This is a genomic window from Bellilinea sp. (genome assembly GCF_053501535.1).
The window spans coordinates 1-43,980 of sequence record NZ_JBRCOK010000095.1 but is presented as its reverse complement, the minus strand read 5'-3'; the positions used below and the strand labels follow the sequence as shown (position 1 = coordinate 43,980).

The following is a 43,980-nucleotide window of genomic DNA, read 5'->3' as shown; positions in this document are numbered from 1 at the left end:
CAATTAGCCGATCATTTTGGTTTTCGCCTAGAATATTTGGAAGTGGATACGTATGGGATGGTTGATCCTGATGATCTGCGAAGAAAGATTGACCAGGATGTGGCTATCGTATCGGTGATTTATGGAAACAATGAAATTGGCAGCATCAACCCGGTAGAGGAATTGGGGCAGATTTGCAGGGCAAACGAAATACCATTTCATACAGATGCCGTACAGGCAGCAGCTCACCTTTCAATGAAAGGACTCGGTAACTGGTGCGATCTGGCATCCTTCGGGGCGCACAAGTTTTATGGGCCAAAAGGAGTGGGGGCTTTATTTATTCGGAAAGGCACATCTATCCTGCCAATACAAACCGGCGGTGGGCAGGAATTTGGATTGCGCGCAGGCACACAGAATGTTCCCTACATTGTCGGAATGGCAAAGGCCTTTGAGCTGGCTCAAATGGAATTGCAAAATATGCAACCCTTCCTGATGCAATTGCGGGATAAGATTATTGTCTCGGTGCAAGAATTTATTAAAGGGGCGTATTTAACTGGGCATCCTGTTGATCGGTTGAGCAATCACGCCAGTTTTGTTTTCGAAGGGGTGGATGGCAACCAATTGCTGATTCACCTTGATGCTGCTGGTTTTGCATGCTCATCCGGCTCTGCCTGTAAGACTGGTGATCCCAAACCCTCGCATGTGTTGTTGGCGATGGGCATTTCTTCACAATTAGCGCTGGGTTCTTTGCGGGTTACGGTGGGAAAATATACAACTCCTGATGAGGTCGAAAACTTTGTCAACTCCTTACCGGTGGTAATTCAAAACTTTAGAAAGTTGAATGAAGGAATTGGGAAGCGTTGAAGATGAAGGGTGCGACAGTTGCGGTAGCGATGAGCGGCGGAGTAGATAGTTCGGTTGCGGCAGCTTTACTCGTGGAGCAGGGCTTTCAGGTATTTGGGGTAATGTTAAGGTTGTGGAGCGAGCCGGGCAAAGAGGAGAGCAATCGCTGTTGTACACCCGATGCAATGGCACAGGCCCGGCGTGTTGCAGCGCAGTTAAAAATCCCTTTTTACGCGGTAAATGCCCAAGAAATTTTCAGACAGGTAGTTGTAGAGCATTTTTTTGAGGGGTATCGGACGGGTATTACTCCAAATCCGTGTCTCCTTTGTAACCGGTTCATCCGCTGGGATTATTTGTTGAAACATGCCCAGGCAATGGGTGCTGAGAAGATGGCTACCGGACATTATGCCAGACTTCGTGTAGCCAATAATGGGCTTGTGAAACTTCTTAAAGGTCTGGATGAGAATAAGGATCAATCCTATGTATTGAGTGTTTTAGGTCAGGATCAATTACAGCATACCCTATTGCCTGTAGGGGAGTTCACGAAGCTGCAAGTACGTCAAATGGCCAGAGAGTTTGGTTTGCCTGTTGCAGAAAGGCAAGACAGTCAGGATCTGTGTTTCCTTGCCGGTCAAGATTATCGGGATTTTCTTCGAAAGCACGCGCCTGATGTTATTCGTCCGGGAAAGGTAATAACGACCGAGGGCCGGGTGGTGGGAGAGCATCAGGGATTAGGGTTTTACACAATCGGTCAGCGGAAGGGCTTAGGGATACAGGCTCCTCGTCCCTTCTATGTTGTCGGTAAAAATGTCGAAGAAAATGTTTTGATCGTGGGTGAAGAATCGGAATTGCGCTTTGGCGGTTTAATTGCTGATGGTGTAAACTGGATAGCAGGAACACCACCCGCTTCCCAATTTCAAGCAGATGTCAAGATTCGCTATAAGGCACGCCTGGTTCCTTCTTCTATAGAGGTGATAGATACCCATACCATAAGGGTTCAATTTGAGCAATTCCTGCGAGATGTAACTCCCGGACAGCGAGCGGTATTGTACCATGGCGAGGAAGTTATTGGCGGAGGGATGATTCGCAAGGCGATTCCGGTTTTGAACGGAGAGGAGACATTCTCATGATTCTTCAATCTGTTTTATTTGGGATGGTTATCGCAACTTTATATGGGGCGGCGTTTCACCTCTGGCGAGGTGGGAGTTTCATGCGCTTTGGGCTTTATCTTGTTTTTGCCTGGACTGGTTTTTGGGGCGGTCATTGGCTGGGGAATCTGATTGGATGGGAATTTATAAAGGTAGGGCAATTGAATCTTGGGACAGCAACCATTGGAAGTATCATCGTTATGGGTATCGGATATTGGTTAAGCCTGGTGCAGGTTGAGCCAGAACGTAAGGCCGGGAAAAAATTGTGAGGGCACTTTGAGCTGGAATTTACACGGTACAACCGTCAACGATGGAGATCTAGCCCAATTGGTTGGGCTTCGCCATAAGAGTTTCATTGTAAGAGTAAAACAAGGCGGTGAGTTGCAGACTCATCGAGGGGTTGTTAAATTTGATGACATCATCGGTAAACCATGGGGCAGCCGAATCAGAAGTCACATGGGAAATCCCTTTTATGTATTGCAGCCTGCACTGGGAGACTTGCTTAAAGAATTACCTCGAAATACACAAATCCTTTATCCAAAAGATATTGGTTTTATTCTTGTTCAAATGGGTATTGGAGAAGGACAGGTTGTTCTTGAGGCTGGTACGGGTTCGGGATCGTTGACTTCAGCAATGGCATTTGCGGTTGGCAGTCGGGGAAAAGTGATTACCTATGAAGCCAGGGAAGAAATGCAAAAACTGGCACGAAAGAACATCAGTCGCCTGGGGCTTGAAGAACGGGTTGACTTTAAGTTAAGAGAACTGACTCAGGAGCAAGGATTTGATGAGGAGGGGGTGGATGCACTATTTCTTGATTTGCCCAACCCCTATAATTACATTCATCATGCCCGAAAAGCACTGAAGATGGGCGGTTTTTTCGGTTGTATTCTGCCAACAGCCAATCAGGTATCAAAATTATTACTGGCATTGAGACAATTTGATTTTGCGTTTGTGGATGTTTGTGAAGTGTTGTTGCGTTATTACAAACCTGAACCGGACCGCCTTCGACCGGTTGACCGAATGGTTGCTCACACCGGATTTTTAATTTTTGCCCGTCCGGTTCTGATTGAAAATGGTGACGAGCAAATTAATGAACTGGAAGAAACTGACGAATTGGAAAATGATAGCGAAGACTGATTTGTTGGTGATTTGGCCCAAATGGAAATTTCATTAACAGCCGAAAAAATTAAAAGTTTGCTAAACTACAGGGCGGAACTTCCAAAAATAAATCCCACTGGTAAGGGAAAACAGGCGGCAGTCTTAGTGCCTTTGATCCTGGACCAAAATAAATGGAGCGTGCTGTTTACCCGCAGGTCCGAATCAGTTAATGATCATAAAGGGCAGGTTTCGTTCCCTGGCGGAGCAATTGAGCCTTCCGATGAGAGCCCAATTACGACTGCTTTGCGAGAAGCATATGAAGAAATCGGTTTGAAACCAGAGTATGTCCATGTTTTGGGTGCAATGCATCCCCACGAATCGGTAACCGGTTACATCATTTTTCCTGTCGTTGCACAGATCGAATGGCCTTTTGTTCTTCAAATAAATCCTCAAGAAGTTAGCAGGGTTTTTACGATCCCATTAGACTGGCTTATCCGCAAAGAAAATTATCACATTCGTGACTGGCTTTCACCTTTTGGTATTCGTCAGGGTGTTGTATTTTACAGACCCTATGATGGCGAGCAATTATGGGGGATTTCCGCTCGCATCCTGTTAGATTTACTGGAAAAACTTGGCTTGATCCCCAACCAAACCTAAGAATCGGATGGTTTCAGGAAAAACTCAAGCTCATTAGCCTTTACGGGCTTGCTGAAATGGAAGCCTTGAATCATGTCGCAGTGAAACTTTCTTAAGATACTCAACTGTTGTTCGGTTTCAACACCTTCTGCGATGACACTCAAACCGAGACGATGTGCCATTTCGATCATGGATTGGATGATCAGGTCATTTTCTTTATGAATTCCAATTTGAGAGATGAAATTCTGGCCAATCTTGATGGTGTGAACGGGCAAGCGTTGAATTGTGCTCAAGGAAGAATAACCGGTTCCAAAATCATCAATCGAAATTTTTACACCCAATCCACGCAGCTCCCATAACATCGTTTCAAATTTCTCGAATTGAGAAAAATTTCGACTTTCGGTAATTTCAATGACCAATGAGGCGGGATCAAGTTGAGTTTGAAGAAGGGCATCTCGAACCATGGATGGTAGATCGGTCTGCTGAAATTGACGAGCCGAAAAATTTACCGAGACTTTCAGGTTTCTCATTCCAGCAGCTTGCCATTTTTTGAGCTGGGTACATGCCTCCCGCAAAACCCATTCTCCAATTGGCAGGATTAAACCGGTATCCTCGGCGAGGTCGATAAACTGATTGGGTAGAACTATACCATGTTGGGGGTGATTCCAACGGAGTAAGGCTTCAATATAAACTACCCTTTGTGTGAACGCATCTACAATGGGCTGATAATAGACAACCAGTTCACCTTTGGAAAGTGCCTGCCGTAAATTGGTTTCCAAATTCAACAAAGAGACAGCCTTTGCATGCATTATTTTGTCAAAAATCATATACGCATCCCCACCCTGGGCTTTTGCTTCGTACATGGCCGTATCGGCATCCCGCATCATGGCTTCGGGGGATTCTGTTTCGGGATTAGCCATGGCAACCCCAATGCTGCATGTGGTGAACACTTTATTTCCTTCAACAAGTACCGGGCGATTGACTTCTCTTTGAATGCGGTTGATGATTTGAATGATTTCGTAGGGATCGTGGAGGTCGCTGAGCAAGATAGCAAACTCATCTCCGCCCAGACGAGCAATGGTATCTTCAGCCCGAAGACAATTATCCAATCTCTGGGCTATTTCAACAATCATCTGATCGCCTATCCGATGCCCCAGACTGTCATTTACGATTTTGAACCGATCCAAATCCAATAACAGAATGGCAAAGGTGGGTTGTTCATGTCGTTTTGAACGCTTAATTGCCTGGTCAAGCCTTTCGATGAAAAGGATGCGGTTCGGCAATCCGGTCAGTCTGTCGTAAAGTGCTTGATGAACCAGTTGATCCTCGTTGACCTTTTGACGGGTGATGTCAGTCAAAGAGCCGGCAATGCGGTGTGGATTTCCGAATTCGCCTTTAACCGCCATTCCGCGTGCTAAAACCCACCGGAATTCGCCATCGCTGTGACGAATGCGATGTTCGCACTCAAAGTGGGGAATCAAACCAGACAAATGAGCTTCTAAATTCGATTTTAAATTGGGGAGGTCATCCTGATGAACCCGGGTAAACCACTCTTCGGGCGAGTCAGAGATTTCCTCGGGAGAAAAACCGAGTAATTTTTTCCAGCGGGGCGAGTAATAAATGCGATTGGCGAGCAAGTCCCAATCCCAGATACCATCATTCGCTCCTTCGGAGGCCAGTTTGTATCTTTCTTCACTTATTTTCAAGGCAGTTTCCGAGGTTCGTTGTTGGGTTACATCGTTGAAAATACCAACAATATATTGAGGCTGCTGATTTTCATTCTTAATTAGCGAAGCTGAAATTTTCAAAATCAATTTACTTCCATGCGGAGTCATTGCCGTGAATTCATCTTCCAATGAATTAGCAGAAGCAATGATTTCATCGAAGTATCGAATAGCGCGTTTCTGATCTTCCGGGACGATAAATTCCAGGGCATTTTTTCCGATGATTTCATCCTTGGACTGAACTCCCAGCAAGGAGATTAAAGCCGAATTACAATCAATGAAGTTCCCGTTCAGATCGGTCAATACAATTGCATTCGGTGAATATTCAAAAATACTTTTGACTAGTTCGTGTTGCTTTCGCTGTTCCGTTTCTGATTGCTTAATCAGAATAGCATTGGCAAGATGTGGAGCAACGAAGGTCAGAAATTGCAGGTCTTCCTGAGTGTAGCGGACATCATGCTGATAACTTTGTACTGCCATTGCTCCAATAATTACTTGCCGGGCAAGGAGAGGTACCCCTAACCAGTCTATTGAAGGCGCGCCAATTGATTCTACTTCACCGGTTTTGACGAGTGCTTCGAAAATTTCTGGAGTCACCAGAAGCGGTGTTTTTCGACGAATTACATAATCAGTCAATCCTCTGCCAAGCGGCTGGGGTGGAGGAGGGGAATCAAATTCATCGACATAGTAGGGGAAAGAAATCTGGTTTTGATCAGGATTATAGAGCGCTACATAAAAGTTGCTGGCAGGCATAATTTGATTGATGATCTGATGGAATTCCACTAACAATTCCGATAGGTCTTTGCTGGACGCAACACTTTCGGAAATCTTGACGAGCGCCTCCTGCATTTTTTGCCACTTAAACTGCTGGGTTAGATCTTTTATGATTGCAATCGTTACCGTACCAAGATTTTTATCTTCAATATTTTTTAGTCGCATTTCAAGGTGGCAGTATTGTTTGCCGATTTTGAAATTTCTCAATCGGATAATGCTGCCGCTCCGAGAAGTAATCACATCACGACTAGAAGGAGCAAAGAAAAACAATCGCTCGAGGAGGTTTTCGTCAACCGATTCTCCAGAAAACAGATCAACTACTTTGTGATTAAAGCCAATGAGTTTTTTGTTGGATGGCGAAAAGATCAAAACAGCATCATCACTTACTTTTAGGAGCAGATCAATTAGGGTTGGGTACGGGCTTTGATGAGACATTTGTGAAAACCTAAAATATATATGATTTATGATGATTGTGAAGGTGCAAGGATTGTGCCGTAATTTAAGCGGTTTAATAAAAGAGCAGCACAAAAATGGATTTGTGCTGCTCCAATTCCCGACAAAAAGAAGTGTCAGTCTTCGATTTCCTCTTCTTCCTTCTTGCCCCGTTCAATTACTTCTGGCTCGGAAATTTCTTCAGATACTTCCTCTTCGCTGATTTCTGGCGCAGCGCCGGTAACAATGACGACAACCTCATCGGGCTCGTTTAGAATTTCAATACTGCTGGGTACATTCAAATCCCGCACAAAAACGGCGTCGCCAATTTTTGTCAAACCGGATATATCCACAACAAACTTATCCGGCAAGTCCTGCGGAAGAGCTTCAACCTCAACCTCATCCAATTCCTGTACGATGACACCATTGAAATCTTTTACGGCAGGAGAGGTTCCACTAAGTTCAATGCCTACACTTGTTCGGATTTTTTCAGTCAACGAAACGACCTGGAAATCCACATGCAGCAAGGTGCCTTTGATAAAATCACGTTGCTTTTCGCGAACCAGAGTGGCAAATTCTTTTCCATCCAAATTGATAGTAATCAATTGAGAAGAAGAAGCATGGGCGAGTACCCGGCTGGCTTCACGTAACTCCATAAGAATTGGAGTGGAATCGATTTGATAGCCGTAGAGAATGCCGGGTAACTTGCCATCTCTTCGGAGTGCTCCGACTTTTTTGCCGGTCACCGATCGACGGGTTGCTTGAATTACGAGCTTTTCCATTTTTTATTTCCATCCTCGAGCGCCTCTCACCTTTATCAGGTTACCCTCGCTCTATAAATTAGAATATTGTGTTAGACAACCGAGGGGTTATTTTAGCCGTATGTTGGTGATCAGTCAAGGAAAATTCTATTCCTGACAATTCTAACGAAAGGGTATAAAGGTGTAAGGGATTTTTTTGAAAAATGGCGGAAATTTGTTCTTGACATATCCTATCAAAGGTGCTATAAAATTGCTATGTTTTTCCAGCCAATTACTAAGCGTAACCCAAAGAACCGAACCTACCCACAGGGAGCGGTTTTTGGCGCTTAGTGTTCATGGTTAACTCCATCTTTTTCAAGAACTAAAAACCCTCCCAAACCGGGAGGGTTTTTTATAACCCAACTCCATTAATTCTGGAGGTGTGAAATTACAAAAATATGTGATTGAAATTTGACAAAAAATATCATAATATAAATTATTCGACCAAAGGAGGCAGAAATGAGAAATCGATTATTAAGAATTGTTGTGATCAGCGTTGTTTTATTGGTCAGCGCATGTACGAGCCCTTCGGAAACGAACACACCCTCAACTGAAAGCGGAAATGTGACATCACCCGCGAGTCCGACCTCCCAAGCGGAAGGTTGTTTGGGTTCAGCAGAAACTGCAATTGTTGATTTGGGCTGCCGTAAAGTTACTATTGCCGTTGAAAACGCCTATCTTCCTTTCAACTATATCTCAATCCAAACGGGCGAACCGGGTGGATGGGATTACGATGCGTGGCGTGAAATATGTACCCGCTTGCATTGTGAGCCTGTTTTCGTTGAAGCCGCTTGGGATGGGATGATTCAGGCGGTTTCTGACGGCCAGTATGATGTTGCTGCGGATGGTATTACCAATACACCTGAACGGCAGAAAATTGTGGATTTTTCAATTGGTTATATCCAGATTCAACAACGGCTGCTAGTGCGCAAAGGGGAGAACCGCTTTTCAAGCATTGAGGAGTTTGCCCAGAACGATTCCCTGATTATGGGCACACAGGTCAGCACCACAAATTACGAAACTGCGGTTAAGTTTTTACCCGAATCACGGATCAAGGCTTTTGAACAATTTCCATTTGCCATTCAGGCCTTACTCGCTGGTGACGTGGATGCAGTTATCATTGATGAGATTGTTGGAATGGGTTATTCGGGTCAAAACGCAGAAAAGTTGGAATTGATCGGTCCTTCGATTTCCAGTGATGAGCTTGGGTTTGTTTTTCCAAAAGGCAGCGAACTGGTCGAGCCGGTAAATAAAGCCCTGGAATCCATGAAATTGGATGGCACCCTGGATGCTTTGAACGAAAAATATTTTGGACCATCGTTCAGCTTAACCGAAGAAGACATTAAATGATTCGGGATTTGGGGGCTTTGGCTGTTACCCCATTTGGGTGATGGCCAAAGCCCACGAGAGGAAACAGGTATGGCGGTGAAAGAAACTCTAGAAGCGAAACAACATATTGCTTCTCCGTCATTGGCTGGGACGGACTTTAAGGAAAAACTCCGTCTTTTCCCATGGTGGATTATTGGGTTGGTGGGTGTTTTTGTGTTAACAGCTCATCTCATTCTGACTCGCCCCAGTTATCAGGACGCTTTTAATTTTATCCGTGCTGGAATTGGGGTTACGGTTCAGACTACGCTGATTGCGTACGGGCTGGCATTAATTCTTGGTTTGTTGACCGGTTTGGGGCGCATTTCACATAATGTTGTGATTCAAAATTTAGGAACGTTATATGTGGAACTGATTCGTGGCGTACCAATGCTGGTGTTGATATTTTTTATTGCCTTTGTTGGTGTTCCTGCCGGGGTCAGTCTACTGAATCGCCTTGGTGAATGGTTTTTGCAGTTGGGATTACTTTTTATTGCCCAGCCGCTGATCCAGATTGAAAATAATGCCGTCCCCATGACTACCCGGGCTATCATTGCCCTCTCAGTGACCTACGGAGCATTTCAGGCGGAGATTTTCAGGGCTGGGATCCAATCCATCGGGCGCGGTCAGATGGAAGCGGCTCGCGCACAGGGGATGACTTACTGGCAGGCGATGCGCTATATCATACTACCGCAAGCAATTCGGAATGTTCTGCCGGCTCTTGGCAACGATTTCGTATCAATGCTGAAGGATTCGTCACTTGTTTCTGTACTGGCCGTGAGAGATATCACTCAAATTGCCAAATTATATGCCGGCAGGTCTTTTCAATATCAGGAGGCCTACGTAACGCTGGCTGTGCTATATCTGATGATGACGGTGGTCTTGTCGGCTCTGGTCAAATGGCTCGAAAGAAGGGTGAGGCAAGATGAACGAAGCTCATGAAATGATTCAGGTAATCAATCTTAGAAAAAGGTTTGGGCGTTTGGTGGCTTTAGATGGAGTTAATTTGACTGTTCGCAAAGGCCAGGTCATCGTCATTATTGGCCCAAGCGGCTCTGGAAAATCCACCTTGTTGAGATGCATTAATCATCTTGAAACGCCTACAGAAGGTGAAATATGGATTGAGCGGCAAAAGATTACCGGCAATCAAAAACAATTGAATTCTATTCGTTCGCAAATTGGAATGGTATTTCAGCACTTCAACCTTTACCCACATTTAACCGTTTTAGAGAATGTAACGCTGGCGCAAAGAATTGTGCGAAAAATTCCAAAATCCCAAGCCGAACGGATTGCTATGCAACACCTTGAACGAGTAGGAATTGCCGATAAAGCGCGTTTCTACCCAGCTCAACTTTCGGGTGGGCAGCAGCAACGGGTGGCAATTGCCCGCGCACTTGCTCAAGATCCGAAGATCATGTTGTTCGACGAGCCTACCAGTGCGCTTGACCCGGAAATGATTAAAGAGGTGCTGGATGTCATGCTGGCGCTGGCTGATGATGGGATAACCATGGTTGTTGTGACTCATGAAATGGGATTTGCCCGCGCAGCAGCAGATGAGATAATTTTTATGGATTACGGAAAAATTGTTGAACGGGCTACGCCGGAGAGATTCTTTAATCAGCCGGCGCACGAGCGCAGCCGAGCATTTCTTTCACAAATCTTGAGTCATTAAGGATAGGAGGGGATGGATTCGATATGAAAATCAGAGAGAAAATCCGAGAACAAATACCGCAATGGATGGAACGCATTCAGCGCTTGAAAAAGGATCATAGTGATTTTGTAGTCGGGGAAGTTACGATTGAGCAGATCCTGAGCGGTATTCGCGGCGTGCAAATCAGTATCAGCGATATTTCATATGTGGATCCCTATGAGGGAATTCGTTTGCGAGGTTATACAATCCCTCAAGTTTTGTCGTTATTACCCAAAGCGAAAAATTCTGAAATGCCGTTGGCAGGCGGGTTGTATTATTTGTTGTTGACGGGTGAATTACCCAATCGGGATGAAGCCGAAGAAGTCGAAGACATCTGGCGAAGCCGTTCGGATGTTCCGCAATATGTATGGGATGTCATTCGCGCAATGCCGCGTGAAACCCATCCAATGACGCTGTTCAGTCAGGCAATCATGGCGCTTCAGCCACAATCCCTTTTTGCAAAAGCCTACCTTGAGGGGCTGCCAAAGTCGCAATATTGGGAATATTATTTGGAGGACAGCCTGAACCTGACCGCAAAAATTCCGAAAATTGCTGCCTTTATTTTCTGCTGGAAGTATAAAAATGGGGAGATTGAATCGCCCGATCCAGATTTGGATTGGAGCGCCCGTTTTGCCCAAATGATTGGAAAAGGAGCGGACAGGCAATATCAGGAATTAATGCGTTTGTATTTGGTCATCCACTCCGATCACGAAGGAGCCAATGTCAGTGCACACACCTCTCATCTGGTCAGTTCAGCACTTTCGGATATCTACCTGTCTTCTGCTGCGGGTATGAACGGATTGGCGGGCCCTTTGCATGGGCTTGCTAATCAGGAGTGTATTCGTTGGCTAATCAATGTGTATGAAGTCTTTGGAAGATTGCCTTCCGATGAGGAATTAGAAGGATATATTCGCACTCAATTATCTGCAGGATATGTGATTCCGGGTTATGGACATGCTGTTCTGCGGGTGACGGACCCGCGATTTACAGCTCAAATGGAGTTTGCGGAACGCTATCTACCCAACGATCCATTGTTTCAACTAGTCAAACAGGTTTACCGGTTAGCGCCTTCGATTTTGGGAGAGAATGGAAAAATCAAGAATCCCAGACCAAATGTGGATGCAATCAATGGTTGTCTGCAGTATTATTACGGAGTGCGGGAAGTTGATTTTTATACTGTTCTGTTTGGTGTGAGCCGTATACTTGGCTTGACTGCTCATGCAGTTTGGGCGCGCGCATTAGGTAAGCCGATCGAGCGTCCGAAGTCATTGACTACCCGTATGTTAGAAGAACGCGTAGGAATTATTCAAACCGAGCCGTAAAATTCAACGGTTAAACTTATCAGGCGAGGAAAAAAATGGAAGCTTTAACTTATCAAATGTATGACGGCAAAGTTGTATTGCGATTGCGGGGAAAGATTTGTGAGAACTCGGAAGAACTGTTAACAAGTTCTCTTTTTCGGGATGTGTTATGGGATTTTATTCGCAACTTGCAAAAAAGGGAATCCCGCTTTTTGAATATCTTCCCAAATCGTCAGGTTTCCGAAAAAGCGGTCACGGAGTTGATCGACACCTTTCGCTTTTTGGTCAAGTTACCGGCTGAGCTGGTGATCAAGGTGCATGAGCCAGCAAAAAAATTCTTAACAGACAAAGACCTCATATATGACTTTGTGGAGAATTTATATAATTACTGGCGCAGTCTGCACCGGGTTCTGATCTGTGATCGAACCCTGGATGAGATGGACCGGCGTCCTTACAGGACTTTTGCAGAAACGGTGGAACGCTTAATGCATGTGGTGCGGAGTACCTACCGGGACATTCAAGAAAACATTACCGGCACTCACCCGCGTGTGTATCGGCAGGTCAGCGCTGGGGTTGAAATTGGAGCGATTGCTTTGCCGGCGCCTATACCTTATCCGAACGGCGATTATGCAGCTTTAAAAAATATATCTCTTATCCGACAAATCATGATTTATCCGCCGATGATTTTTAACTCACCTTCCAATAAGAGAAAGGGAATCTTCGAGCGTGTGAATTTCAATCCGGTGCGAGGATTGCATCTGGATCCAGAAGAATGGGTGTGTTATCCGGCTAAAGTGGGTGATCTGATTATTATGATTTATTTTTCAATGCGCTTTTTTGAATTGGGTTTCTCGCTGTGTAATCTCTTTGAGCTAGCGGAGAGCGATCAAATTCTTCAACAACCAGATGCAGTTTATTTGTTTGGCGTTCCGGAGATTCCCGGTTTATTGGAAGGACAAAGTCAGACCATCTTTTATGACGATGAAGAAAATCACATGCTGGTGGCTGCTATACCATATCGTGAGGAATTTGGCTATTTCGGCTATCTCAAAAAGATGGTACTTACCCTTCACAATATCATTGTGATGAAGAGAGGGCGGCTGCCATATCATGGGGCTTATTTCCATATTCGGATGCGCACGGGTAAAGAATCAAATGTTCTGATCATTGGTGATACAGGCGCCGGTAAATCTGAAACGTTGGAGGCTTTGCGTCAAATTGCAGGAGACGATGTGGAAGAATTAATTCCCATTGCGGATGATATGGGTTCCCTCCAGATTGATCCAAACGGGAAGGTGTTGGGGTATGGAACCGAGATTGGCGCATTTGTTCGGCTGGATGACCTGCAATCCGGCTATGCATGGGGACAAATTGACCGAACGATCATCATGAACCCGGATCAGACGAATGCCCGCGTGGTCATTCCGATTACCACCTATGATGAGGTAATGCGCGGCTATCCTGTTGATATTCTGTTGTACGCCAATAACTACGAAGTCGTTGATCAGGATTACCCGATTATCCGCCGTTTTGAAAATGCCCAAGATGCCCTCGAAGTCTTCCGTTCCGGGGCTGTGATGAGCAAAGGAACCACCAACACCAAAGGACTGGTGCACAGTTACTTCGCCAATATCTTTGGCCCACCCCAATATCAGGATTTACATGAGGAGCTGGCTGTTTGTTATTTCGATCAGTTGTTTAAGCAGAATGTTTTTGTTGGAGAATTGAGAACGCAATTGGGTGTGCCCGGTAAGGAACATGAAGGGCCCATTCTGGCTGCCCGCGCCTTGTTGGACCTGATCTCGTAATACCCGAACAAGAATGAATTATCAACGCGTCGTGATAAAAGTAGGATCTTCTACCCTGACAGCTGGGGGAAGGCACATTTCACTCCCGCGGGTTGTGGATCTTGTCAAGGCGCTCTGTCAGTTGAAGCAGAGCGGTGTGCAGGTTTTACTGGTTTCTTCGGGAGCAATTGTTGCAGGCAGAGAGGCATTGGGTTTCCCAGAATTACCAAAATTTATTCCTGCCAAACAAATGCTGGCTGCAATTGGACAACCCCGTCTGATGGAGATGTACGAGCGCTTTTTTGCCATTTATGAGGAAAAGGTGGCGCAGGTATTGCTTACAAGAGCAGATTTAACTGACAGAAGACGTTACTTGAACGCCCGCAGCACCCTCGAAGCATTACTCAGCCAATCGGTAATTCCCATAATCAATGAAAACGACACCGTAGCAACCGAGGAGATCCGCTTTGGAGATAACGATAACCTCTCTGCCCAGGTAGCCAGCCTGATTGAGGCGGATTTACTCATTTTACTGACTGACCAGGATGGCGTATATGATCAAGATCCGCGGCAAAATCCACAGGCTAATCTCTATCATCGAGTGGACAGTAGTGAAATACCGTCTTCCATGTGGGCGGCAGCCGGCGGAAGTGTAAGTGGAGTTGGCACGGGTGGAATGCTTACCAAACTTCAGGCCGCAGATCTGGCAAGGCGATCGGGTTGTGCGGTAGTGATTGCATCGGGTACCGATCCATTTAATATTATGCGTATAGCCAATAACGAATCAACAGGTACATTTTTTTCACCTATTTCCAATAAAATCGAAGCAAGAAAACGTTACATATTGACTGCCGGAAGGCGCAACGGGCAGATCTTTATAGATGCGGGTGCAGAAAAAGCGCTTTTACGGGGAAGAAGTTTGCTGCCGATTGGTATTACCGGCGTAGCAGGGGATTTTGAGCGAGGGGATGCGGTTGAAATTGTATGCGGGCAGGAAAAACTGGTCGCAATGGGCATCACTAATTACACGGCGCGAGATTTGGGGCAATTGATTGGACGTCAATCTTTTGAAATCGAGTCCATTTTAGGGTATACCTATGGAGATGAGGTTGTCCATCGAAATAATCTGGTGATGATTCAATCTGCCGAGAGGAATTGTGATGATTGACTTAAGTGTAATTGGAAGAAATGCCAAAACCAGTGCAAGATCTCTTTCGATAGCTTCTTCCCGCCAACGAAATGATGTTTTGCTGGAAATTGGTCAATTGCTAATAGAAAACGAGGCGAAAATTTTAGCAGCCAATGCCAGAGATGTTGAAAGCGCTTCGCAGCAGAAACTTTCCGAAGCGATGATTGACCGTTTATTGATCACACCTTCACGGCTGCGTGGAATGGCAGCCGATATTCAAAAGATTGTAGAGCTACCCGATCCAATCGGTGAGGTTTTTGAACAACAAACGTTGCCAAACGGACTGAGGGTTCACAAACAACGTGTTCCCATAGGAGTATTGGGGGTTATTTATGAATCCAGACCAAATGTAACTATAGATGTATCCTGCCTGGCGCTGAAATCTGGAAATGCGGTTATATTAAGAGGAGGTAGTGAAACGATCGAAAGTAACCGAACGCTCGTGGAAATCATTCAGCAAGCGTTAGACCGGCATCGTTTGCCACTTCATTCAGTTCAATTTATTGACAGCCCTGAGCGCCGCTATGTCCTAGACTTGCTTAAATTACATACTTATGTGGACTTAATTATTCCACGCGGTGGTGCAAAACTACATCAATTTTGCAAGGAGAATAGTCAGATACCGGTAATCACCGGTGGTGTCGGAATTTGTCACTTGTTTGTGGATGAAACTGCCAATATTGAAAAAGCGGTTGAAGTAATTTACAATGCCAAAGTGCAGCGCCCGACGGTGTGTAACGCCCTGGATACTTTACTGGTGCATCACAAAGTAGCAGATACTCTTTTACCCAGGGTATTCAACCGGTTAAGCGAAGCTGGTGTTTTCTTTCGATTAGATCAATCCGTATTTGAAAAGCTTGACCTGAAAATGTCTGATCAGTTTCAACCGGCTCAATCCGGAGATTTTGATACAGAATGGTTGTCTCTGGTAATGGGTGTAAAAATTGTGGCCAACCTTGATGAAGCCATCCAACACATTGAGGAACATTCAACTGCTCATTCTGATGGTATTCTGTCTGAAAATCCAGAAAATATCGATATATTTGTTAACCGGGTTGATTCTGCAGCAGTATATGTCAATGCCAGTACCCGGTTTACGGATGGGGGACAGTTGGGTTTAGGCGCTGAAGTGGCTGTTTCCACTCAAAAATTGCACGCGCGCGGTCCAATGGGTTTGCGGGAATTAACAACCTACAAATGGGTTATCATGGGTAATGGTCATGTTCGCGAGTAATTGTTCCAAACCAGATTGTTCCAAATCTTGGGTATAAAAACAATCCGAGAAAAGCCTGACCAAAAAAATAAATGGGAAACAGAAAAAACATTTCCTGCACATCATTTGGGGAGAGCGGTTTGCTGGTTGTTTTTGGAAACGGGATTAATTTGGAAATCAACCAGCGAGTTCACCTCCTGGCAGAATGGGTAAAAAAGGCAAATTTGCCCGGTGTTATTGAGGTAATTCCTGCTTATGCTTCAGTCCTCATTGGTTTTGATCCATTTCAGATTGAATATGATGCTTTGCATAGATTGATCATGGAATATGAAGAAGGACAGATGGAGCCGCTTTTATACCGCTCTGAAAAGTTAATTGAGATTCCTACAATTTATGGAGGCGAGCATGGCCCAGATCTGGAGTTTGTTGCACAATACAATCACCTCTCACCCGATGATGTCATCCGGCTGCACAGCGAGGCAGAATACAGGGTGTTCATGATGGGGTTTAGTCCTGGGTTTCCCTATCTTGGCGGCATGAATCCGGCAATTGCTGTACCCCGCCTTTCCTCACCACGCACCAGAGTACCTGCCGGCTCGGTGGGTATTGCCGGCGAGCAAACCGGTATTTATCCGATCGATTCAGCCGGTGGGTGGCGCTTGATTGGATGGACTCCGTTGAGGTTGTTTGATCCCTGTGCCGAACCACCTTTTTTGCTTGAGCCGGGTGACAGGTTGCGATTTATTCCAATTTTGCGGGATCAGATGGAAAATGATTGAAATTTTGGATGGGGGTTATTTCTCATCAATCCAGGACTTAGGAAGGGTAGGGTGGGGGCAATACGGGGTGCCGCGAAGCGGTGCCATGGATGAATTTGCTCTGCGGGCAGCCAATCGGTTGGTGGGAAATTCCGATGAAAGCGCTGGAATTGAAGTCGGAATAGGCGGTATTCAATTTCGAGCATTACAAAATATGATAATCGCAGTGTGTGGATGGGGTTTTTCGGTTTGGGTAAATGAGAATAAGATGGATCTATGGCAATCATTTCGCCTTCGTGAAGGTCAAACAGTGCGTATAGACCACGTTGGTGGTGGAATGTGGGCAGTGGTTGCAATTCAAGGGGGGATTGACGTGAAACGCATCATGGATTCACGTTCAACCTCGTTGCTGGGTGGTTTTGGTGGTTGGCAAGGAAGATTGTTAAAAGAAAAGGACTGCCTGCCAATTGGCGAAACTCTTAACAAAACCGTACAAGAGCCGGTGCGTATCTTGCCCCAAAACGCAATACCACCATATTGTGACAATTTATGCTTACGAGCAGTGGTTGGACCACATTTGGATTTGCTGGGAAACGAAGCTGATCGCCAGTTTTTCCAGCAGACTTTCACTGTCTCTTCATCTTCAAATCGTACCGGTTACCGGCTGCAAGGTGAATCGTTGAGAGTGAAATTTAACGGAGAGATGATCTCTTTTGGGATGCTTCCAGGAGCGATTCAAATACCGCCAAGTGGTGAGCCAATTGTAATGATGGCTGATGCCCCAACCAGTGGCGGATATCCGGTCATAGCGGTAGTAATCCGCGCAGATTTACCTTTGTTGGCACAGGCTGAACCGTTCAAGAGTCGTATTCAATTTAAACCCGTTTCTGTGAGGATTGCCCGTGAAGCCTATGTGGAAATGATCAAAAGACTGGATTATATTCAAGAAATAGATCAATTTATTGAACCCTGGAATTGGGCAGGAGCAATTCAATGATAACTATTGATCTCAATTGCGACATGGGAGAAAGTTTCGGGCGCTACACACTTGGGTCGGACGAAGAATTAATGCCATATCTCAGCTCAATCAATCTTGCCTGCGGATTTCACGCAGGAGACCCGATGGTGATTCAGCAAACCGTCCAAACGGCGGTCAAATACAATTTAGCGGTTGGGGCTCATCCGGGCTACCCGGATTTACAGGGATTTGGTCGTCGTAAAATTGAAATGTCTCCAGAGGAAGTTGAAGCAATGGTTCTGTACCAGATAGGAGCTCTTTGGGGCTTTTTGCGGTCAGCTAGGATTGAGATGACACATGTAAAACCTCACGGCGCGCTGTATAATCAAGCGGCGCAGGAGGTACGCCTAGCCAATGCAATTGCCCGTTCTGTCCGACGTTTTAGCAAAGAGTTGATTCTGGTTGGTCTGGCCGGTTCAGCTTTGATTGAAGCCGGGTTGGAATGCGGTTTGAATGTGGCAAATGAAGGGTTTGTGGAGCGAGGCTATCAGGCCGACGGTCGTTTGGTGCCACGAGGAATGGAAGGGGCGGTCATTCATGATCTTATAATCGCTGCCCGGCAAGCGATACAATTAGCAATGGATGGAATAACTGTGCACAAGGGAGAAATGGCGATGAATGTAAAGATAGATACATTGTGTATACATGGAGATTCGCCAAATGCATTGGAAATTGTCAGGGCAGTCCGCTCAGCGCTGGAAGAGGCAGGGTATAAAATACAAAGACTTTCAGGCTGAGGCGGATTTTGGTAGGAAAAAACATAGCGTGGAGGGGGTAAAAAATCGAAAAACATTAATATCACCCAAGATAAGATCTATTATATTGGGATAAATTATTTTCTAAAATCATTGATTTTTATATTTTTTTGATTACCCGTAAGCCGGCCTTTCCAATTGTGCAACAAAAGAACACTGAAACAATATAATGGGCTCGTCTGGGGCAAATTGTCAATAATTGTGTTTTCATCCCCCTCCCCCTCTATAAAAAATACTTTTACAAAGTCTTTTCGATCCAATTCTTATAGTTCGTTTTGGATTTCTAATTATTTTTTTAGAATTTGTTTATAAAAGATTGACTGGCTTTTGTGCTGTTGTACAATTTTTATAGAGATAGTAAATTTTATTATTTTATACAAATTTAGGGATTGTTTGATTGTAAGGCAAAATGATATCCCTTTCATTCTGTACAATCAGTGATCAATAAAGGCGGCCTTCATGCGTTCTTCGTACCTGACCGAAAAAGAATTAATCAATGATCAACCACGTGAGAGGTCTTTAACCAGAAGTCGTTCTCGTGGTTGGGAATGGATTCTATTCGGCGCCATATTATTGATCAGTGATGGGTTGAATATCGCATTGGCTTTGAGATTCGCTTATTTAATCAGGTTTGAATTAACCCTCCCCATTTTTGATCCACAAGCACTTACATCCATTGATTATTATGAAGGCTTGATTTTGTTGATTATTCCCACCTGGTTGTTGATATTTCTTTTCAGGGGTTTGTATAAACGGAATAACTTGTTAGGTGGGGTACAGGAATATCACCTGCTTTTTGAAGCCAACACTCTTGCAATGATCATCATCATTGCTGTTGGCTTTTTTGAACCCCGTTTTATTTTTGCTCGTGGTTGGATTTTGATTGCCTGGTTTTCCGCGTTCTTTTTCACTGCATTGGGGCGATTTCTTTTGCGAAGAGTAGCGTACTTTTTGAGAACGTACGGTTACTTTTTGTCCAAAGCAGTTATCGTTGGTTACAACCAGGAATCCGCCGAAATGGCGCAACAACTGAGTGATGTTCGTTATTCAGGTTTGAATCTTATCGGGTTTATTGCCAGCTCAGAAAACAAAATTGAGCTAGACAAAAAAATCAAAGTAGTAGGCGATCTCAACCAATTGGGTGATCTCATCGAACGGCATCATATTGACGAAGTAATCCTTACCAGCAGCGCATTGAGCCGGGAAGATCTGCTGGATGTTTTTGAAAAGTATGGGACTTCGGATAAGGTCAAATTGCGAATTTCTTCAGGTCTTTATGAAATCATCACCACCGGTTTAAGTGTGCGTGAGTTCGCATGGGTTCCACTGGTTGAGGTAAACAAAGTCAGGTTGACCGGCAGTGAGGTAGTTCTTAAAACTGCACTGGATTACGGACTATCAATACCAATTCTCCTTTTGATTTCACCCATACTTCTTTTGATCTCCATTGCTATCAAACTCGACTCACCTGGCCCGGTGATTCATCGTAGAAGAGTGCTCGGGGTCAATGGAAAAGAATTTGATGCTTTCAAATTTCGCACCATGGTGGTTGACGGTGATGCTGTGTTGGATCGCTATCCCGAAAAAAAAGTGGAGCTGGCCAAATATCACAAAATCAAAGATGATCCCCGTATTACCAGAGTTGGTCGCTTTTTGAGAAAAACCAGTCTGGATGAGCTTCCACAGCTATTCAATGTTCTCCGCAATGAAATGTCTCTGGTCGGACCGAGAATGATCACGGCACCAGAATTAGCCGAATACAAGAAATGGGGCATCAACCTGCTGACTGTAAAGCCGGGAATTACCGGAAAATGGCAGGTTTCAGGCCGTTCAGACGTCAGTTACCAGGAACGAGTACGCTATGACATGTATTACATCCGTAACTGGAATATCTGGATGGATATCCAGTTAATCATCCAAACTATCCCTGCCGTACTTAGTAAGCGCGGCGCATATTAGAAAGGTGAACAATCATGAAAATCTTGGTAACAGGCGGGGCTGGTTTTATTGGGTCAAATGTGGTTGACCTTTTACTCCACCACGGACATGATGTTGTCATCGTGGACAATCTAGTAACCGGTAGATACAGTAATCTGAATCCGGCTGCCACATTTTATCAACTGGATATCCGCAGTTCAAATCTCTCGCAAATATTCGAAAAAGAACGCCCTGAAGTTGTCAATCATCACGCAGCTCAAATGGATGTTCGACGGTCAGTTGCAGATCCCCTTTATGATGCGGATGTAAATGTAAAGGGTTCTTTAAATGTTTTGGAATGCGCTCGAAAGTATGAAGTCAGGCAGTTTATTTATGCCTCTTCGGGGGGGACGGTATATGGTGAACCGCAATATCTTCCATGTGATGAAAGCCATCCCATTCAACCTGTTTGCCAGTACGGCGGAACAAAATACATGACCGAATTGTACCTGTATATGTACCGAGTCATGTACGGAATGGATTACGTGGTTTTCCGCTATCCCAATGTATATGGCCCGCGCCAGGATCCAAAAGGTGAAGCCGGCGTTGTGGCGATTTTTACCGGTCAGATGTCACGTGATGAAACGGTAACCATTCACGGGGATGGGTTGCAGGAAAGAGATTTTGTATATGTAGATGACGTGGCTGAAGCAAATCGAATTGCTCTTTCATTGCCTTCTGGAGGCTATGTCTACAATTTGGGAACCGGCCAGCCTACTAATGTTGTTCAAATCTTTGATGCTCTTAAAGAAATTACCTCTTATTCAAAAAATGCCCTGTTCAGCCCCGCCAGGTTGGGCGAAACCCGCAGAATTTATCTGAACAGCACTAAATTTCAAACGGAAACAGGTTGGAAACCCAAGACTTCCTTAATGGAAGGTTTGAAGAAAACGGTTGAATTTTTCAGACAAACGGAGATAGTTAATTGATCATTGTTCAGACCCCGTTAAGAATCAGTTTCTTTGGAGGGGGGACAGATTTTCCTTCTTACTTTATGGAAGAAGGCGGTTGTGTTTTGTCATCGGCTATTGACAAATACATTTTTGTAACCATCAAGCGACGATTTGATGATTTTATTCGAATCGGTTACACCCGGACTGAAATTGTAGAGAGTATCAACGAAATTCAGCATGAACTCATTCGTGAAGCATTGAGAAAAGTTGGCATAACCAAAGGAGTTGAGATTACGACCATGGGAGATATCCCATCCGGTTCAGGATTGGGCTCTTCGAGTACGGTAACAGTTGGAGCCCTTCATGCCATGTATGCATATCTCAATTGTTCAATTAATGCTGAACAACTGGCCAGAGAGGCCTGCGAAATTGAAATTGATATTTTAAAAAAGCCAATTGGGGTGCAGGATCAGTACATAGCCGCTTACGGTGGGTTGCGCTTTTTTGAATTTTCAAACAGCGGTGAGGTTTGCAATCATCTACTGGCGCTTGACGAGGTTTTGATGACTCGTTTGAATGAGAATTTACTGCTTTACTTTACCGGTACAACCAGACAGGCTGCAAGCATTCTTTTGGAACAGAAAGACAATATTCGTGCGAAAAAAGCGACCCTACGACAATTGAAAGAATTGGCATACGTTGCCAGAGAGGAACTTCAAAAGGGAAACATTGATGTGATTGGCACTTTGCTTCATGAAAGCTGGCAGTACAAAAAACAATTGGCCAGCAAAATCAGCAACGGCCACATTGAAGAAATTTACGAAACCGCTCGAAAAGCAGGTGCCTTGGGTGGCAAGGTAACTGGTGCAGGTGGAGGCGGCTTTTTGCTTCTCTACTGTCCATATGAAAAGCGAGATCTGGTTCGTAGTTCTTTGAACGGTTTACGTGAGGTGCCAATCCGCCTGGAACCGGATGGTTCAAAAACGATTTTCAATTACCGCCGTTGAGAACCATTAACACAAATTTATTCGAAGGAGGTCAAAATGATCGAGTACATTCGGGAATACATGACAGATCTAAATCAAACAATTCAGAAACTCCCTGCTGAAAAAATTGATCAGTTGGTGCATATCCTTCATAATGCCCGCTTGAACGGCCGGCAGATATTTATCATGGGAAATGGCGGCAGCGCTTCCACCGCCTCTCACTTTGTTTGCGACCTGGCAAAGAATACAGCTTTTCCTGATATGCCAGGTTTTAAGGTGATAGGACTATCCGATAATATGTCAATTTTCTCGGCCCTGGCGAATGATCATGGTTATGAAAACGTATTTGTGGATCAATTAAGGAACTTCGTGCAGGCAAGCGACGTGGTAATTGCTATTTCAACCAGCGGAAATTCCGAGAATGTGATCCATGCGGTTGAACTTGCCAATCAGGTGGGTGCAATTACGGTGGGGTTAACTGGTTATAACGGTGGCAAACTTGCCAAGCTGGTCAATTTAGAAATTCGCGTTCCATCCAAGAATGTCCAACATATTGAAGATTTGCATCTTTCTATTGAGCATGTGGTTTGTTATTCATTGTTAAGAATGGCAGAGATTAGCGTGTCACAATTTTCCGAGCCACTTGATATACCTTTAGGCGAACCTAAATCGCTGGCCGAGACATTATTCGATAATGCCATTCATGGGAAAGAAGATGGTGAGAGCTCCGATGCGAAAAAAGCATCTTCACTTGTTCAGGAACAAAGCCTGGGTTACATGCTGCAAATTGCATTATGTAGCACTGGAGCCAGCAGCGGCACATTGATTTTGCTGGATCAAAAGGGCAATGTAATTGCCGGGGCAACCGTCCGGGAAGGACAGGTATCCAACCCGCCCATGGAACAGCTGGCTGAGATCAGTCAGCATGGTTTAGCCGGCTGGGTGATTAAAAATCGGAAACCGGCTCTGGTCAGCAATACCGCGAAAGATGAACGATGGCTGCGAAGACCCTGGGATGGCGATCCCACAAAGAGCCGCTCAGCGGTTTCAGTTCCTATCTCCATCAATGACCGAATTTTGGGTTCAATTACTCTTGTTCATCCACAAGGGGAAGAATTTTCCAACGAAGATTTGGAATATGTTTCCAAAATGGCTACTTCGTTAACCCCTTCCATTTTAGCAGCAGCACATTTAATCGAGAAATAAGCGTAATTTTAGGCCGAATAAAAAAAACCTGCCGCATGTGTGTGGGGCAACATACACTTCGGTGAGGGGTAATAGAAAAACAACGATTACGATCCAATGTCGTAATGGCGGAGCATGCCTTTTTGCATAATCAAAATAAAACCAACTCAACCTCTTTAAAGAAAAATTCACTTGGACTGTACCTCAGCCGTCAGGCATCCAATCCATTCAGATATGCTTTAGAGCAGTTCCTGTACCTGACCGTAGGATGGATTCCGACCATTTTCGGAATCGGGATCCGGGCAATTTTGTATCGGCTGATTATGCGGATGGATGGGCTGGCTGCCATTGAAAATGGAGTACGCCTGCGTTTTGCAGATCATATCCGTCTTGGCCGTGGGGTTTATGTCGATCAAGGCGCTTATCTTCATGCCTGTCCAAATGGGATCGAGATTGGAGAGGATTCCATTATTATGCATGGCGCAATCCTGCATGTCTATAATTTTCGTGGCATACCTCATGGGGGTATAAAAATTGGAAAGAACTGCCTGATTGGTGAATATAGTGTCATTCGGGGGCAAGGCGGTGTCATCATTGGAGATAGGGTTTACACCTCTCCTTTTACTCAATTGTTGGCTGTCAATCATGTTTTCAACAATCCGGGTGTACCCTTCGTGGATCAAGGAATTACAGCAGAAGGAATAACCATCGAAGATGATGTTTGGTTAGGCGCGGGTGCCATTATTACCGATGGGGTGCGTGTGGCAAAAGGTGCAGTCGTGGCAGCCGGTGCAGTCGTTACAAAGGATGTTCCTGCCCATACGGTTGTTGCTGGTGTGCCCGCTCGTGTTATTCGGACTACCAAAGAAGTTGAATTACCCATAGACAAAAAGGTTTATTTCTGAAAGGATGGTTGAAGTGTGCACCTTATCCGTAGTAATCCCCGCCTACAATGAAGAAAATGGAATTGCTGAAATTATGAATAGAGTATTGTCCATTCGTTCCGCTCTGCAAAATGTTGGGGTAGACGAATTGGAGTTGCTGGTAGTGGATGACGGTTCGAAAGATAAAACCGCCATTATTGCCAGGGAAATTGCCAGAAACGATCAGAATGTAGTCGTTATCACGCATGAGGTCAACAAAGGTTATGGCGGCGCCTTGAAAACTGGTTTCTCTAAGGCAAAAGGTGAACTTATCGGATTTCTGGATGCAGATGGGACATATCCGCCTGAGTACTTCCCATTACTTTGCCAGCAGGCACTGAATGGGGCAGATTTAGTGATTGGATCGAGAATGGCTGGTGAGCAAAGTCAGATGCCGGCTACCCGTCGGGTAGGTAACCTGTTTTTTGCCGGTTTACTCACCATGTTGGGATGGCAAAAAATTACCGATTCAGCCAGCGGGATGAGGGTGGTAAAACGGGAAATTTTAAGCCAGATTTACCCCTTGCCGAATGGATTGAATCTAACCCCAGTTATGAGCACGCGAGCTGTTCATGAAGGTATCCGCATGTGCGAAGTGCCAATTCCTTACAGTGAAAGAATTGGACGTTCAAAACTGAGTGTAGTCCGGGATGGATTACTTTTCTTGCAGTCAATGGTATGGACTGTGATGGCCTATAACCCGGTTCGCGTCCTGGGACTTATGGGATTGGCCGGAATATTGCTTGCTTTCCTGGTGGTTTTTGGATTGATTACTGCCCGAATTTCTGGTGTCACAACCATCGGCCCATGGGGTGTAGCGGCTTTATTTGCCGGGATGGTATCGGGTGTGACAGGGGTAGCTCTCTTTGCTTTAGGCGCAACTTCTAACTATCTGGTTTCGCTTTTTTACAAGAAGAATATTCGACAGGGATTATTTGGAAAACCAATCTTCAAAAAACCGTTGGAAAGCCGCTTTGGAGTATTGGGCAGCATCATCCTGTTTTCGGGATTGATCCTCAGCATCGTCAGTTTAAGTTTGGGCATTTCCGGTTGGGAAATTGAAAGGCTTTGGCTGTACTTGCTGGGGAGTGCAATGATGATCCTCACCGGTGTTCAGCTGATCCTTTACTGGTCATTGATGCGAGTCCTGGAAGACCTGAGTCAGCGCGAGTTGCTGATCAAAAAAGACTTAAATGGCTGATTATCTGTGTTAACAATCTTTATGAGTAAAGAGAGGTCAAAATGAACGAGAAACCGCAAATGGAATTGAAGTATAAAAATTTGGGGGCACATCGAGTTGCCCCATTGAAGATGGCGAAATTTCCGAATGCTGATGAAATTGTGCGTAATGGTTTGTTAAATCAACCTCGCGGCAAAGATGCAGTGGATGTATTGCTGGTCAATCCCCCAACCCCGGATGGCGGCTTATGGATTCGTACCCAGCATCGGGTTGGAAGAAGAACACGGGAAAACATGGTCTGGCCGCAGGTCTCGCTGGCACAAATGGCTGCTTTATTGGTACCGACCTACAAAGTTCAAATTATTGATGCCAATGCAGAGCGAATGGGCTGGAAAGAGTTTGCCGATTTGATTTCCAAATATCAGCCCAAATACTACCTTTCTCAATTGACAGCGCCAACGCTGGAAAATGATATGTACGGCGTATTCCTTGCCAAAGCCAGAGGTGCAACAACCATGGTTTTTGGAACTCACATTACCCCAATTCCCGTGGAAACAATGCGCCCCTACCCTGCCCTGGATATTGGTTTGGTGGGTGAACCCGATTTGACATTGAGGGACCTGATCGATCATCTGGAAGGAAAAATTGATGAACGACCACCCCTCATTCAAAAACTTATAAATGAACATGATCCCGATTACCGCCCGGCTCTCAATGAGGATGGAACGGTAAATATGCACGAGATCAAAGGAATCGTATGGCGTGAAGCGGGTCAAATTATTCTGAATAAGAATCGCCCCTTTATCAAAGATCTGGACGATCTCCCCGTACCACTACACGAAATGTTACCCTATAAAAAGTATGTCATGCCTTTGATGAAAGGCCCCTTTACTTTTATTGTGACCAGTCGGGGCTGTACGGCGGGCTGCATTTATTGCATTAAGCACGTGAGTTACCAGTATACAGTGCGGTTGCGCTCCCCCGAAAAAGTACTTGAGGAGTTGTGGGTGCTGAAAAAACTGGGCATCAGTAATGTCAATATGTATGCCGATTTGTTTACTGCAAATCGGGATCAGGTCATCGGCATTTGTAAAGCGATGATTGATGCTAATATCAAAATGAAGTGGACTTGCAATAGTCGGGTTGATTATGTGGATGAGGAAATGCTCAACCTGATGGCTAAAGCAGGCTGTTTCCTGATGACTTGGGGGATTGAATCCGGGAGTGAGCAGGTTTTACGCCATGCTCGAAAAGGTGCTTATCCCGAAACTGCTTTGCGTTCCCTAACGTGGGCAAGGAAAGCCGGAATTAAAAATTGGGGATACTTTATTATCGGCCTGCCTACTGAAACAGAAGAAACCATCCGCCAGACGATAGAGTTTGCCAAAAAGTTGCCCCTGGATATTGCCCTGTTCCATGTGGCTGCTCCCTATCCCGGAACTCCATTCTTCTTTGAGGTTGTTCGCGAAAATTGGTTCCGCTCCGGAACACGTTGGGAGCAGGTGGATATGGATAAAGGCACGGTGCTGGATTACCCGGGGTTACCGGCCGAAAAATTGCTTTACTGGCAAAAACGCGCTTTTCGCGAATGGGCACTCCGCCCCGGCCCCATAATGACTTACTTGAAAATGCTATTCTCCGATTTTTCCACAATGAAGTCAGCAGTTAGTGTTGGTATGCAACATTTCCAATGGCAGACCGGAAAAAGCGAGTCCTGAAAGGTAAAATGAGTAATAAATTATTTGAATTTTGGGTAAAACCCTCATTACATCCATTCGGAGTTTTCTGATGAATCAACCAATTGAACAAAAAATTAAAGATTATATTGCCGAGAACATTCTTTTTACCAATGAAGGTTACCCATATTCTGAAGAAACTTCCTTTTTGGAAAATGGGATTGTTGATTCGATGAATGTGATGGAAATTGTTGCATATGTCGAAGAAACTTTTGGTATCCGGGTGGAAGATCGCGAGATTGTTCCGGCCAATTTCGATTCGGTCAAGAACCTTGCAAATTACCTTCGCACAAAAGGTGTTACTTCTCAATGAGCCAATTTAAGTTGGTTCAGGAATTTCTTGAACAGAGTGCGCAAAGATTTCCTGATAAGATTGCTCTGGTTTGTGGGAATAACCGGCTCACGTATTCCGAAATAGAAAATCACGCAAATCGTTTGGCGAATGGATTACGAATGAAAGGAATTCAACGCGGAGACCGGGTTGCGCTTTTTCTTCAGAATAGTGTTGAACTTGTGATCGGAATTTTTGCCGTTTTGAAATGTGATGCCGTTTTTGTTGTGATCAATGCAACCACAAAAACTGATAAGCTGGTTTATATCCTCAATAACTGCGAAGTTTCAGCTCTGATATTTTCTTCACAACAAAAAAAAATGGTACCAGAGCTGCGAAGATCCTGTCCCAGTATCAGGTTCTTAATCCTTGCTGGAGAAAAAAATTCATCTGAGGAGATCGAATCTGAATGTTTTACCTGGAAAGAAATTCTTGATTCATCCACTGCAAATCAACTACCCGCAAAAAATATTGATTTAGATTTAGCCTGTCTCATTTACACATCCGGCAGCACCGGTGAGCCAAAAGGCGTAATGTCGGATCATAGCAATATCATCTTTGCAGTCAATTCGATAACTTCCTATATTGGCAATTCTGAAGATGATATTGTGATCAATGTATTGCCTTTATCATTTGATTACGGGCTTTATCAGCTTTTCATGGTGTTTTCTTTTGGGGGCCGGCTAATCCTTGAAAAAGGGTTTAGTTATCCTGCACAGATTCTTTCGATTATTGAAAAAGAAAAAGTCACCGGTTTTCCTGGTGTTCCCACCATTTTTTCCATGTTGGTCAACATGGATTTATCATCTTATAACCTGTCTAGCCTTCGCTATATGACCAATACCGCGGCTGCACTTCCGCCGGCGCATATTTTGAAAATCAGAGAGACATTCCCCGGGGTAAGATTATTTTCCATGTACGGGTTAACTGAAACAAAAAGAACGCTATACCTTCCACCTTCTCAACTGGATGTTCGCCCTGACTCGGTTGGAATAGCAATACCCGGCACGGAGGTATGGATTGAGGATGAGAACGGGAATCGTCTTGGAGCGGGTCAAGTTGGCGAACTGGTAGTGCGAGGCAGACACGTCATGCGGGGTTATTGGGGGGATGAGGAACTGAGTGCACAACGTTTTCGCCCCGGAAGAATCCCTGGAGAAAGACTGTGCTATACCGGCGATTTGTTCAGAATGGATGAGGAAGGTTATTTCTACTTTGTTGCCCGAAAAGATGACATCATCAAAAGTCGCGGGGAAAAAGTGTCACCAAAAGAAGTTGAAAACGTCCTTTATAAAATTGAGGGTGTTCAGGAAGTGGCCGTTATCGGTGTGAAAGATGCTCTGCTTGGTCAGGCAATTAAGGCATTTATTGTAAAAAACAGTTCGGAGCTTACGGAAACAGAAGTGCTTCGATTTTGTCGAAATCATCTTGAAGATTTCATGATCCCCAAATACATTCAATTTGTGGACGAACTCCCCAAAACTTCATCCGGGAAAATTAAGAAAACCGATCTGCGATAATCAACAATGTGCGGAATTAGTGGAATCTACAATTTTACAGCAAATAATCTCATCTCTCTGGACGTATTGAGGGCAATGATCCTGGCATTGCACCATCGCGGGCCGGATGAATTTGGAATCTACCGTGATGATCAGGTTGGTCTTGCCAGTGCGAGATTGAGTATTATTGACCTGGCAGGCGGTTCTCAACCGATCTCTAACGAAGATGGTACGATCTGGATCGTATTCAACGGGGAAATTTTTAATTACGTTGAACTGAGACCACTCCTGGAGAAAAAAGGGCATCAATTTACAACAAAGACCGATACCGAAGTAATTCTTCATCTATACGAAGAATATGGAACGGATTGTCTGAATCGTCTGAATGGTCAATTTGCAATTGGCATTTGGGATAGTAATACGAAAACCCTTTTGCTGGCACGGGATAGGCTCGGAATACGACCTTTATTCTATTCACAGCACCATCAATCTCTCTTGTTTGCTTCCGAGATCAAATCCTTCCTTGCGGTTCCTGGGTTCAATCTGGAGTATGATCTGCAAGCCTTGAGACAGGCATTCACATATTGGGCACCCCAACCACCTCGTACCCCCTTTGAAAATGTGAAGCAAATTCCGCCTGGTCATTATCTCTTATATCGTCAAAATCGTTTGATTATCGAACCGTATTGGCAATTATCCTTTGAAGAAGAAATCCATCAGGGTAAAAATAGTGGAAGTTCAAGATCTGAAAAAGAGATTTTGGAGCAATTTTCTGCCTTATTGATTGATGCCACCCAGATCAGACTTCGTGCAGATGTTCCGGTAGGAGCTTATTTGAGTGGGGGCCTGGATTCTTCAACTATTGCTGCAATCATCCGTAAATATACCGAAACACTCTTAGATAGTTTTTCAATTGCCTTTAGCACAAAAGAGTTCAATGAGAGTGATTTTCAACAGGAAATGGCTCGTTACCTGGGTACACGCCATCAGGTCATTCACTGTACACCAGATGACATCGGCCGGGTTTTTCCTGAGGTGATTTGGCATACCGAAAGCCCAATTTTACGCACCTCTCCCGCCCCAATGTTTCTTTTATCCAAACTTGTTCAGGAGAATGGGTACAAAGTTGTTTTGACCGGAGAGGGAGCAGACGAGATCCTCGCGGGTTATGACATTTTCAAAGAGATGAAGATTCGCAGATTTGTGGCAAAAGATCCCGCATCGCCGCTCCGACCACTTCTTTTTAAAAAGTTATATTCGGATATTCCACGATTAAGAGAATCCTCTGAGTTTGTAATGGCATTTTTCCAACGAAGGTTGATGGAAACCAATTCACCTTTCTATTCGCACTTTATCCGTTGGGAAAACACAGCACGAACGTTAAAGTTTTTCAAAAATTCATTCAAAGATGGTGTGGACTATGAAGAATTATTGATCCCGGCAGACTTTACACGCTGGTCAAAATTGGCTCAAGCCCAATATCTGGAGATGGTAACTTTCCTATCACCTTACCTGTTGTCTTCCCAGGGTGATCGTCCGGCAATGGCTCACTCGGTCGAAGGACGTTTCCCTTTTTTGGATTATCGTCTAGTGGAGTTTTGTAATCAATTGCCAGATAATTTCAAGTTAAGAGGATTGAACGAAAAATACCTCTTGCGAAAGTTTGCCAGTGCACTTCTCCCTGAGGAGATATGGAAACGCAAGAAGCGTCCATACCGGGCGCCAATTAAAGCCTCGTTCTTTAGCAACCCTCAACCAGAGTACCTGAATGACCTCTTAAGTGAAAAAAGCATTATTAAAAGTGGCATATTCAATCCGCTTGCCGTAAAGAAACTGGTAATGAAAGCTTCCAATGAAGCGCAACTTAGCGAAATTGAGGAGATGGCAATTGTTGGAATAATCTCGACTCAAATATTGGATGATCAATTTATTCAAAAAAATCACCCTTTGATTCAAACGACATATGCCCCGATAAAAGTAATTGATAAAATGGTAATTTAATGTGCTTTCTCTGAGGAAAAATGACCATATTGAAGCAACCCGTTTTTTCGAAAAACATACTCCAAATAGATGCCCCGCAAGAAACTGAGAGAATTGCTAATTGGATTAAGACTTCGGTTCTCAACGACCTACATCGCCGTGGCGTTGTAGTAGGTATCAGTGGAGGAATTGATTCATCCGTTGTGGCGGCTTTGTGTGTGCGAGCTTTAGGCAATCAAAAAGTGCTTGGCATACTTCTGCCAGAGTCGGAATCCAGTCCGGAAAGCAAGCAATTGGCTCTTGAATTGGCAAAAACATTAGGAATAGAAACCCTTACTGAGGATATTTCCGACGCATTGAGGGGTGCGGGATGCTACCAAAGAAGGGATGAGGCGATTCGCCGAATCGTTCCTCAATTTGGTGGGGCGTGGAAATCCAAGATCACACTTCCCGGTAGTTTGTTGGATGAACAAACGCTAAATGTATTTTACTTGACGGTTGTTTCCCCTGATGGAGAAGAAATTACAAAGCGAATCCCCACCGCGGAATTCTTGCAGATTATGGCTGCTTCAAATTTTAAACAACGGACTCGAATGGCTATGCTTTACTATCATGCTGAAAGAAAAAATTATGCCGTTGCAGGCACTGCCAATAAAAACGAGCATGATCTTGGCTTTTTTGTAAAATACGGAGATGGTGGCGTGGACTTAAGTCCAATATTGCATTTATTCAAAAGTCAGGTATATCAACTGGCCAAATATCTTGAAATTCCTTCAGAAATTCAGCAAAGACCTCCCACTTCGGATACTTATAGTGCCGGCAGTACACAGGAAGAATTTTTCTTCCGCCTCCCCTTTGAAGTGCTAGACCTGATCTGGTTTGGGATTGAAAAGGGATATTCACCAGCAGAAATTGCTGCACAGCTCGAATTGAGCGAAGAGCAAGTTAATCGTATCGCACTGGACATTCAACAAAAGAAGAGGACAACCGAATATCTGAGACGCCCACCCTTACAACTTACCCCATCATTCTAATCCAATTCAGGGTGAGAGCTGTGTGCACACTACCGGCGCTTTTCAACGAGCACATCTTGCCCTGAAATTTTTAAATCCAAAGGACTTTATAAAAATGACGAAGACAAAAACTCAAACCGAATTAATATCACCGTTTGGCGGTAAATTAATCAATTTACTGGCACAGGGAGAAGAAAGATTAGCCCTTATTGAAGAGTCCAAGCACTTACCTTCCGTTCAAATTTCTGCTCGCTCGGTATGTGATCTTGAGTTGCTCGCAACAGGCGCTTTTTCCCCCTTGGACCGATTTATGGGAAAAGAGGATTATGAAAGGGTGCTTACTGAAATGCGCCTGAAAAACGGAACTTTGTTTCCAATCCCGGTGACCTTACCAATTGATGAAAAAGAACTACCTTCTTTTGCTGATCGGATCAATTTGTGTGATTCACGAAATAACACCCTGGCAGTGATGGAAATTGAAGAGGTGTTTCATTGGGATGCTCAACGGGAAGCCCGTCTTGTCTTGGGAACAACTGATCCACGTCACCCACTGATTTCCGAGATGCTCCACTGGGGTAAAGTCTATATTTCTGGCAATATGAAAGTAATCAATTTACCTGCCAATTATGATTTTTCTGAATTACGACTTTCTCCTCTTGAAGTTAGAGAAAAACTCTCTAAGATGGGGTATGAAAAGGTTGTTGCTTTTCAGACCCGCAACCCAATGCACCGTATTCATGAGGAATTAACCAAACGCGCTGCCGAAGAGGTCAATGGCAGTTTGCTCATTCATCCCGTCGTGGGAATGACCAAGCCGGGAGATGTTGATCATTACACGCGGGTGCGAGTGTATCGCACTTTGGTTAATAAATACTACGATCCGAATCGAACCTTGCTGAGTTTGTTGCCTTTGGCAATGCGTATGGCTGGTCCGCGAGAAGCTTTATGGCATGCCATCATCCGCCGGAATTACGGGGCAACCCACTTTATTATTGGTAGAGACCATGCTGGTCCTGGCAAAGATAGCTATGGGAATCCCTTCTATGGACCTTACGAAGCTCAAACACTGCTTGCTCAATATTCAGAGGAAATTGGTGTTGCACCGGTTGAATTCAAGGAATTGGTTTATCTTGCTGACGAGGAGCGTTACGAAGAAATCAGTAAAGTTCCCGAGGGTGCACGTGTTTTCAACATTTCTGGAACTCAAATAAGGGAAGATTTTCTTGAGAAGGGTATCATGCTGCCCGAATGGTTTACCCGCCCGGAAACTGCTCAGATTCTTCAACAGGTTTATCCTCCACGTCACCAGCAGGGTTTTTGCATCTGGTTCACGGGTTTAAGTGGGTCAGGAAAGTCCACTACTGCCGAGATTTTGACAACATTATTGTTGGAGCGGGGACGTCAGATAACTTTATTGGATGGTGATGTGGTGCGTACCCATTTGTCAAAAGGGCTCGGTTTCTCCAGAGAAGACCGCGATACGAATATCTTAAGGATAGGTTTTGTTGCCAGTGAACTTGTTCGCCATAATGGGGTTGCTATTTGTGCTGCAATTAGCCCATATCGGGCTGCACGCAATGAGGTTCGCAAGATGGTCGGAAGCGATAAGTTTATTGAAGTGTTTGTAAATACACCGATTGACCTGTGTGAAAGCCGAGATGTTAAGGGCTTGTACGCCAAAGCTCGCCGCGGTCAGTTGACGGGGTTCACAGGTGTTGATGATCCTTACGAGGAACCAATCAGCCCAGAAATCACATTGGAAACGGTTAACTCCTCACCTCTTGAAAATGCCCATAGGATTATTCAATTTTTAGAGGAGCGTGGATTTTTGGAAAAAGAACCACAGTCTTCGAATAATGGGCATAAGTAAAGGATAATTTTTTGTGAGTCGTCATTTCCCTGCGCTGCGTGGTATTGCAATTCTTCTGGTAATCATCAATCATTCCGTCACATTAGGATTGCAATTTGCCAGAAATCAAGAAATTACTGTTCCCCCATGGCAAAAGTTTATTTTGATTTCGATAAAGGAATTAGGGATATTCGCTGTTCCTTTATTTCTTTTCCTGGCAGCAAGTTATTTTGTTTATGCAGCGCAGGGAAAAAACCTCAAGTCAATGTTTCGGCTAATCCCAAACAACTTGATGTATATCGCCCTGCCCTACTTGATTTGGTCTTTGTTATATTACCTTTTAGAGTATGTGTTATTTAATAAGCAACAAACAATGATTGGCTATGCGAAATCCTTGATTGTGGGCTACCCAAACAATTTTGTGCCATTGCTTTTCTTCTTTACCCTGCTTGCACCTTTTCTGATCTGGATTTCACGAAAAGCAGCGTGGTTGGTCTTTCTTCTTTTTTTGTCTTATCAATCTTTTCTCGTAGTACTCTTACGACCAGACATATTCGGGGAAGTTATCCCGAATTGGGCAAATGTCTTTGCCTTACCAATTATCCGATTGCCGATTGCATTATGGGGCATTTTTTATCCGTTGGGTATTATTTACGGTTTAAATTCGGAAGCTTTTAAAAAACAAATCGGCAAGTCACCGACTTTTGTTTTTGTAATCACTTTGTTGATGTTGGGTTTGGCAATTTCAACACAATTGGGTTTTACCAATCTTCCAATAATCGAAATCATCACCCCATTATTTGGATTGTTGGGATTGCTGGTTATCAATAGAGACCAGATCCCCTTCGCTCGTTTTTTTGAGCGGTTAGGAAAACGATCTTATGGTTTATATCTGATAAATTTGATGATTATCAATATCCTTTACTTCCTGTTAATTGCAATCGGCTTTAAACAAATTCTGTCATTTCAAATACTGATCGTAATCGTGGTTGGTGCTATTACGCTGTTTCTCCCCTTGCTCTTCATGGAAGGCGTCGAGAAAAAAGCAGGAAGATTATCTTATCGAGTACTTTTTGGGTAAGCAGATTATTCAAGGTTGCTTTATGCCTATTACCCATACTCTTAAGGAAAATTTGATGCTTAAAAATATACTGATATTTTTAATGATGATATGCCTTGCCCTTTTGCCAAGAGATGCTTTAGCACAGGACGAAAACATCTGGTCAAACCCGATTAATGTGTCAGTTTCGGGTTCATCTAGCTCTCCATCATTTGTCATCGACTCCAAAGGGAATACCCACATCTTCTGGTTGGATGAATTCGACGATTTAATGTACGCTCGATTCGATGGCACCAGTTGGTCAACGCCTCAACCCGTCAATTCCCCAAGCGAAGTATTTGTTCCCAAACTATATCTTGGGGCCAATAATCAGATTCATGCTTTTTGGGTTGACGACGAGGGAAATTTATACTATCGGTGGAGTAATAGTGATAACCTCGGCAATTCGGGAGTATGGAGCGCTCCTGTACTTATCTCGGATGGTGTAGCAGCCTTTGACGCCGTCACAGATACTGACGGGGTTGTTCATTTGGCTTATGCCCTGACAATTGAAAGCGAAAACAGACCTGCTGGTGTTTATTATCGAAAGACAAACTTAAACGCCAGCACGTGGCAACAACCGGTTAGAATTTATACCTCTCGTTATTTCCGTTCATTAAATAGTGATACGGCAAACGTACAGATTAGCGCAACTGGCAACGAAGGCGCAAACCAGGTTTTTCTTGCGTGGGAGAATCGCCCCCTAAAAGCACTCTTCTTTGCCCGTTCCTTGAATGGAGGTAATGATTGGGAGCCGCCTATAGAAATTGTCAGTCAGTTGACCCGTCCCAGTCCAACCACCCCTTATAATGTTCAAATCGCGAACCTTTCCGATCAAGTTCTGCTGGTGTATCAGGATGGACAACCTGGTTTGAGCTGTTCTCAATCATTTCAATACTCCGAAGACGGCGGGGCTAACTGGAGTGAACCAAGACGAATACTTGAAGAAGTTCCGGGATGTGCCACAACATCCGAATTGCTTAATTATCAAAATCAATATTTACTTTTGATGACCGGTAATCGCGACCAGATTCTACTCACCGCATGGAATGGTCTTCGCTGGAGCGAATCAAGGCAACAGTCGGAAATGATTCAAACATATGATGCTGACAGCCGCACTTTTCTGACATTAACCAATCAACAAATCTCAATTGACAGTGATGGTTTGCTGAATCTGGTGGCATCTGATTTGGAGCGAAAAGACATTTGGTGGAAAGAGAGAAAGATGAATGATATCGGTGATTGGTTCCAGGAGGGTTCATTGTGGAAACCAATTGAAACAATTAATAACAGCGATATTCGTTTCACTTCAATTACAGCCACTACCGATACAGCCGGCTGGGTGCATGTTTTCTGGAATCTCGCCGGTGATGAAGAATTAGGATTGCCGCAAAACACCATTTATTATTCTCGCTGGGAGAACCAGCGAGTGTGGTCTAATCGAATAGCTATTCAACGAGCCTTCAACAGTTATTTAGATCAATTATCTGCCAGCATTGATCCGGCTACCAATAAATTGCTTTTGGTTTGGAAGGATGGCTTGGAAGGGGAAATTTATTTTTCTGCTGTACCTGCCAACCAGGCAGTAATCGCTTCTTCATGGACGCCACCCATAAAAATTTCATCTCCTTCACAGGTCGGCGACTCTCCAAGCATACTGGTCGATCCCAACGGAGTAATTGTGGTTGTTTATGCTGTACCAATTAATGAAGGCCGAGGCATATACCTCACAACATCCAAAGACGGAGGGGTAACCTGGAGTGAACCAGTAAAAGTTTTGGATGGGGCAACCTTGAAAATTGAAATGATGAACGATCCGCAACTGAGCATCGGCAGCGATCTTCAGTACCATCTCCTTTGGAAACGGTATAAGTTTAATGCGAGCCGATCGCAACCAGTCGAGTTGTATTATAGTCGCTCCACAGATCAGGGCCGCACCTGGGTAGAGATCAGTCAGCTCAGTAATCTGCCGGTTTTCTGGAGCCGGATTCTGGTGAGTGCCAATGGAACGATTCACCGGTTTTGGCAAGAGTCAAATAACGGTCAGGTTGAAGTATGGCATGAATACTCTTTCAATAATGGCCAATCATGGGAAAGGATTAAACCATTTTCGCTTTTTGGTGAAAAAATTGGGGCACCTGCTGTAATAGAGGATTCCTCGGGACGCGTTCATTTACTTCAGATTATAAAACCGGCCGAAAATCTTTACACCCTGCAACACCTGATTTGGGAAACTAATTGGATGAACCAACAGGCCAAAGACATTACCATCGACTCAATTTCTGCTCTTGGCTCACCTAATGCCTTAGTAACCGAGAATGGGTATCTGGGTGTGATTATTCCAGTGGAAATTTTCAACTCTGCGGTTAATCAGCCTGAATATCGCCTCATTTTCACCGGTCAAACGCTGGATGATTTACCGTTGATTGAAACTCCGGATTCTTCACCCCCAACTTCTAATGATTTTCCTTCAATTCCAAGCGAACCAGCAAGCCCAACGGAACAAAATGCCCCACCCATGATTGAACCGACAAAGCCAATCAATGTCACGCCAACCGCAAGTCTAAGTCCAACCATTGGTATCTTGATTGGGATGTTCTTTTCTATCCTGGTTATTGCAGGGGTGCTGGTATTTCGATTCTTAAACAAATTAAATACTTAATTGTTGAATTTCCTTTGCAATTTTTTCCAACAAGATCAAAAAAACGTGAAAAGCAAACTTTCCATTTTTTTGCCGTTATGTTTATTGCTCATAATCTGGTTTGGGATCCCTTCCTCTCACACCGGGGCTCAGGCCGTTGACATCAATTGGCAGCGGCCAGTCAATATTTCAAATTCTCCCGCAACATCCACAGATCCATTTTTACTGGCCGATCCTGCTGGAATTGCCCACTTATTCTGGGCTGAAAAGACAGGCCCCACACCCGGAAACGCAGCAGATACCATCATGTATTCTGCGTGGAATGGAAATATTTGGACCCAACCAATTGATTTATATATTTCGCCTTTGAGTGATGGTAATCCTATTGCCATTTTTCCTCGCGGTGTGATTGATGAAACTGGAACCATTCATCTGATTTGGATGACTTTGCCAAACTTTCCTCATTACGCACTTTATTATCGTCAAGCCTCTTCGTGGAAAGCAACCAATAATAACGCCTGGTCGCAACCCCTCCAACTGGCCAGAAATCTTACCGGACAACAATATTCTGCGGATATTGCCTACAACGCTGAACAGGGTTTGCATATAGTTTATGCGCGGGGAACTGGCGGATTGGAAGGACGGGCAATCACATACTTGAACTCGATGGATAAAGGAGCGACATGGTCCGATACGCGCGATCTTTATAATTTTACCGACCCGGATAGGGGCGGAAGCAATATTCGAATTTTGCTTGATGCGCCAAACCGTATTTATATTTCCTGGACCGAGTGGGACCTTTCAGGAAACGGTCAGGCTATATACTTCACCTATTCGGAAGATAACGGTGAAACATGGGCAGAACCATTTCCGTTGACCGTTCGGCTTCAAAATGATTATGAACGAGACTGGAATAACATGGCCCTTCTTGGCACCGGTCAGTTAATTACTATTTGGGAAGGGGGATTCCGAGCCTATCGCGGAGCAATGTATTCCTATGATAGTGGAAAGACATGGACAAAACCCTTTGATGTATTTCCTTCGCTGATCGGTGATAATGGGGCAGTGCAATTTGCCTTTGACAGTAATGGACGGCTACATGCCTTTTTGGCTAATCGCGTTCGTGAAGGTTATGATATTTATGGAGAAAGATTGGGGTTATGGCATAGCGTTTATCTGGGGGAGGAACGGTGGAGCCCCCCCACCATTGCCTCAGTTTATGGCGGTGATGAAAACATGACCAATCCAGCTGTTACCATAATCAATGGGAATACCATTGTTGCTGCATGGTATGGCAGCCAGATTTATGAGATCATGGTAATGACAGGAACAATTTTGGATGCCCCTCCCCTGTCTCCGACCCCGTGGCCAACAACGACACTTATTCCAACAGAAATACCAATACTCGCAAGCACTCAATCACCAACTTTGCTTTTCAACCCCACTTCTACCCAAACCGACACCTTCAGCAACACAAGGCCGCCATCCAACCCGGCTTCTCCAATTTATTTGGGGATAATCTTCCCGATTGCCGTTATTATTTCCGTAGTGATATTTCGCAATCGAATACTTCACAGAAAGATTTGAGGTTGTAATGTCTCAAATTTCAAGGGTAACAACCGAACACAACCGCAATCCAATGGAAACAATTCAAACCGACAAATCCTGGACGGTAATCCAACCATCCAAAGGATGGGCAAGTCTTGGTCTGATTGATGTTTGGGAATACAGAGAACTACTTGTGTTTCTGATCTGGCGCGAGATTCAAGGCGCATACCGTCAAACTGCACTTGGTCTTTCCTGGCTGTTTGTAAGACCATTATTAAATATGCTTTTATTAACCTTTGTATTTGGTTATATAGTGGGCATCCCTTCGGACGAAATCCCATACCCCCTCTTCGCACTTTCAGCCTTACTTCCATGGGGCTACTTTTCCAACGCTGTGATTAGGGCATCTCGAAGCCTGGTTGATAATTTACAAGTAATTTCAAAAGTTTATTTTCCTCGAATGGTAATTCCTATTGCGGGAGCTGTTTCAGGTTTGGTTGATTTTGCTGCCGCTTTCTTAATCATAGGAGTTGCACTCATAATTTACCGAATACCTCTTAGAATTGAGATGTTGTGGACACCTTTTCTGGTAATTGTTGCAGGTGCCTATGCTTTAGCGGTTGGTTTATGGCTAGCGACCTTATCAGTGCGTTACCGAGATGTTTCCTTTGCTGTAAATTTCCTTATCCAAGCTTTAATGTATCTTTCACCGGTTATTTACCCAGTCAGTCAGGTGCCTGAACCGCTGCGCTTAATTTATTTACTGAATCCAATGACCAGTGTCATACAAGGTTTTCGATGGGCATTGTTTGGTAGTGGAGATCCACCAAGCTGGATTTTCTGGGGTGCTGTTGGGTTAGTATTCCTTGCATTGGTTAGTGGTGCATATATCTTTCGTCGAACTGAAAGAAATGTGGTGGATATTTTATGAGCGATATTGTAATTCAAGCAGAAAATATTTCCAAAATATATCGTATTGGTAAATCTCAAATTCAAAAAACAGGTAAAAGAAGCCCTTTTCGGCTTTTTACCTCTCCCTTCCGCTATCTGGTTGATTCTATTCGCAATCCAACTGAAGATGAAGTCATATGGGCGTTACGTGATGTATCCTTCAAGATTCGCCAAGGAGAAGTAATTGGAATTATTGGTAAAAATGGGGCTGGTAAAAGCACTTTATTAAAAATTCTTTCCCGCATAACCGAACCATCTTCTGGAAGAGCATTAATTCACGGTCGGGTCGGTTCCCTTCTGGAAGTGGGCACAGGATTTCATCCCGAATTGACCGGCAGGGAAAATATATACCTCAGTGGAGCAGTGCTTGGAATGAAGCGTGCTGAGATTGACAAAAAATTCAAGGAAATTGTCCAATTTGCCGAAGTTGAAAAATTCCTTGATACTCCAGTAAAGCGCTACTCAAGTGGTATGTATGTCCGACTTGCATTTTCTGTGGCAGCCCACTTGGAACCAGAAATATTATTGGTGGATGAGGTGCTTGCAGTTGGAGATGCCGCCTTTCAGAAAAAGTGTTTGGGAAAAATGGGTGATGTTGCCAGCCAAGGACGAACTGTTTTGTTTGTTTCCCACAACATGATTGCTGTTCAAAACCTCTGCGAGCGAGTTTTTTGGATTAATAGTGGTAAGTTAGAAAAAGAAGGTCCAACCAGCGAAGTAGTTTCCAGTTATTTCTCATCCACTTATAATTCACAGACCCTAAAACAATGGCCCGATATTAAAACTGCGCCAGGAAATGATTCAGTCAAAATTTCAAAGATGCAAATTCGACCGGGGAAAAATCAAAATTCTGATCTCATCTCAATGGACGTTCCACTTGAAGTAGAAATTGACTATTGGAATTTGGTGCCAGATGCTAATATTCACATCTGTTTACACCTGTATAACGAACAACAAATTGTTGTTTTTTCCACCGCTTCCATTGATAATGAAAAGTCAGCCATTAATAGAAAAATGGCACCGGGATTATACAGAAGCATTTGTCATATCCCGGCAAATTTTCTGAATGAAGGATTTCACCGGATTTCACTTCTTGTTTTACGTAACACCAGCAAAATTATCTACAAAGACGATAGCGCTCTTGTGTTTGAAGTTTTAGACCTGGGATCACGGCCGGGAAGCTGGTATGGTAAAGAACCGGGTATAGTTAGGCCATTTCTATCTTGGAATAATATGTTACTGGACCAGGGTTTCCCTTTTGACAAATAATTCAATCCACAAGATTGAACGAAACACAATATGACCAAGCAAACCAGGCAATGACGTCAAATTATTCGAAATCGCAAAATTCTCCAAAGGTAAGTATCATCATGAGTGTTTACAATGGGGAAAAATACCTTGAGGACGCGATTACAAGTATCCTTAATCAAACTTATGAGGATTACGAGTTTATTATTGTGGATGATGGTTCGAATGATACGACATGGAATATTCTCAAAAAATATCAGGATTTGGATAACAGAATAATTGCCTTCCGATTTCCAGTTAATTATGGGACCAGTCAAGCTCTTAACGCCGCATTGAAAATTGCCAGAGGAGAAATTATTGCCCGACAAGACGCTGACGACGTATCTATACCACAAAGACTTGAAAAGCAAATTTCTTATTTAGAAGAACATTCAGAAATTGGTTTGCTAGGTTGCAGAGTTTTAATGGTTGATGAATACGGCAACGGGCTCAGAGAAGCCTATACTCTTGTGGAAAACGATGAAATACAAACAACTCTTTTAGATCACATGTGTATCTGCGGGCCAACATTTGTAATTAATCGTAGGTATTTTGAACAAGCTGGATATTTTTTTACTGAAGATATGAGCTACTCAGAAGATTACGATCTCTGTTTACGGATGGGTGAGATAACAAATTTATATAATCTCGATGAGGTGCTTTATCACTATCGCCAACATCCTCAATCAGTCAGTTACACCAAACGCTATCAACAATTAAGAAATAAAACCATTGCCCTTGAACGCGCAGGCATCAGGCGCTTTGGTTCACACAATATGTCTTCAGAATTTCTTTACACAGTATCAAGGGATTACTTAAGAACCGCCATACTTGGCTTTTATAACGAAGATTTTAATGAAGCACAAAAATTTCTCAAGCGTAGTCAAAGCCTGTTCCCGTCAATAATCGAGGATCAACGCTTGGTTGAGGAAATTGTTCGTAATTACACCCCAAAAAATTCTATTGAGTCAGCAATCAAATTCACGGAAGAACTTTTTTCCAAACTTCTTCCAACTAATTCAAAATTAAGAAAATTGAAAAACACAATGATAGCGCGTCTTCACATGGAACATGTTTTCATTGGAGTTGAAACAAATAACTACTTCCTGATCAAAAGGAATATATGGAAAGGGATTCAATACGATCCAACTTGGTTGCTTAATCGCGGCGTATTGGTTACTGTATTAAAACAAATCTCGAACAAAGTTTTCAAAAATTAAGAATTGTAAAATGCAGATAACCAAGAATTCATCATCATTTCTTAATAACAACAAAATCATACATCCTCTTTTCCTTGTAATACTGATACTTACAATCGGTGGAACTATACTTTATACAACTCGCTGGGGAATAGGCACATCACCAGATTCCGCGACTTATATCGGCGTGGCAAACAACTTGCTCTCTGGAAAAGGACTGACAGTTCCCTTTGGAATTTCTCCCGGTCAAAGCTTAACCTTTTACCCCCCTCTTTATCCTCTCTTTCTGGCGGGAAGTGGGATGTTTGGCGGAACAATTCCTCAAACCAGCCGATGGCTGCATGTATTTTTGTTGGCAGGCAACTTGACAATCTTTTGGTTGATTCTGCGTCGCTTTTTAACTGAGGCACGCTCGTTAGGTTTATTCCTTTTATTTCCTCTCGCCTTCAGCAACGCCTTTCTTACCATTCACCTTATGGCCTGGTCTGAAGCATTATTCCTTTTGACGGGTTTTGGTGGTTTATTGCTGATCTCCCACGGGGTTGCTCACTCGAAAAACGGCTTGATCCTTGTTGGTAGCACTGTATTAGGTTTTTCCGCGCTTACACGCTACAGTGGGTTAGCCTTCATTGCTTCTGCTGTTATTGCAGTTTTTATTTTGACACCAGGAAATTTTTCGGTTCGACTAAAGGAAAGTCTACGGGTTGCTTTGCCGGGGTTGTCTGTTTTTTGCGTATGGATCATTCGTAATTTGAGGATCAGCGGCAACATTGCCAACCGCGGTTTGGAATTCCATCCAATAACTCGCGCTCATTTTCAACAAGGATTGGATACGATAGCAGGCTGGTTCTTGATACCAGTTAGTTTGCCGGGACTTGTGAAGACTGGAATCATTAGCGCAATTATCATAACTTGTTTGTTGATTCTTCGAACACGGCAAAGCATCATCAGAAAAGAAGGACAATGGCTCAAGGGGCTTTTATCTACCTTTGCGTTGGTTTACCCTCTTTTCCTCATTGCCTCCATTTCATTTGTTGATGCCAACACCCCATTAGATGACAGAATTCTATCCCCCTTGCTCGTGGCAATCTGGCTTCTGATAGCCGCTTCAATTATCCAAATAACACCCATATCAAAAACCCAAAAAATTTTTTATACAATTTTTGTATTATTGTTGGCAGGCGCCTTTTCTG

At 44.0% G+C, this 43,980-nt stretch carries 36 protein-coding genes; 34 read left to right on the top strand and 2 right to left on the bottom strand.

Annotation, left to right across the window (positions count from 1 at the left end; all coding sequences use genetic code 11):
* The 5 genes from ACWIZX_RS09625 to ACWIZX_RS09605 all read left to right on the top strand — a co-directional run.
* On the top strand, window positions 1-843 hold an 843-nt coding region (locus ACWIZX_RS09625), incomplete at its 5' end, for a cysteine desulfurase family protein (protein ID WP_448335601.1).
* A gap of 2 nt (window positions 844-845) precedes the next feature.
* A complete protein-coding gene (mnmA, locus tag ACWIZX_RS09620; RefSeq protein WP_448335600.1) occupies window positions 846-1,952 on the top strand; it encodes a tRNA 2-thiouridine(34) synthase MnmA in 1,107 nt (368 codons plus the stop codon).
* A gap of 80 nt (window positions 1,953-2,032) precedes the next feature.
* Window positions 2,033-2,239, top strand: a complete 207-nt coding sequence (locus ACWIZX_RS09615) for a hypothetical protein (protein ID WP_322793596.1) — start codon at window positions 2,033-2,035, stop codon at window positions 2,237-2,239.
* A gap of 7 nt (window positions 2,240-2,246) precedes the next feature.
* Window positions 2,247-3,107, top strand: a complete 861-nt coding sequence (locus tag ACWIZX_RS09610) for a tRNA (adenine-N1)-methyltransferase (RefSeq protein ID WP_448335599.1) — start codon at window positions 2,247-2,249, stop codon at window positions 3,105-3,107.
* A 21-nt stretch (window positions 3,108-3,128) separates the two neighbouring features.
* On the top strand, window positions 3,129-3,725 hold the full coding sequence (locus tag ACWIZX_RS09605; RefSeq protein ID WP_448335598.1) for a CoA pyrophosphatase: 597 nt from the start codon (window positions 3,129-3,131) through the stop codon (window positions 3,723-3,725).
* Here ACWIZX_RS09605 and ACWIZX_RS09600 read toward each other — a convergent pair.
* Together ACWIZX_RS09600 and ACWIZX_RS09595 are read right to left on the bottom strand one after the other, a co-directional pair.
* Window positions 3,722-6,637: a bifunctional diguanylate cyclase/phosphodiesterase gene (locus tag ACWIZX_RS09600; protein WP_448335597.1), complete on the bottom strand. Its 2,916-nt coding sequence runs from the start codon at window positions 6,635-6,637 to the stop codon at window positions 3,722-3,724. The genes ACWIZX_RS09605 and ACWIZX_RS09600 overlap by 4 nt on opposite strands.
* 134 nt (window positions 6,638-6,771) lie before the next feature.
* A complete protein-coding gene (locus ACWIZX_RS09595; RefSeq protein ID WP_322793592.1) occupies window positions 6,772-7,416 on the bottom strand; it encodes a 50S ribosomal protein L25 in 645 nt (214 codons plus the stop codon).
* A 477-nt stretch (window positions 7,417-7,893) separates the two neighbouring features.
* On the opposite strand from ACWIZX_RS09595, the gene ACWIZX_RS09590 reads away from it, so the two are divergent.
* The 29 genes from ACWIZX_RS09590 to ACWIZX_RS09450 all read left to right on the top strand — a co-directional run.
* Complete coding sequence (locus ACWIZX_RS09590) at window positions 7,894-8,784, top strand: substrate-binding periplasmic protein (RefSeq protein WP_322793591.1); 891 nt, start codon at window positions 7,894-7,896, stop codon at window positions 8,782-8,784.
* A 69-nt stretch (window positions 8,785-8,853) separates the two neighbouring features.
* Window positions 8,854-9,741 (top strand): amino acid ABC transporter permease, encoded by an 888-nt coding sequence (locus ACWIZX_RS09585; protein WP_448335596.1) that lies wholly within the window; start codon window positions 8,854-8,856, stop codon window positions 9,739-9,741.
* A gap of 1 nt (window position 9,742) precedes the next feature.
* The gene (locus ACWIZX_RS09580) at window positions 9,743-10,471 is read left to right on the top strand and encodes an amino acid ABC transporter ATP-binding protein (protein WP_448335595.1); all 729 of its coding nucleotides are present in this window, start codon (window positions 9,743-9,745) and stop codon (window positions 10,469-10,471) included.
* A gap of 23 nt (window positions 10,472-10,494) precedes the next feature.
* A complete protein-coding gene (locus ACWIZX_RS09575; protein WP_322793588.1) occupies window positions 10,495-11,811 on the top strand; it encodes a citrate (Si)-synthase in 1,317 nt (438 codons plus the stop codon).
* 35 nt (window positions 11,812-11,846) lie between these two features.
* Window positions 11,847-13,598 carry a phosphoenolpyruvate carboxykinase gene (locus tag ACWIZX_RS09570; protein WP_448335594.1) on the top strand — a complete coding sequence of 584 codons (1,752 nt, stop codon included), beginning with the start codon at window positions 11,847-11,849 and terminating at the stop codon, window positions 13,596-13,598.
* Window positions 13,599-13,611: 13 nt separating this feature from the next.
* Window positions 13,612-14,745 (top strand): glutamate 5-kinase, encoded by a 1,134-nt coding sequence (gene proB, locus ACWIZX_RS09565; protein ID WP_448335593.1) that lies wholly within the window; start codon window positions 13,612-13,614, stop codon window positions 14,743-14,745.
* Entirely contained in the window at window positions 14,741-16,000 is a 1,260-nt protein-coding gene (locus ACWIZX_RS09560; protein ID WP_448335604.1) for a glutamate-5-semialdehyde dehydrogenase, read from the top strand. The genes proB and ACWIZX_RS09560 overlap by 5 nt, the downstream gene beginning before the upstream one ends.
* Before the next feature lie 71 nt (window positions 16,001-16,071).
* Window positions 16,072-16,758: a 5-oxoprolinase subunit PxpB gene (gene pxpB / locus ACWIZX_RS09555; RefSeq protein ID WP_322792448.1), complete on the top strand. Its 687-nt coding sequence runs from the start codon at window positions 16,072-16,074 to the stop codon at window positions 16,756-16,758.
* Window positions 16,751-17,734: a 5-oxoprolinase subunit C family protein gene (locus tag ACWIZX_RS09550; RefSeq protein ID WP_322792447.1), complete on the top strand. Its 984-nt coding sequence runs from the start codon at window positions 16,751-16,753 to the stop codon at window positions 17,732-17,734. The genes pxpB and ACWIZX_RS09550 overlap by 8 nt, the downstream gene beginning before the upstream one ends.
* On the top strand, window positions 17,734-18,492 hold the full coding sequence (locus ACWIZX_RS09545; protein WP_416181025.1) for a LamB/YcsF family protein: 759 nt from the start codon (window positions 17,734-17,736) through the stop codon (window positions 18,490-18,492). Before ACWIZX_RS09550 ends, ACWIZX_RS09545 begins: the two co-directional genes overlap by 1 nt.
* Before the next feature lie 477 nt (window positions 18,493-18,969).
* On the top strand, window positions 18,970-20,469 hold the full coding sequence (locus ACWIZX_RS09540; RefSeq protein ID WP_448335592.1) for a sugar transferase: 1,500 nt from the start codon (window positions 18,970-18,972) through the stop codon (window positions 20,467-20,469).
* A 14-nt stretch (window positions 20,470-20,483) separates the two neighbouring features.
* On the top strand, window positions 20,484-21,416 hold the full coding sequence (locus tag ACWIZX_RS09535; RefSeq protein WP_322791800.1) for an NAD-dependent epimerase/dehydratase family protein: 933 nt from the start codon (window positions 20,484-20,486) through the stop codon (window positions 21,414-21,416).
* Window positions 21,413-22,387, top strand: a complete 975-nt coding sequence (locus tag ACWIZX_RS09530; RefSeq protein ID WP_448335591.1) for a GHMP family kinase ATP-binding protein — start codon at window positions 21,413-21,415, stop codon at window positions 22,385-22,387. The genes ACWIZX_RS09535 and ACWIZX_RS09530 overlap by 4 nt, the downstream gene beginning before the upstream one ends.
* A gap of 36 nt (window positions 22,388-22,423) precedes the next feature.
* Window positions 22,424-23,572, top strand: a complete 1,149-nt coding sequence (locus tag ACWIZX_RS09525) for an SIS domain-containing protein (RefSeq protein ID WP_322791798.1) — start codon at window positions 22,424-22,426, stop codon at window positions 23,570-23,572.
* Between the two features lie 104 nt (window positions 23,573-23,676).
* Window positions 23,677-24,456 (top strand): acyltransferase, encoded by a 780-nt coding sequence (locus ACWIZX_RS09520; protein ID WP_448335590.1) that lies wholly within the window; start codon window positions 23,677-23,679, stop codon window positions 24,454-24,456.
* A gap of 13 nt (window positions 24,457-24,469) precedes the next feature.
* Entirely contained in the window at window positions 24,470-25,675 is a 1,206-nt protein-coding gene (locus ACWIZX_RS09515) for a glycosyltransferase family 2 protein (RefSeq protein ID WP_448335589.1), read from the top strand.
* 41 nt (window positions 25,676-25,716) lie between these two features.
* Entirely contained in the window at window positions 25,717-27,372 is a 1,656-nt protein-coding gene (locus tag ACWIZX_RS09510; protein ID WP_322791795.1) for a B12-binding domain-containing radical SAM protein, read from the top strand.
* Between the two features lie 70 nt (window positions 27,373-27,442).
* Window positions 27,443-27,703, top strand: coding sequence for an acyl carrier protein (locus tag ACWIZX_RS09505; RefSeq protein WP_322791794.1), 261 nt, complete (start codon window positions 27,443-27,445; stop codon window positions 27,701-27,703).
* Window positions 27,700-29,241, top strand: a complete 1,542-nt coding sequence (locus ACWIZX_RS09500) for a class I adenylate-forming enzyme family protein (protein WP_448335588.1) — start codon at window positions 27,700-27,702, stop codon at window positions 29,239-29,241. Before ACWIZX_RS09505 ends, ACWIZX_RS09500 begins: the two co-directional genes overlap by 4 nt.
* A gap of 6 nt (window positions 29,242-29,247) precedes the next feature.
* Window positions 29,248-31,221 (top strand): asparagine synthase (glutamine-hydrolyzing), encoded by a 1,974-nt coding sequence (gene asnB, locus ACWIZX_RS09495; protein WP_448335587.1) that lies wholly within the window; start codon window positions 29,248-29,250, stop codon window positions 31,219-31,221.
* A gap of 20 nt (window positions 31,222-31,241) precedes the next feature.
* Window positions 31,242-32,234, top strand: coding sequence for an NAD(+) synthase (gene nadE, locus ACWIZX_RS09490; RefSeq protein WP_322791791.1), 993 nt, complete (start codon window positions 31,242-31,244; stop codon window positions 32,232-32,234).
* A gap of 94 nt (window positions 32,235-32,328) precedes the next feature.
* The gene (locus tag ACWIZX_RS09485) at window positions 32,329-34,083 is read left to right on the top strand and encodes a bifunctional sulfate adenylyltransferase/adenylylsulfate kinase (protein WP_448335603.1); all 1,755 of its coding nucleotides are present in this window, start codon (window positions 32,329-32,331) and stop codon (window positions 34,081-34,083) included.
* A gap of 13 nt (window positions 34,084-34,096) precedes the next feature.
* Window positions 34,097-35,143, top strand: a complete 1,047-nt coding sequence (locus ACWIZX_RS09480) for an acyltransferase family protein (RefSeq protein WP_448335586.1) — start codon at window positions 34,097-34,099, stop codon at window positions 35,141-35,143.
* Window positions 35,136-37,823 carry a sialidase family protein gene (locus ACWIZX_RS09475; RefSeq protein ID WP_322791788.1) on the top strand — a complete coding sequence of 896 codons (2,688 nt, stop codon included), beginning with the start codon at window positions 35,136-35,138 and terminating at the stop codon, window positions 37,821-37,823. Before ACWIZX_RS09480 ends, ACWIZX_RS09475 begins: the two co-directional genes overlap by 8 nt.
* Entirely contained in the window at window positions 37,824-39,389 is a 1,566-nt protein-coding gene (locus ACWIZX_RS09470; protein ID WP_448335585.1) for a sialidase family protein, read from the top strand. It abuts the gene before it with no gap.
* 7 nt (window positions 39,390-39,396) lie between these two features.
* Complete coding sequence (locus tag ACWIZX_RS09465; protein ID WP_448335584.1) at window positions 39,397-40,281, top strand: ABC transporter permease; 885 nt, start codon at window positions 39,397-39,399, stop codon at window positions 40,279-40,281.
* A complete protein-coding gene (locus ACWIZX_RS09460) occupies window positions 40,278-41,570 on the top strand; it encodes an ABC transporter ATP-binding protein (protein ID WP_448335583.1) in 1,293 nt (430 codons plus the stop codon). The genes ACWIZX_RS09465 and ACWIZX_RS09460 overlap by 4 nt, the downstream gene beginning before the upstream one ends.
* A gap of 50 nt (window positions 41,571-41,620) precedes the next feature.
* The gene (locus ACWIZX_RS09455) at window positions 41,621-42,808 is read left to right on the top strand and encodes a glycosyltransferase family 2 protein (protein WP_448335602.1); all 1,188 of its coding nucleotides are present in this window, start codon (window positions 41,621-41,623) and stop codon (window positions 42,806-42,808) included.
* A gap of 10 nt (window positions 42,809-42,818) precedes the next feature.
* Window positions 42,819-43,980: hypothetical protein (locus ACWIZX_RS09450; protein WP_448335582.1), on the top strand; the 1,162-nt coding region annotated here is incomplete at its 3' end.

Excerpts from the sequence above, each read along its gene's own strand:
- mnmA (WP_448335600.1), top strand. The coding sequence starts at position 846 with ATGAAGGGTGCGACAGTTGCGGTAGCGATGAGCGGCGGAGTAGATAGT.
- ACWIZX_RS09615 (WP_322793596.1), top strand. The coding sequence starts at position 2,033 with ATGCGCTTTGGGCTTTATCTTGTTTTTGCCTGGACTGGTTTTTGGGGC.
- ACWIZX_RS09605 (WP_448335598.1), top strand. The coding sequence starts at position 3,129 with ATGGAAATTTCATTAACAGCCGAAAAAATTAAAAGTTTGCTAAACTAC.
- ACWIZX_RS09600 (WP_448335597.1), bottom strand. The coding sequence starts at position 6,637 with ATGTCTCATCAAAGCCCGTACCCAACCCTAATTGATCTGCTCCTAAAA.
- ACWIZX_RS09595 (WP_322793592.1), bottom strand. The coding sequence starts at position 7,416 with ATGGAAAAGCTCGTAATTCAAGCAACCCGTCGATCGGTGACCGGCAAA.
- ACWIZX_RS09590 (WP_322793591.1), top strand. The coding sequence starts at position 7,894 with ATGAGAAATCGATTATTAAGAATTGTTGTGATCAGCGTTGTTTTATTG.
- ACWIZX_RS09585 (WP_448335596.1), top strand. The coding sequence starts at position 8,854 with ATGGCGGTGAAAGAAACTCTAGAAGCGAAACAACATATTGCTTCTCCG.
- ACWIZX_RS09580 (WP_448335595.1), top strand. The coding sequence starts at position 9,743 with ATGATTCAGGTAATCAATCTTAGAAAAAGGTTTGGGCGTTTGGTGGCT.
- ACWIZX_RS09575 (WP_322793588.1), top strand. The coding sequence starts at position 10,495 with ATGAAAATCAGAGAGAAAATCCGAGAACAAATACCGCAATGGATGGAA.
- ACWIZX_RS09570 (WP_448335594.1), top strand. The coding sequence starts at position 11,847 with ATGGAAGCTTTAACTTATCAAATGTATGACGGCAAAGTTGTATTGCGA.
- proB (WP_448335593.1), top strand. The coding sequence starts at position 13,612 with ATGAATTATCAACGCGTCGTGATAAAAGTAGGATCTTCTACCCTGACA.
- pxpB (WP_322792448.1), top strand. The coding sequence starts at position 16,072 with ATGGGAAACAGAAAAAACATTTCCTGCACATCATTTGGGGAGAGCGGT.
- ACWIZX_RS09550 (WP_322792447.1), top strand. The coding sequence starts at position 16,751 with ATGATTGAAATTTTGGATGGGGGTTATTTCTCATCAATCCAGGACTTA.
- ACWIZX_RS09540 (WP_448335592.1), top strand. The coding sequence starts at position 18,970 with ATGCGTTCTTCGTACCTGACCGAAAAAGAATTAATCAATGATCAACCA.
- ACWIZX_RS09535 (WP_322791800.1), top strand. The coding sequence starts at position 20,484 with ATGAAAATCTTGGTAACAGGCGGGGCTGGTTTTATTGGGTCAAATGTG.
- ACWIZX_RS09525 (WP_322791798.1), top strand. The coding sequence starts at position 22,424 with ATGATCGAGTACATTCGGGAATACATGACAGATCTAAATCAAACAATT.
- ACWIZX_RS09520 (WP_448335590.1), top strand. The coding sequence starts at position 23,677 with ATGGCGGAGCATGCCTTTTTGCATAATCAAAATAAAACCAACTCAACC.
- ACWIZX_RS09510 (WP_322791795.1), top strand. The coding sequence starts at position 25,717 with ATGAACGAGAAACCGCAAATGGAATTGAAGTATAAAAATTTGGGGGCA.
- ACWIZX_RS09505 (WP_322791794.1), top strand. The coding sequence starts at position 27,443 with ATGAATCAACCAATTGAACAAAAAATTAAAGATTATATTGCCGAGAAC.
- ACWIZX_RS09500 (WP_448335588.1), top strand. The coding sequence starts at position 27,700 with ATGAGCCAATTTAAGTTGGTTCAGGAATTTCTTGAACAGAGTGCGCAA.
- asnB (WP_448335587.1), top strand. The coding sequence starts at position 29,248 with ATGTGCGGAATTAGTGGAATCTACAATTTTACAGCAAATAATCTCATC.
- nadE (WP_322791791.1), top strand. The coding sequence starts at position 31,242 with ATGACCATATTGAAGCAACCCGTTTTTTCGAAAAACATACTCCAAATA.
- ACWIZX_RS09485 (WP_448335603.1), top strand. The coding sequence starts at position 32,329 with ATGACGAAGACAAAAACTCAAACCGAATTAATATCACCGTTTGGCGGT.
- ACWIZX_RS09465 (WP_448335584.1), top strand. The coding sequence starts at position 39,397 with ATGTCTCAAATTTCAAGGGTAACAACCGAACACAACCGCAATCCAATG.
- ACWIZX_RS09460 (WP_448335583.1), top strand. The coding sequence starts at position 40,278 with ATGAGCGATATTGTAATTCAAGCAGAAAATATTTCCAAAATATATCGT.
- ACWIZX_RS09455 (WP_448335602.1), top strand. The coding sequence starts at position 41,621 with ATGACGTCAAATTATTCGAAATCGCAAAATTCTCCAAAGGTAAGTATC.